This window comes from Rhodococcus sp. NPDC003382, from assembly GCF_053589135.1.
On record NZ_JBSFRH010000020.1, the window covers coordinates 57,672 to 106,154 of the forward strand.

Genomic DNA, 48,483 nt, shown 5'->3' on the forward strand with positions numbered 1-48,483 from the left:
CCTGCCCGGCTGGGCTGGTCCGTCCTGCTCATCGAGTACGCGCAGCACCTCGATCTCGACGTCGCCCGCCGACACCGTGGTCGTCGTCGAGTCGCTCGTGTGGGTGATCCGGCCGAGAGCCGGTACCGGTGCCTCGGGGGATCCGCTGCCGGCCACCTGCACCGGGGCGTCGATGGTCGCGCCGGTCGTGGCATCGAAGAGTTCGGCCGCGCCGCCGCCGGTCGCGATCGTGGTGACCAGCGTGGCGACGTACACCGGGTCGGCGCACGCGTCGTACACCCAGCGGGTCCCGAGCACGGTGTGCTCCATCATGCCGACCAGCGAGTCCTCGGCGCCGTCGAGCGGGGCGGCGCGATAGGTCAACGGGACCTGCAGGATTCGCCCGTCCCCGGTGCGCAGCAGATGGGTTTCGACGCCGACCTCGCCGTCGGGGTCGTCGAAGCGGAACCCGCCGATCCGGTCGAGGTCGGTCGCGCCGGCGGCCCACGGCTGCGATGGCACCCATGCCGCGAGGACCTCGGCCTTCGTCGGCGACAACCGGGCGTTCTGATGGATGATTGCCATGGTCGAGACGATACGTGGGGTCACGCCGGCGGCGGCGGTGCCACCGGCTTCGGCAGCTTCGCGGCGTCGAGGTCGGTGCGCAGCAGCATCACGTTGTAGTCCGACCACGTGCTGGCCAGGTAGTACAGGTCCTTGCCCGACGACCACGGGTGGATGAACGCGCCGTACACGCTCGGCACGTCCCGGCTGCTCACCAGCACCTTCGGTTCGCTCCAGCCGGATTCGAGCGTTGCGGAGGTCCGCGCGACGATCGAGTTCGTCGCATCGGTGTATAGCGCCACGAACCCGCCGAGATGCTCGTTGTAGGCGACGGACAGTTCGCTGACCGGCCCGGGGATCACGACGCCCGCGGCCTTCGGGTCGGTCGGCACCCAGGCTCCGATGCCGTCCCAGTACTCGTAGGCGAGCGGGTCGAGCAGCGATTCCGGCCGCACCCGAGCCAGGTGGGCGGCGCCGTTGCGCCCCGACGGGGTGCCGAACTTGTAGATCCAGCCGTCGTGTTCGACGAACGCGCCCATCTGGAAGTTGGCGTTGCCGCTGACGGATTCGTTCAGACGTGCCGTGAGGGGGTGGACCGTCCAGGTCTCCCCGTTGTCCGCCGACGAGGCGAGCGCGGAGAAGTTCGTGTGCCACTCGCCGGGGGCACCCCAGCTGCGTACCGACATGAAATCGAGGTACTGGACCCCGCCGACGGCGATGCCGGCGGTGGGGATCGTGGTGATCTCGACGCCGTTGACCTTGCGGCTCTCGATCAGTTCGCGGGCGTGGTTCGGGCGATCCAGGGGAGCGCTGTCGATGCTCATGCCGTCGGACAGGTTCCGGTCGGTGCTGCGGAACAGGACGTTGCTGCGCCAATCGCCGACGAGTCCGCAGAACGGATTGCGATTGAACCCGAACGTGTCTCCGAAAGCCGCGAGGACCTGACCCTCGCCGTTGTCCCACATGATGCCGAGATCGGTGCCGAGTACGCCGAACCGGGGCACGGTGTCGTTGTCACCCATCAGTCCGGTCATGTGCGCGACCGCGGTCGTGGTGCCCTTCAGCTGGGGGAGGCGGCCGTCCTGCCCGTTGAGCCAGGGGATCGGGGTGACGCCGGGCTCGGAGCTGCCGGGCAGCGCGCTGCCGGTGCCGGGCAGTCTGCTCCCGGTGCCGGGCAGTGCACTGCCGGTCCCCGGCGCCGAGCTGCCGGTACCGCTGCCCGGTGGGCACGCGGCGTATGCGGTTCCGGTCCCGCCGAGCACGAGAACGCAGGTCGCGGCGAGGGTCACGGGCAGGGCGAGAGCCAGACGATGTCGCAGGGACGAGCGCATGGGACCTCCGGAGTGATGCCGCACAGTCGACGCCGTGCCAACGTAACAGCAGTCACATCAGTCACACATGTCACTTAGGTAACGACACGGTCGCGGGATTGCCCTCAAGGACGCGCTGTCGCCGGGGGATGAGTGGACCGCACCGCGTCGACGAACCGACGCTTCTCCGTGACGTACCGGTCCCGGAACCCGTCCTGATCGTCGATGCCGTCGCTCGACGCCGCGGTGAGGAACGCGAACGCCGACTCCGCCGCGGCGAGCACCGGATCCGGTGCCGTCAGCCGCATCTCGTTCACGATCGCGTCGAGATCGACGATGCCGCGTGCGATCGCCCGCAGACGCGGGTCCTCCGACTGCAGCGCCTCGTCGAGTTCGACATCGGCCAGCTCGGAGCGGTCGAGCTCGAAGAGATGATTGTGGACGTTGTCGGCGACCTGGAGAAACCGCACGTGCAGGGCACGATCGGTCGCGCGCAGCACCGGCGCGGGTGCCGGTTGCCGGGTCGCCTTCCGGCCACCGCGCGCGGCGACCACCCCGAGTACCACTCCGACGACGAGAGCGACCGGTGCCGCCCACCAGGGCGCAGTACCGGCGCTGAACAGATCCGACAGCGACTCCATCGTCGGATGTTAGCAGTGAGAAGTATCCGTTCCGTCCGATGTGTCCACAACGATCGTGTCGTCGTCGGTCAGAGCCCGGAACGCGATGCCGTTGCGCGTCAGGAGATCCACGGCGCGGCGGCTGCCGCCGTTGTCCAGCGGCGACCCGCCGACATGCGGCACGATCGCGAAATCCACCAGACCGAGGCCGTCCCACTGCGGGGCGATCCCGCACGTCGGCTCGACCTCGCCCGGGTCGTCGGAGAACTCGACGCCGCGCAGCGTCGGCGTCACCACGCACGCCCCGGCGCTGTACCCGGCGTACGCGAGCGCCCCGGACCGGACGAGGTCGGTGAGCACCGTGTCGCCGCCGGAGCGCGCGAGCTGGGCCCGCAACACGAACGTGTTGCCGCCGCGCACCCACACCACCCGGAACTCGGACAGCCTGGCGCGCAACGACTCCGGTGCGCCGACGTGGTCGCGCAGATCCACCTCGACCGGATCGAATCCGAGTTCCCGCAGCGGACCGAACTCGCTGTTCAGCGACGACTGCCGGGCCTGCGCGGGCCAGGAATCGGCGGCATTCGCGATCACCGCGAGCGGCCCGGGCGGACCGGTCACCCGCAGCAGCGCCGCCGGGTCGGCGCCGAAACGGTACGACGAGAGGAACAGGCGCATCGGGGAACGGTCAGATGGTGAACGCCAGATTGTCGACGATGCGCCGCCCGACCGTGGTGTCCCCGCCGAGGGTGATCTCGTCGAGGTGGTCGAACGCGCGGACACGTCCGCCGGCGAGCCGCGCGAACAGTCCCGAATCGAGGGTGATCGTGCTGGTCGCCTCGCCCGACAGCGCGGGAACGAGCGCGGCCCGTCCGTGGACCTCCACGTGCAGGGTGCGGGCGAGCGGGCCGGTCAGCTCGAACGTGATGCGGGAGCCGTCCGGGGCCTTGCCGAGCTTGCCGACGACATACGCCAGCGACCCGACGATCTCGGCGAACGCCAGCTCGGCGCGCGGACCGCCCTCGTCGCCGGGGATCCCGAGCGCGTCCCTGATGTCGAGTTCGTGCATCCAGCAATCGAATACGCGGATGCGCATGAAGCGCCCGTAGGTCGCCGGACCGGCCGGCGTCTGCGCGGGTGTGTCGAACCATTCCTGTGTCATCTTCGAGAGCTGGTCGCGCCGGCGCGCGACGATCTGCCGGTACCGCTCGAGGATGGCCGTGCCCGGTGTGCCGCGCATCGACTCCACCCACCGTTCGTTGAGCGCGCCGATCTCGTTGTGCACGTGACCGAGCGCGTGCACGTCGATGTCGACGTGCGGGGTCTCTTCACCCGCGAGGAGCGATTCGGTGCCGATCAGGTGCGCCACGATGTCCTTGACGGTCCAGCCCGGCAGCGTCGACGGGGTGAACCAGGTGTCCGTGTCGAGGTCGGCGATCAGATCGTCGATGACCGCGAACTGCTCGAACAGCAGCGAACGGATCTTCTCCACGGGAAATTCGGGGGTTTCGGGAGTCTGGTCGGTGCTCAACGGGGATCCTCTGCTTCCAATCGGTCCAGTCCGGCGCGGATCAGGGCTGCGATCGCGTCCGGGTCGTCGGGGCGGCGCCGGAGGAGCCCGGCCGCCAGGCGTACCTTGTCGCCGTTCCAGCGCGGCAACACGTGCAGGTGGGCGTGATCGACGGTCTGGAACGCGGCCCGGCCGTCGTTGAGCACCAGGTGGGCGCCGTCGGGTGTGAGGTCCGAGCGGGCCAGTGCCCGCGCCAGGCGCTGTCCGACGCGGAACATCGCCGCGCCGTCGTCCGGCGCGAGTTCCTCGAGCCGGGCCGCGTGGGCCCGGGGCACCACGAGGACGTGACCGCGCGAGATCGGCCGGATGTCGAGGAACGCGACGACCGTCTCGTCCTCGAACACCCGCCGCGCCGGTGCGGTACCGGCCACGATGTCGCAGAACACGCAGGCTCCCACGGTCGTCACTGTAACGCCGCCACCAGTGCGGGCAATCCGATCGCCGCGGTCGTGCGCCACACGTGGTCGACGCGGTCCGAGAGTTCCGTCGGCTCGGGCCCGATCTCGACGACCGGCACGCCGCGATCGCGGGCCAGCGCGGGCAACCCGGCGGCGGGGTACACCATCCCGGAGGTGCCGACGACGAGCAGCAGGTCGGCATCGGCGACGACCTCGGTCGCCGCGTCCCACGGTGCGCGGGGCAGCAGTTCGCCGAACCACACGACACCCGGACGGACCCGGCCCCCGCACCGGCTGCACGTCGGCGGCGTCAGCCGGGCCACCGGCTCGGCCGGCGGATCCGGAAGCTCGGCGGCGGCCTCGCAGTCGGCGCACCGCGGCGCGAACAGGCTGCCGTGCAGGTGCGCGCTGACGACACTGCCGGCGCGTTCGTGCAGATCGTCGACGTTCTGGGTGACGATGTGGACGTCCGTGTCGCGGGCCCAGTCGGCCAGCGCGAGATGGCCCGCGTTCGGTTCGACCTTCCGGACCAGCGCCACGCGCCACTGGTACCACGCCCACACCGTCTCCGCGTCGGCGTGCCACGCCTCGGGGGTTGCGAGGGCGGCGGCGTCGAACCGGGACCACAGGCCGGTCTGCGCGTCCCGGAAGGTCGGGACGCCGCTCTCGGCGGACATGCCGGCGCCGGTCAGGACGGCGACGCGGCGCGCGGCGCGGGCCAGGCCGAGAATCTCGGAGGGAACGCTCATTGCGGTGACGGTAGGGGATCGGTGTGCCCGGTGTCGCGCGGGTGACCGCAGCGTGGGCACTGCCCGGCCGTGCTCTCGAGGACGTGGTCGTCGAGGAACAGCCCACACTCCGGGCACACCCGATCGAGCCAGCACACCGGGTCCCCGCCGAGGTCGGGGTCGCGGGCCGTCACCGGGCCTCCCGCAGATGCTCGGCGAGGATCACGGCGCCGCTGTGGTCGAGATCGCGGGTCGCGGTGAGCAACACCAGGGGGCGTCCGTCGGCGAGGCGATCCAGCCGGGCGACGGCTTCGCGTCCGGCCTCCGTGGTCAGCTCGTGGAGGTAACGGGTGCGGAATTCCGAGAACAACGCGGCGTCGTGCGAGTACCACTTGCGCAGCTCTGCGGAGGGCGCGAGGTCCTTCGCCCAGTCGTCGTAATGGAACGCATCCTTGCGGAGCCCCCTCGGCCACAGACGGTCCACCAGGACACGGAACGCGTCCTCGTCTGCGGGGTGGTCGTAGACGCGTTCGACGTCGACTGTGCGACGTTCCATCGGCTCCTCCTCGGGCTTTGCATTCACCAGCGGTACGCTCGTACTGTGAAGTGAGCTGCATCACAATTCTCGCACTGCATCCTTGTTCGGACTCGATTCAGACAAAAGCAAGCGGTTGCAGTGTCGTCGCCACCACGGTAGGTCTGCTTTAGCTCATCAGGCCGGCGTGCACTGCCGTGGCCTCGATGTACGCAGCCCGCCGCCCTCGCGGTGAGGCCCTCATTCGAAGCAGGAGTCAGGGGAAGTTGGATACCGAAGGATTGAGCACGGGAAGAGAGGCACAGCGTCGTCCGACCGTCGGCGTCGTTCGCGAAACGAACGACGGTGAGCGTCGCGTCGCGCTGGTCCCGAAGATTGTTCCGTCTCTGATCGGCAAGGGTCTCGACGTCGTCGTCGAGGCCGGTGCCGGCGAGGCGGCACTGATTCCCGACGAGTTGTACGTCGAGGCCGGGGCCACGATCGGTGACGCCTGGACGGCGGACGTCGTGGTGAAGGTCGCGCCGCCGTCGGATGCGGAGGTCGCGCGGCTGCGGTCGGGGCAGACCCTGATCGGGTTCCTGGCGCCGCGCAACGCGGAGAACCAGATCGGCGCGCTCGCTGCGGCCGGAGTGCAGGCGTTCGCCGTCGAGGCGATCCCGCGCATCTCGCGTGCCCAGGTGATGGACGCGCTGTCGTCGCAGGCGAACGTGTCCGGCTACAAGGCGGTGCTGGTCGCTGCGTCGGAGGCCACGCGCTACTTCCCGATGCTCACCACGGCCGCGGGCACCGTCAAGCCCGCGACCGTGCTGGTGCTCGGCGTCGGTGTCGCGGGTCTGCAGGCGCTGGCCACCGCCAAGCGTCTCGGTGGTCGCACCACCGGATACGACGTGCGCCCGGAGGTCGCCGATCAGGTGCGTTCGGTCGGTGCGCAGTGGCTCGATCTGGGGATCGACGCGGCCGGTGAGGGCGGCTACGCCCGCGAACTCACCGATGCCGAGCGCGCCCAGCAGCAGCAGGCTCTCGAGGAGGCCATCAAGGGCTTCGACGTGGTCATCACGACTGCGCTGGTGCCGGGCCGTCCGGCGCCGCGTCTGGTCACCGCTGCCGCGGTGCACGGCATGAAGCCCGGCTCGGTCGTGGTCGACCTCGCCGGCGAGACCGGCGGCAACTGCGAGCTGACCGAACCCGGACAGACCGTCGTCAAGCACGGCGTGACGATCTGCTCGCCGCTGAACCTGCCCGCGACGATGCCCGAGCACGCATCCGAGCTCTACTCGAAGAACGTCGCCGCCTTGCTCGAGCTGATGCTCGACGACAACGGCGCGCTGGCACCGGACTTCTCCGACGAGATCCTCGACGGCGCGTGCGTGACCCGCTCGAAGGAGAACGCGTAGATGTACACCGAACTGCTCGCGAACATCGCCATTCTGGTCCTTGCCGGATTTGTCGGGTTCGCCGTTATTTCCAAGGTCCCGAACACGCTGCACACGCCGCTGATGTCGGGCACCAACGCCATCCACGGCATCGTGGTGCTCGGTGCGCTCGTGGTGCTCGGGCACCTGCCCGGGGACGCCCCGTGGAGCATCAAGATCATCCTGTTCGTCGCGCTGGTGTTCGGCACCCTGAACGTGGTCGGCGGCTTCGTCGTCACCGACCGCATGCTCGCGATGTTCAAGCCCAAGAAGGACGTTGTGAAGGCGTCGGCGGAGTCGAAGGGAGCTGACGCCCGATGAGTTACCTGGTGACCATCCTGTACATCGTCGCGTTCGCGATGTTCATCTACGGTCTGATGGGCCTGACCGGCCCGAAGACCGCGGTCCGCGGCAACTACATCGCCGCGGCCGGCATGGCGATCGCCGTGATCGCGGTGCTCATCGACATCCGTGACACCGAGAACTGGGGTCTGATCGTCGGCGGCCTGGCCGTGGGTGTGATCCTGGGTGTGCCGCCGGCACTGAAGACCAAGATGACCGCGATGCCGCAGCTGGTCGCGCTGTTCAACGGCGTCGGTGGTGGCACCGTCGCGCTGATCGCGTGGGCCGAGTTCCTCGACTCGAACGGCTTCACGACCGTCGACGACGTGCCGTCGGTGCCGTTCATCGTCGGCTCGCTGTTCGCCGCGATCATCGGCTCGGTCTCGTTCTGGGGTTCGCTGGTGGCGTTCTCCAAGCTGCAGGAACTGCTGAACAAGAACTTCGAGAAGAAGGTCGTCGCGTCGGCGAAGCTGTTCCAGCTCGCCAACATCGTCCTGGCGGTCGCCGCGATCGCGATCGCGATCTACATCGGTCTGCAGGCGGACCCGGCCAACGCGCCGACCCCGGCGATCTGGATCGTCGCGCTGCTCGTCGTGGCCGGCCTGATGGGCCTGTTCGTGGTGCTCCCGATCGGCGGCGCCGACATGCCCGTCGTCATCTCGCTGCTCAACGCCCTGACCGGTCTGTCCGCGGCCGCCGCGGGTCTGGCGCTGAACAACCAGGCGATGATCGTCGCCGGCATGATCGTCGGCGCCTCGGGTTCGATCCTGACCAACCTCATGGCCAAGGCCATGAACCGCTCGATCCCGGCGATCGTGTTCGGTTCCTTCGGCGGCGACGGCGGTTCCGGCGGCGTGGTCTCCGCGTCCGGTGGCACCGTCAAGGCGACCTCCGCGGCGGATGCGGCGATCCAGATGGCCTACGCCAACCAGGTCATCGTGGTGCCCGGCTACGGTCTGGCCGTGGCGCAGGCGCAGCACGCCGTCAAGGAGATGGCCGAGCTGCTCGAGCAGCGTGGCGTCGAGGTCAAGTACGCCATCCACCCGGTCGCCGGTCGCATGCCGGGCCACATGAACGTGCTGCTCGCCGAGGCCGACGTCGCGTACGACGCGATGAAGGAGATGGACGACATCAACGGCGAGTTCAGCCGGACCGACGTCACCATCGTCATCGGCGCCAACGACGTCACCAACCCGGCCGCGCGTCTGGATTCGTCGAGCCCGATCTACGGCATGCCGATCCTGAACGTCGACCAGTCCAAGTCGGTGATCGTGCTCAAGCGGTCCATGTCCTCCGGCTATGCCGGCATCGACAACCCGCTGTTCACCGCGGATCAGACGTCGATGCTCTTCGGCGACGCGAAGAAGATGGTCGGCGAGGTCACCGAGGAACTCAAGGTCCTCTGACCCGCATCCACTTTCAGGGGCGCCCGCGCACATCTGCTGCGCGGGCGCCCTCGCGCACGTTCGGGGCCAGTGCCGACGCGGCCAGCACGCACGCCAGCGGCACCGCCATCGCCGCCGTCAGCGACGTCGCCTCCGACAACCAGCCGATGCACGCCGGGCCTGCCAGGAAGCCGAGATAGCCCATCCCGACGACCCGCGACATGTTCGCGCCCGGCGCGCCGGTCGTCATGTTCCCCGCGGCCGTGAACAACTGCGGAACCGCCCCGGAGAGACCGGCGCCGAACAACCCCCAGCCCGCCAGGGTCAGCGGCAGCCACGGCGACGCGATCACCGCGCCCACCCCGACGGCGGCGACCAGCATGCCGTACCGCACCAGCGCCACCGGGCCGATCCGCGCGGTGATCCGATCCGCGGTGAAGCGGCCGATCGTCATCGTCGCCGAGAACACCCCGAAAGCGAGTGCCGCCACCGAATCCGGGCTGCCCAGACGCTCCTTGACCTGCAGGGCACTCCAGTCGTTGGCGACGCCCTCGCACAGCATCAGCATGAACGCGAGCCCGCCGAGCAGCAGTACCCGCCGCGAATACCCGCCGCGCGGAGCCGCATCGACGTGGTGGGGATGCGGCGGCACCCGCACCAACTGCCCGGACGCGACCGCGACCACCAGCAGCCCCATCGCACCCGTGACGGCCAGCGACATCGCCGGAGCCCAGCCGGCGGCGAGCGTCGCCGCCCCGACCAGTGCCCCGGCCACACCGCCGACGGAGAACAGCCCGTGGAAGGCCGCCATGATCGGCCGCCGGTAACGCTGTTCGACGACGACCGCCTGCGAATTCATCGACACGTCCAGGGCGCCGTTCGCGAACCCGAACAGCACCAGTGCGACGGCGAGCTGCCAGCCCTGCGACGCCAGACCCGGACCGGCCACCGTGACCGCCAGGGCACTCGCGGCGATCGTGGTGGTGCGGTCGCTGCCGAACCGGTCGGCGAGCCGCCCCGTCGCCTGCATGCCGACGATCGCGCCGACCGCGAGCATCAGCAGCAGCGTTCCCAGGGTCGCGTTGCCGATCCCCGCGCGCTGCTGCACCGCCGGAATGTGCACGACCCACATCGCGAGCAGGAACCCGTTGAGTCCGAAGACGGCGAAGACGGCGGCTCGGGCACGCCGATAGGCGGGATCGGTCACGGAACCCGACGCTACCGGCACCGCGGCGGGTTCCTCACCCGCGCGGGTCAGCGTGCGAGCAGCGCGGGCACCGGGTCGCCGAGGAATCCGCCGATCGCCGCGAGTGCCCGCCCCGCCTGCTCGCCGTCGACGAGCCGATGATCGAACGACAACGACAGCGTGACCACCCGGCGCACCGCGAGCGCGTCGTCGACCACCCACGGACGCGGCGCGATCGCCCCGACGGCGAGGATCGCCGCCTCACCCGGCACGAGGATCGGGCTGCCGCCGTCCACGCCGAACACCCCGACGTTCGTGATCGAGATCGTGCCGCCCGTCAGGTCGGTGGGTGTTGCGCGCCCGGCGCGCGCGGTCGCGGTGACGGTGGCGATCGCGCCGGCCAGGTCGGGCAGCGTCAGGGCGTGCGCGTTCCGGATCACCGGGACCATCAGCCCCTCGTCGGTGGCGGTCGCGATGCCCAGGTTCACGTAGGTGCGCGTCGCGATCTCACCGGCGTCCTGATCCCACGTCGCGTTGAGGATCGGCTGGTCCGCGACCGCGCGCAGCAACGCCGCCGCCACGATCGTCAGGGCGGTCGGATGCCGGTCCGCGAACGACGGATGCGTGCGCAGCCGCTCGACCAGCTCGACGGTCGCGGTGACGTCGCACGTGAGGAACACCGTCGCGTGCGGCGCGGTGAATGCACTGCGGGTCACGGCCTCGGCGGTGCGTTTGCGCACCCCCGTGATCGGCACCCGCGTCTCCTCGCCGGGTTCGGTGCGGGCGGCCCGGTCCGCGGCGCGCCGCACGTCCGAGCGGGTGACGACCCCGCCGGTGCCGGTTCCGGTCACGGTCGCCAGGTCGATGCCGAGGCGTTTGGCCTCACGTCGCGCCGACGGCTTCGCATCCGGGCGGGGTGGCTCGGCGTGCAGGTGCGGTGCGCTGTGCCCGTTTCCCGAGGTCCTGTCGGTCGTCGGCCCGGCCTGCGCGAGCGTCCGGGCGGCCCGTTTGCTCGCCGGTGGGCGGCCGGGACCGTAGCCGACGAGCACCGGGGTATGGGATTCGGCACCGGCGTCGTGGGGACCCTCACTGGGCACCGCGATCCGGATGATCGGTGCCCCGACCGGCACCGTCGTTCCGGGCTCGGCGAGCAGTTCCGCCACCGTCCCCGCGAACGGCGACGGCAACTCCACCACTGCCTTCGCCGTTTCCACCTCCGCGACGACCTGGTTGAGCTCGACGCGGTCGCCGACGGCCACCGTCCAGGACACGAGGTCGGCCTCGGTCAGTCCCTCACCGAGATCCGGCATCCGGAATTCCTTGACGGACTGGTTCATTCGGCGTGTCCCTTCAGGCGGTGTGTCCCCTCAGGCGGCGAGGCTGCGGTCGACGGCATCGAGGATGCGGTCGGGGTCCGGTAGGTGGTACGCCTCGAGTTTCGCCGGCGGATACGGGATGTCGAATCCGCCGACCCGCAGCACCGGCGCCTCCAGCTGATAGAAGCACCGTTCGGAGATCTGCGCGGCGATTTCGGCGCCGAGCCCGCAATTCACCGGTGCCTCCTGCGCGACCACGAGCCGGCCGGTGCGGCGCACCGACGCCTCGACGGTGTCGACGTCGAGCGGCGACAGCGATCGCAGATCGATCACCTCGATCGAATGTCCTTCGTCCGCAGCGATATCCGCGGCCTGCAGGGCCGTCGTCAGCATCGCGCCGAACGTCACGAGCGTGACATCGGTGCCCGGCCGGGTGACGCGCGCCCGGTCCAGCGGCAGTTCCGGCGGGGTGTCGAGGTCGACCTCGCCGCGATCCCAGTACCGGTGCTTCGGCTCGAGGAAGATCACCGGATCGTCCAGGGCCACCGCCTGCTGGATCATCCAGTAGGCGTCCGACGGAGTGCCGGGGCTCACCACCCGCAGGCCCGCGGTGTGCGTGAAATACCCCTCGGGGGACTCGGAATGGTGCTCGACGGCGCCGATCCCGCCGCCGTACGGAATGCGGATCGTCAACGGCGCGGTGACCGTACCCGCGGTGCGGTAGTGGATCTTCGCGACCTGCGAGACGATCTGGTCGAAGGCCGGGTAGACGAACCCGTCGAACTGGATCTCGCACACCGGCCGGTATCCGCGCAGCGCCATGCCGAAAGCCGTTCCCACGATGCCGGATTCGGCGAGGGGAGTGTCGAAGACCCGGTCGGTGCCGAAGTCCTTCTGCAACGTGTCGGTGACGCGGAAGACGCCGCCGAGCCGGCCGACGTCCTCGCCCATGATCACGACCTTGCGGTCGTGTTCGAGCGCGCGCCGCAACCCGGCATTGAGGGCGGCGCCGAGAGCCATCGTGGTGGTGGTCATGACCGTGCCTCCTCGTACTGTGCGGTGTCGAACCCGGCGAGGTATTCGCCGTAGCGGGCGCGTTGATCGGCGAGCATCCGGTGCTCGGTGGCGTAGACGTGATCGAACATCGAGAGCGGTTCGGGGTCGGGGGCGGTGAGCGTGCCCGTGCGCAGCCGGTCCGCGGCGGCGTCCGCGTCGGCCTGGACCGTGGCGAGATAGTCGTCGTCGGCGAGACCCTCGCGGTCGAGCAACAGCCGCACCCGGGTCAGCGGATCGCGTGCCCGCCATTCCTCCAGTTCGGCGGGGGTGCGGTAGCGGGTCGGGTCGTCGGACGTGGTGTGCGGACCCATGCGGTAGGTGAGGGCCTCGATGAACGTCGGTCCGCCGCCTTCGCGGGCGCGGCGCGCGGCCTGCCGGGTGACGGCCAGGACGGCGAGGACGTCGTTGCCGTCGACCTGCACGGCGGGCATCCCGAAGCCGGCGGCCCGGTGGGCCAGTGCCACCGGGCTCTGCACGTGCACCGGGGCGCTGATCGCCCAGTGGTTGTTCTGGCAGAAGAACACCACCCCGGCACTCCAGCTCACCGCGAAGCCGAGGGCCTCGGAGATGTCGCCCTGGCTGGTGGCGCCGTCACCGAAGTAGGCGACGGTCGCGATCTCGGCACCGTCGAGACGGGCGCCCATCGCATAGCCGGTCGCGTGCAGGCCCTGCGATCCGACGACGATCGCCGGGTTGGTGGTGTTGACGGTCGCCGGATCCCAGCCGGAATGCGAGCAGCCCCGCCACATTCGCGTCATGTCCGCGGGATCGACGCCGCGGCACCAGGCCACGCCGTGCTCGCGGTAGCTGGTGAAGACGTAGTCGTCGGGTTCGAGCGCGTGCGCGGATCCGACCTGCGCGGCCTCCTGGCCGAGCAGGGGAGCCCACAGGCCGAGTTCGCCCTGGCGTTGCAGGGCGACTGCCTCGGTGTCGATGCGCCGCACGACGACGAGGTCGCGGTAGAGGGTGCGCAGGCGTTCGGGGCCGACATCGGCGACGAGCGCGGAATACTCCGGGTTGTGAACCCGTCGGCCGTCCGGCTGGATCAGCTGGACCGGATAGGCAATCTTGTCGACCACCGTGACCACCTCGTTCGGGTCGGCCCGGGCGCCCTTGTGGGGCGATCCCCGGGCATACCTGTGTTGTACTTCACATCATCCACGCCGGGGACAGCTGCGCAATCGGTTCGGCCGCGACTGTGCAGAACGCACGGTTCGAGGGGGTCATGCGGTGTCATACTGCGGAATGTGACCAGTCTGGATGCGACCGACGCCCGGCTGCTGCTCGAGCTGACCCGCACGCCGCGGGCGACGGGAGTGGAGTTGGCGGCGCGGCTCGGATTGTCGCGCAACACGGTCCAGGCGCGGCTCGCGCGCTGGGAGGCGGAGGGGGTGCTCGCGTCGTTCGAGCGACGCGTCGACCCGCGCGCGCTGGGTTATCCGCTCGCCGCCTACGTTGCGACGCGGGTCGACCAGCACCGGCTCGACAGTGTCGTCGCGGCGCTGGCGGAGATCCCGGAGGTCACCGAGGTGTACGGCATGGCGGGGCAGACGGACCTGTCGGTGAAGGTCGTCGCGACCGACGCGGACGACCTGTACCGGCTGGCCGGGCAGATCCTCGAGATCCCGGGTGTCGAGCGCACCAACATGGCGTTGGTGATGCGGGAGCTGGTGCCGCAGCGCACCGCCCCGCTGTTGCGGCGGCTGGCGCAGGGCTGACGTCCTGCGGCATCGGCCGATCGGGCCGGGTGCCCAGCGTCCGGAACGGCGAGGGGCCGGGCACCTCGCAGGTGCCCGGCCCCTCGTCCTGTCCGCGTCGGACGCGAGCTACGTCAGTGCCTCCACGATGCGGTCCACGACGTTGTTCGCGCTGTAGTAGTCCAGGCGGAAGCTGTCGTAGCCCAGCGCGTAGACCTTGCCCGACTGCACCGACGGGATTCCCGCGAGCAGCGCATCGGCCTTCATTCGCTCCTCGGCGGACGCGTCCGCGCTGATGATGAACGTGATGGCGCCGGGAAGGGCGCGAGACAGGTTCTCGACGCTTGCGGGCACGACGTCGGCGCGTCCGGCCATCGTCCCCTTGTCGGCGTTCGCGATGTCCTCGGGAAGCGGTGCCGTCACGATTCCGAGGCGCTCGGCGAGCTGGCCCTGCGCGGACACGGCGGTGAAGATCCGTGAGTCCTGCGGGGAGTTGTAGGTGAGGATGTTGGCCTCGCTGGACTCCGCGAGTGCGGGTGCGATCGCGGCGCGGGCCTCGTCGACCTTCGTGTCGAACTCGGCGATCAGTTCGGCGGCGCGGTCCTCGGCGCCGATGGCGTCGGCCAGCTGGGTGGTGATCTCCTGCCACGACTTGTCGGTGTAGTCGAAGACCAGGGTGGGAGCGATCCGGGACAGCACGTCGTAGCTGTCCTTCGTCGAGTCGGCACCGCTGGCGGAGACGACGATGAGATCGGGCGCTGCCGCGGTGATCCGCTCGACGTTGATCTCGCCCTGGTACAGCGTCTCGACGTCCCGCTCGGCGGCCACGTCGGCCCACTGCCGGAACAGGCCCTGCTCGTCGGTGGCCGAGTTGCCGCCGGAGCTCGGGGGCTGGGCGCCGGTCCCGACGAGCGGTGCGTCGAGGGCGAGCAGGGAGCCGGTGAGCGTGACACTCGTCGAGACGATCCGCTCCGGCCGGGTGTCGAGCGTGACCGGGCCGTCGGCGGTCTCGACGGTGCGCGGCCATTCACCCGACTGTGCCGATGTCGGGGACGTCTCCGCGGCGTCTTCGTCCGACGAGCACGCCACGGTGGCGGCGCCGATCGCAAGCGCGCCGAGCGCCACCGCGAACCGGGTGACGAGGCCTCGGCGACGAGGCATTCTCTGGGACAACGGAATCCTCCTGTAAGGCAACAGTGGTATGCGCTGTACCCTACTGTTAGGTGAGCGTTTCCTAAGTAGGGGGGTCCATGTGCTCGATGCGGAGCTGGTGGAGCGACGCCTGCGGGACGAAGGTTCCCCGCTGATCGATCCGGGACCGCCGGGCACGGTGACCGCCACGTTCGTGTACCGGGTCCCCGCCGATTCCGGTATCCGCCACGTCTACCTCGACGCCAACGGGATCACCGACCGGCACGACCCCGAGGCGCACGCGCTGAAACCGCTCGGGGACAGCGACCTCTGGGCCGTGTCCGTCCTGCTGCCCGAGGCATGGCGCGGCGGATACGGGTTCCTTCCGCGGACCGAACCCATCATGCGTCCGTCGGAGGGCGAGACCGAGTGGGAATGGTGGCGCGGTGTCCTCGGTGATCTGGTGACCGACCCCTGCAATCGGCTGCCGAGTTTCTCCTTCATGGGTCAGCGATCCCGCTCCGAAGCGGTGATGCCCGGCGCGCCGGCCCAGCGCTGGTGGGCGCACTCGGCCGGGCCGGCGCGCGGCACCACGACCGAGGTGACGCGTGAACTCGCCGGTGTGCGTCGCCGGATATGGCTTTACGAGCCTCCCGGACTCGCCGCGGCCGACCGTCCCGTCCTCGTGGTGTTCGACGGCAAGGTCGCGGCGGTGGAGATCCCGCACGCGCCGGCCTTCGACCTGCTCGCCGAACGCGGCGTGCGTGTTCCGCTGGTGGTGATGATCGACAGCATCGATCCCGCGACGCGATCACGCGAACTTCCCTGCAGCGCAGAATTTCTCGAAGCGCTCACCGGCGACCTCCTGCCGTGGCTGCGGGCGGAGTGGAATGCGACCGGCGCGGCGGATTCCGTCCTGGTGGGTGGATCGAGCTACGGCGGGCTCGCCGCCACCTACGCGGCGCTGCACGCTCCGCAGCATTTCGGTGGTGCGGTGAGCCTGTCCGGGTCGTTCTGGTGGCCGCGACCCGGTATGCCCGGGCAACCCGACGAGACGGCGCAGTCCGTACAGCGGCAACTCGACGACCTCGCGACGCACGGCTCGAGATTCTGGATGACCGCGGGCGAACTCGAACCGCGGCTGATCGAGGAGAATCGCGAGGTTCGGGACCTGTTGCGCGCGAAGGGCTTCGACGTCGACTATCGCGAGTTCTGTGGTGGCCACGACTACGCGCACTGGCGCGATGCGCTGGTGGCCGGGGCGGCGGCACTGCTGGGCCCTGCCGCCGCCCACGGACCGTTCCGCGGTTAGAGGATCTCGTAGATGGTGGCGTTGGCGGTGCCGCCGCCCTCGCACATGGTCTGCAGACCGTAGCGACCACCGGTGCGACGCAGGTGGTGGATCAGCGTCGCGGCCAGACGGCCACCGGAGCCGCCGAGCGGGTGACCGAGCGCGATCGCGCCGCCGAGCGGGTTCAGCTTCTCGATCGAGGCACCGGTCTCGCGCAGCCACGCCAGCGGCACCGACGCGAACGCCTCGTTCACCTCGAAGGCGTCGATGTCGTCGATCGTCAGACCCGACTTCTTCAGCGCCAGCGCGGTCGCCGGGATGGGGCCGGTGAGCATCTTGACCGGATCGTCGCCGGTCACGACGGCGGTGTGGACGCGCGCGAGCGGGGTGAGGCCCAGGGCCTTCGCCTTCTCCGAGGTGGTGACGAGGACGCCGGACGCGCCGTCGGAGATCTGCGAGGCGTTACCGGCGGTGACGACGCCGTTCTCGAGGAACGGAGCCTTGAGCCCGGCGAGCTTCTCGACGGTCGAACCGCGGCGCACGCCTTCGTCGGTGTCGATCACAGTTCCGTCGGGCAGGGTGACCGGGGCGGTCTCGTCGGCGAACAGGCCCTCGTCCTGCGCGCGGGCGGCGCGCTCGTGCGACTGCACCGAGTATTCGTCGAGTTCGGTGCGGGAAAGACCCCACTGCCGGGCGATGATCTCGGCGCCGACGCCCTGGTTGAAGCGGCCGTTGAAGCCGGGAGCGGTGAGCTCCTCGGAGTAGCGGTCGCGGGCCGGGCCGCCCATCGGGCCGGTGCCCTCGGGGGAGGACGAGCCGAGCGGGATCGCGGACATGATCTCGACGCCACCGGCGACGATGAGGTCGGCCTGGCCGGAGATCACGGCGGCCGCGGCGGTCGAGATGGCCTGCTGGGAGGAGCCGCACTGCCGGTCGATGGTGAAGCCGGGGACGGATTCGGGCCAGCCGGCGCCGAGCACGGCCATGCGGCCGATGTTGCCGGACTGCATGCCCACCGACTGGACGGTGCCCCAGTGCACGTCGTCGACGAGGGCGGGGTCGATTCCGGTCCGCTCCGCGATGGTGCGGAGGATGTGGGCGGAGAGCTCGACGGCGTGGACGCCGGACAGGCCGCCGCCGCGCTTGCCGATGGGGGTACGTACAGCCTCGACGATCACTGCATCGCGCATGTCTTCGGATCACTTCCTCTGGATGGAACTGCACAGTCCCGACGAAGTCTAATCCGGTAAATGAATACCCTGCCAAGCGGATGCTTGGTAAGGGCTACGGTTCAGGATGCCGGTCGTTCCGGCGCGCCCTTGACCAGCTGCATCACGGCCTTGCGGATCTCGTCCGGAATCGGTACCGGCCTGCGCGTGCGCGCGTCGACGTAGACGTGCACGAAACGCCCGGTCGCTGCCGGTGTCAGCGCGCCGTCCGGGCCCTCGCGGAAGATCGCCAGCTGGTAGGTGATGCTGCGTTTGCCGAGGCGGTCGACGTCGATGCCCACCTGCAATCGGTCGGGGAACGAGAGTTCCGCGATGTAGCGGCAGGAGGTTTCGGCGACCACACCGATGGCGTCGAGCTCGCGGATGTCCACGCCGGTCGTCGCCATGAGCCAGCCGTTGACCGCGGAATCGAAGTACGAGTAGTAGGTGACGTTGTTGACGTGGCCGTAGTGGTCGTTGTCCGCCCAACGTGTCTGCATCGGCCACAGCGCCGGGAAGCGGGCCGGGTCGGGCTGCGCGTCGGGAGTCGTCGGCTGGCGGTTGGTCACTAGATCATTGTGTCAGGAAGCATCGAACTTCACCTGAAGAGAGACCGTCGAGGCTTGCTCGGGCCGAATCGTTACCGCTCCACAACCTTTCCTGTACCTGAATTCGACTGTTCGAACGACAGGACCGCGCGCACCGCGAGACCCGCCACCAGCGCCCAGAAGGCCGCTCCGATGCCGAAGGCGCTCAGCCCCGACGCCGCGACCAGGAACGTCACGACCGCGGCTTCGCGACCGTCGGTGTCGCGCAACGAGGATGCGAGCGCGCTGCCCAAGGTGGACAGTAGTGCAAGCCCGGCAACCGTTTCGACGACCCCGGCCGGGGCGAGCGCCACCAGGGTCGCCACCGCGGTGGACAGCAGGGCGAGTGCCAGGTACGACCAGCCGGCTGTCCACGCCGCCACCCAGCGGCGGTTCGGGTCCGGGTCGGCCTCGGGCGCCGCTGACAGGGCCGCGCTGATCGCCGCCAGGTTGATGGCGTGCCCGCCGGAGGGGGCGCCGAGCACCGTTCCGAGTCCGGTCACCGCCATCGCTGCGCGCCAGGGCGTTCGGTAGCCGAACGACGAGAGCACCGCGGTTCCGGGGATGTTCTGCGAGGCCATCGTCACGATGTACAGCGGCAACGCGATGCCGAGCAGCGCCTGCCAGGTCCACGCCGGTGCGGTGAACGAGAGCGACGGCAGCAGATCCGTCGGCGCCGGACGAGTTCCCGAGCGCGCCAAGCCGATCGCGATCACGACCGCGGCCGCGGCGAATGCGGCCGGGACCGCCCACCGCGGGCGCAACCGCAGCACGATCAGCCAGGTCAGCGCGACGGGGGCGATCGCCGCGGGATCCGCTGCCAGCGAGGTCACCGGGGCCAGACACAACGGCACCAGGACGCCGGCGAGCATGGCCTGCGCCAGCGATGTCGGGATCGCCGCGATCAGGCGTCCCAGGTGCGGTGAGAGGCCGGTCAGCACAACGGCCAGCCCGACCACGACGAACGCGCCGACCGCGGCGGGCCAGCCCCCGGCGACCGCACCGGTCCCGGCGAGCAGGGCGGCGCCCGGCGTCGACCAGGCCAGGGTGATCGGGGTGCGGTAGCGCCGTGCCAGCCACAGGATGCCGACGCCCTGTGTCACGCACAGCGTGAGCAGGCCCGATGCGGCCTCCGGCCCCGATGCGCCCACTCCGTGCAGGCCGGTGAGCACGACCGCGAACGAACTGGTGAATCCGACCAGGGCCGTGACGATTCCGGCGCCGATCGGCTGGGAGAGCGGAACCGGTGTCTGCGAGTCGGTGGTCACCGACGGGATTCTGCCGCAGCCCGGGCCGCGGCGTCCGCTCGTGCACCGCCACGGCGGACAAATAGAGGCATTCTCGGTGCACATTTATTTTCTTAGGATTTTTAATTTAGTACTTGCTTAGGGTTCAGAAATTTGTATTTTTTTAGGATGCGTAAATTGACTGGATTCGCGACATCGGCCGTAGTTCTCGCACTCGGTTGTGCCCTGGTTGCTCCCGCCGCAGGCGCCGCGGATACGGGTGCCCCTGTCTCGTCGCAGTGCGTACCCGCGGCCTCCGGATTCGAACAGGCCCGCCTCGCCGAGGTCACCGATCCCGCCGGTATCGACTCGTTCGACGCCGCGCGCGACCGCATCGCGCGGCTGCGCGAGCTGCTCGTCCACAGTGGCGACTATCGCGGCACGTTCGTGCTGGCGTTCGACGAGATCCTCGAGCTGACCGGTCCGACGCTCAACGCCGGCATCTACGACGACGAGCAGTGGGCGAGCGATCTTGCCGTCGAGGTCGTGCGCCTGTACGTCGCGAACCTGCACGAATACGTCACCGGCGGAACCCCGGCGCCGCACTGGGCCGACGCGTTCGCGCTCACCGAGCAGTGCGATCGCAGTCCCGGCCGGGTGCTGACCGCGGCGATCGTCGCGCATCTCGTCACCGACTTCCCCGAAGCGCTCGTCACCATCGGATCCGGTCCCGAACACACCCGCGATTTCTACACTTTCGGGAACGCCCTCGTCGCCGCCGCACCGCGCATCGCCGAAGAGTTCAAGGCCGTGTACGGCACCGACCTCGGACCGTTCTTCACCGGCTGGTTCGTCGGCGATCTGCTCGGCGCCGAGCGGACCACGACGTTGATGTTCCAATCCGCCCGGACGGTCGCGTGGGTCAACAACTTCGGTCTGCAGAATCCCACGACCCGCGACGCGACACGTGCCGAGATGCGGATCGCCACCGCCGTGGCCGGCGAGGTTCTCGATCTGCTCGAGGAGGCTCGGACGATCTGAATTCGGCCCTCCTCGTCCGTGGATCCGACTACGGTCGATGCCGTCGGCCCACGGAGCCGAGAAATTCTCCGCGAAGTGTCGATCGACGGCCGCGCTGCTCGACGTGTACGTGAACGGACCGGAGATGCGGTCCCGTGACGGAGGAGAACCTCATGAAGTACATGCTGATCCTGCGAGTCACCGACCAGGCGCTCGCAGCGTCGAAGGAAGCGGATTTCACGGAAATCGTCAACGCGATGGGGCGATACAACGAAGAGCTCATCAAGGCGGGTGTCATGCTCGCCGGGGAAGGGCTGTCCGACCCCGAGGACGGATTCGTCGTCGACTTCGACTCCGATCCTCCGCTCGTGTCGGACGGGCCCTACGGCGAGACGAAGGAACTGTTCTCCGGCTTCTGGATCATCCAGACCGCGACGAAGGAAGAGGCAGCCGAATGGGCCCGGCGCTGCCCCCTGGGCCCGGGCAGCAAACTGGAAGTGCGCAGGGTGAACGAGCTCGAGGACTTCGACCAGACCAACGAGTACATCCAGAAGGAAGCGGGCTGGCGCGAGCAGCTGGGCACGGACCGGCCGATCACCGGCTGAGCCCGTGGCCGAGAACGCCGACGCAGACAGCGCACGCCGGGCCGTCGAGGCGGTGTGGCGCATCGAATCGGCGAAAATCGTTGCAGCGCTGACCCGTATCGTCGGTGACCTCGATCTCGCCGAGGACCTCGCCGGCCAAGCGCTGCTCGAAGCCCTCGAGCAGTGGCCGGCCGGCGGGGTTCCCCGTAACCCCGCGGCCTGGCTGACCGCCGTCGCCAAACGCCGGGCGATCGACGGGTGGCGGCGCCGGGACCTGCTCGACGAGCGCTACGCGGCGATCGCGCGCGACCTCGACGCGTCGCGCTTCGACGACGAGGCCTGGGATCCCGATCGCATCGACGACGACGTGCTTCGGCTGATGTTCATCGCGTGCCACCCGGTCCTGGGCCGCAAAGCGCAGGTCGCGTTGACGCTCCGGGTGGTCGGCGGCCTGACCACCGAGGAGATCGCCCGCGCCTTCATGATCCCCACCGCGACGGTGCAGCAACGCATCGTTCGCGCCAAGAAGACCCTCACCGCGGCCAAGGTTCCGTTCGAGGTGCCGCCGCGTGCGGAGTTCGCGAACCGGCTGGGCGCCGTTCTCAATGTGCTCTACCTGGTGTTCAACGAGGGATACGCCGCGACCTCGGGGTCCGAATGGATGCGGACGGATCTCGGGGCCGAGGCGTTGCGGCTCGCCCGGATCCTCGCCGAGCTCGTGCCGCAGGAACCCGAAGCCCACGGGCTCGTCGCCCTGATGGAACTCACGGCGGCGCGATTCGGTGCCCGCACCACGCCGACGGGGGAACCGATCCTGCTGGCCGACCAGGACCGCACGCGCTGGGATCGCGCCCAGATCACCCGCGGCGTCGCGGCTCTCGCCCGGGCCGACGCGGTCGGCCGGGGTCGCGGACCGTACGCCCTGCAGGCGGCGATCGCCGAGTGTCACGCGCGCGCAGCAACTTTCGAGGACACCGATTGGGAGACGATCGTGCTTCTCTACGAGGCGCTCGGGCAGGTCGCGTCGTCGCCGGTGGTCGAACTCAACCGCGCCGCGGCCGTGTCCATGGCGTACGGCCCGGCGCCCGCGCTGGAATACGTCGACAAGCTCGTCGCCGACGGCGAACTCGCCGGCTACCACCTGTTGCCGAGCGTGCGCGGCGAGCTGCTCCGGCAGCTGGGCCGCATCGACGAAGCCCGCGCCGAGCTGCTCGAGGCTGCGCGGCTGACCGGCAACGAACGGGAGCGCGCCGTTCTGCTCGCGAAGGCCGAGGAACTGCGCGACCGGCCGTGAGCGGCAACGTCAGGAGCGGGAGAACTCCGACGCGCGGCGCACCTGGTCGGGTGTCGGGGTCACGCCCGTGTACAGCGCGAACTGCAGCGCCGCCTGCAGCGCGATCACCTCGGCGCCGGTGATGACCGTGTGACCGTGGGCGCGTCCCGCCCGGATCAGCGGTGTCTCGGGTGGCATCGCGACCACGTCGAAGACCACCGTCGCGGCCTCGACCGCGGCGGACGGGAACGGCAGCGCGTCGGCGTCGGGACCGCCCGCCATGCCGATCGGGGTCGCGTTGATCAGCGCGGCGGGGGAGGAGTCGCCGAGGCCGGCGCGCCACACGTATCCGTACCGGTCGGCGAGGGCGGTCCCGGCGGCCTCGTTCCGCGCGACGACGGTGACGTCGGTGAAGCCGTGTTCCCGGACCGCCGCGACCACCGCCTTGGCCATGCCGCCGCTGCCCGCGACCGCGACCGACAGAGCCGGATCGACGCCGTGGTCGCGGAGCAGGTCCAGCACCGCCTGGAAGTCGGTGTTGTAGGCGTGCAGCACCCCGTCCTCGTTGACGATGGTGTTGACCGAATCGATCGCGCGGGCCGACTCGTGCATCACGTCGACGAGCGGGATCACCTTCTCCTTGAACGGCATCGACACCCCCGCACCGCGGATACCGAGCCCGCGGATGCCCGTGACCGCGGCCTCGATGTCCGTGGGCGCGAACGCCTTGTACACGTAGTCCAGGCCGAGTTCGTCGTACAGGTAGTTGTGGAATCGGGTGCCGATGTTGCTGGGCCGGCCCGAGAGGGAGATGCACAGCCGGGTGTCCTTGTTGATCCGCGGAGCCATGACCTCCAACCTAAACCCGTCGCACACCGCCAGGTACTCCGTCCGCGCCGGAGATGACGATCGGTGTACAGAAATATCGGTACATCAACCGTCATAAGGGGCGCTTCCGACGCGGACGAATCGGGCATGCGCGACCGAGGGCGACGCGACGAACTCGACGCACTCGAAATCGGTGGTGAGCACATCGTCGTCGAACACGCGCTCGCCGCGGCCGAGCAGCACCGGCACGATCGCCAGGTGCATCTCGTCGACCAGCCCCGCGCGCAGATACTGCCGGACGGTCGCGGGACCGCCCCCGACCCGCACGTCCGCGCCGCCGGCGGCCTCGACGGCCTGTGCGAGCGCGTCCTCGATGCCGCCGGTGACGAAGTGGAAGACGGTGCCGCCGCCCAGGGTGATCGGATCGCGGGGATGGTGGGTGAGCACGAAGACCGGGTGGTGGAACGGCGGTTCGTCGCCCCACCAGCCCGACCACTCGTCGCTGTCCTCCCACCTTCCGCGGATGGGACCGAACATGTTGCGGCCCATGATCGTTGCGCCGATCCCGTCGATCCCGCGGGCCATGAAGTCGTCGTCGATCCCGGTCTCTCCGCCGTCCTTCCCGAACGACCGGTGGAACGACCGGGTCTCGTGCACCCACCCGAGGATCCGTTCCCCGCCGATCCCGCCGGGGTTCTGCAGGCTCTGATCCGGCCCGGCCGAGCAGCCGTCGACCGTGATCGCGAAATTCTGTACCCGAAGCCGTGCCATCGTCGAACTCCTTCGAATCGTCCGGTGGAAATCGTTCCCGTGTCACAGTGAAGTCGGAGACCGCGACGTCGTCCGGACATCGGGCGAACAGAAATGCGCGATCCGCGATGTCCGGATCGGCTCCGCAGATCCGACTTCAGGGGTGAAGCCCCATCCGGGGGCACGGCAGAGGAGACGACCGTGAAATACATGCTGTTGATCTACAACCGTCCCGACTTCGTCGAGGACCTGAGCGACAACGCGCGGGAGGAACTGTTCGCGGAGGTCGACGCGATCATGGCCGAACTCACCGAATCCGGTGAACTCGTCGGCGGACAGGCATTGACCGACCCGTCGACCGCCCGCACCGTGCGGCAGGGGACGACCCCCGCGCACACCGTCACCGACGGGCCGTTCATGGAGAGCAAGGAACAGTTCTGCGGCTACGTCGAGGTCGATGTCGACAGCCGGGACCGCGCCGTGGAGATCGCCGCGCGCTGGCCCGACGTGCGCTACGGCGGGGCGATGGAGGTCCGGGCCGTGATGCACGACGGCGGGGCCGAGATGTGAGCGACCCGCAGGACCTGCTGCGCACCCTCGCGCCGCAGGTCCTCGGGTACCTCGCGGCGCGGCACGGACAGTTCGACGCGTGCGAGGACGCGGTGCAGGAGGCGCTGCTCGCGGCGCACCGGCAGTGGCCGGCGGAGGGTGTGCCGTCGAATCCGCGCGGCTGGCTGATCACAGTCGCGCAGCGGCGGCTCACCGACGAGTGGCGCAGCGACAGTGCCCGCCGCGACCGCGAACATTCCTGGGCGGCAATGGAATCGGACCGGTCCGTCATCGATCTCGCCGACGTGGGGCACGACGGCGACGACACGTTGACGCTACTGTTCCTGTGCTGCCATCCGGCGCTGTCACCGTCCTCACAGATCGCGCTGACCCTGCGCGCGGTCGGGGGGCTCGACACCGTGTCCATCGCGCGGGCGTTCCTGGTGCCGGAGGCGACGATGACCCGGCGCATCACCCGCGCCAAACAGGCGATCCGCGACGCCGGCGCGATCTTCACCCTGCCCGCTGCGGCCGACCGCGCCGCACGGTTGCAGGCGGTTCGCCACGTGCTCTATCTGATCTTCAACGAGGGCTACACCAGCTCCGGCGGACCCGACCTGACCTCCCACGAACTCAGCGCCGAAGCGATCCGCCTGACCCGCCTGCTGCACGCGCTGTTGCCCGAGGACGCCGACACCACCGGCCTGCTCGCGCTCATGCTGCTCACCGATGCCCACCGCGACGCCCGGACCGACCCGTCCGGCGCGCTGATTCCCCTCACCGAACAGGACCGGACCCGCTGGGACCGGAAGCAGATCGACGAGGGAATCGCGCTGGTCACCGCCGCGCTCAGCGCCGCCCCGCCCGGGCCGTACCAACTGCAGGCCGCGATCGCCGCGATGCACGCGGAGGCCGACCGCGCCGAGGACACCGACTGGGCGCAGATCGTCGCGCTGTACCGGGTGCTGTCGCACGTCGCACCCAACCCGATGGTCACGGTGAACCGAGCGGCCGCTGTGGGCATGCTCGACGGCCCCCGCGCCGGGCTGGATCTCCTCGCGACGGTGGCGGACGACCGGCGGCTCGCCGGCAACCATCGGGCGGTCGCGGTCCGGGCGCACCTGCTGGAGATGGCGGGTGAGGCGGCCGCGGCGCGCGCGGCGTACCTCGACGCGGCCAGGCTGACGGCGAGCGTTCCCGAACAGCGCTACCTGCAGGGCCGTGCTGCGCGCCTGGCTCCGATCCGGAAGGACTCGGGATGACCGCGTCGGGCTGCAGCAGTGACAGGAGTGGTTGGCGGGGCCGAACTCGTGGCCGTCACGTGAAACAGACCGTGCGGGCCGAACCGGAGTGGGTTCGGCCCGCACGGTGAATGGCGAGGCGGCACTGAGCTATCGAGGTGGCGCTTTCGACGGGCGACGTGGCACTTGTCTCCGCCTGTACTGCGGTGGCAACGGATCCCGTCTGAGCGGCGGTGGTCTCACCGGTCGGGGTGCACGGTACGGCGTCGGATCTTCCATCCGTCCGCGGTCATCTCGATCTCGTCCTCCAGCACGGTGATTCGGTGGAGTCGAACCGAATCACCTGCGGGGGTGCCGACGATCTGCAGGTATGCCCGAGAGTGCAGTGCGCCCGGGCCTGCCGGTCGAACCTCCACCGTGCCGAGCACGTGACGCAGGACTTCGCCACGTGCTCGGCAATCGGCATGGAACCGTTCGGCGAACGCGACCAGCTCGTCGGCTCCGCGGGCGGGAGCGGGGTAGCTCGGCGAGAGGAATTCCCCGTCGACGGTGAAGGTGGCAGCCCAATCCTCGGCCCGACCGGAGTCGATGGCGTGACTTTGGCGTCCGTAGAGCTGGTGCACGGCGACGACGTCGTCCGTCGACACCTGGGACGGGCACGGGATCTGGGCGTTCATCCGAATTCTCCTTGTCGGTTTTCCTGCTCGTCGGCTGTGCGGTTCACAGAACGGTCAGCAGCAGCCACGCCAGCGGGGGACCGAGGAGAACCATGGTGCCGGCCCACAGCAGCATCGAGCGCAGCAACTTCGGACGAGCTTCGGGCTCGGCCGTCGCCAGAGCGAGGGCTCCGATGATGCCCAGCGGGCTCGCGTCGACGATCGTCGTGGACACGGTGACCGGGCCGACCACCGACAGGGTGCTCATGTCACCCGAGACGAGCGGCATAGCGAGCTGCAAGGTCGCACCGATGACGGTGATCGACGAGGCGAACGCCGAGATGATGCCGCTGAGCCAGGACAGGGCGAGGACGGCGCCGGACGCGGAGCCGATGCTGGACAGCGATTCGTTGATCGCGTCGATCGTGCCGATCTCGGTCAGAACGCCGATGTAGATCAGGACACCGGCGAGCATCAGCATGACGCCCCAGGGCATGGTGTTGATGAAGGTGTTCTGCTTGCGCTCGAAGAGCAGCGTCAGCAGCAGACCCAGTGCCAACGCGCTGAACCCGATGTCCATGCCGAAACCGAGCGAGGCGACGAGCAAGGTGGCCAGCGCGATCAGCGTGGCGATCTGGTAGGTGTTCGGCCGTCCGTGTCCTGTGCCCCGGCCTGCAGCGGGGGACGGGCCGTCGAAGTCCGGAGTATCGGCGGAGCCACCGGCGGATCCGGACACCGGCCCGCCGCCCACCGTGGCCAACGCCGGCTGCGCCACCGACATCCGGCCGGCACGCACCAGCTTCGCACCACCGAACAGGAAGTAGGCGATGACCGCGACGAGACCGTTGATCGCCACATGGCTCACGAACAGCTGGAGGGTGATCGGCTCGAGTCCGGCTTCGGTGAGTTGCTTCGCGGTGAACACAGCCGGAGTCGCCAGCGGGCCGAAATTGCCGGCCAGGATGCCGTGCACGACCATGATCGTCACGAGGAACCGGCTGATGTCGTAGTCCCTGGCCAGTCGCATCGCAACCGGGATGACGAGAGCTGCCACGGCCGGCGGATAGGCACCGATCGCGGTCGCCGCGGCCGAGAGCACGAACAGCAGCGGAGGCACCAGCGCGATCGAGCCACGCAGCAGGCGCAGCAGCCCGTCGACGATGAAGTCCATCGTCTTGCTCGACTCGACCACGGCGAAGAAGTATGTGATGCCGATGATCAGGATGAAGGTTTCACTCGGGAACGAGTCTGCGACGACATCCAGCGAGATTCCGCTGAAGTATGCGATCGCGGTGCCGCCGACCAGGAGCAGCAGTCCCATGTTGATCGTCCACACCGATGCGACGATGAACGATCCGAGGAGTATCACCACGGAGGCGATTTGGAGGAAGGTCATGCGAAAGTCCACTTCGTTTAAAGGGGAAGGATGCGTTGGGCTTTCAAGGTGTTCGGTTCGTGTCGCGCCGTGGCGCGAAGAAGGTCTGTAAGCCCCGACAGTCTGTTCACGTGGTCGGCTGTACCTCCTGGCGGCCGAGATGTTGCCATGACTTCGGGGGTTCGAACGTGCTGGTTCTGGCCCGGGCGTACTGGTACGGCACATCGAGGTGATGGCCCAGAATTTCCGCCGCCGACCAGGTCCAGTGCGGATTGTGCAGGTGGCCTCGGCCGATTCCGACCAGGTCCACGCTGCCGTCCGCGACCAGCTCGTCGGCGAGGACCGGGCTGCTGATCAGACCGACTCCGATGACCGGGATGTTCACGTGCCGGCGAATGAGCCGTGCCGGCGGGATCTGGTAACCGGGACCGAGGGGGATGTCCCCGCGCGCGTTGCCACCACTGCTGACGTGGACGAAATCGGCCCCGCGCCGTTCGAGGTCGACGGCGAATCGGCATGCCTCCTCGGGAATGATGCCACCGTCGACCCAGTCGGTTCCATTGACGCGGACACCGAGAGCCACGGTCGACGGAACGGCCGCGCGCACCGCCTCGAAGACCCGCAGGGGGAAGCGCGCACGGTTGTCGTACCCGCCGCCGAACTCGTCGGTTCGCCGGTTCGCCAACGGGGACAGGAACGAGCTGAGCAGATATCCGTGTGCTCCGTGCAGCTCGATCAGGTCGAACCTGGCATCGACCGCTCGATTCGCGGCGGCGACGAAGTGCTCGACCACGCGGTCCATATCGTCCACGGTCAGTGGCATCGGAACAGGCCACCGCTCGGACACCGGGACGGCGCTCGGACCGATCGTCGGCCACCCCTCGGTCGCGTCCAGGGGGCCCGAGCCGCCGGTTCGTGGGCTGTGGCTGGAAGCCTTGCGACCGGCGTGCGACAGCTGGATACCGAGCCGGATCGGCGATTGGGATCGTACCGTTTTCACCAGTGCAGCCAGGGCTTCGGACTGGTCGTCGCGCCACAGGCCGAGGCAGTCCGGCGTAATCCGTCCTTCCTCGGAGACCGCGGTCGCTTCCATGATCAGTAGTGCTGCGCCGGACAGGGCCAGGCTGCCGATGTGGATCAGGTGCCAGTCGGTGGCCAGTCCGTCGCGGGCACTGTACTGACACATGGGAGGGATGACGATGCGGTTGGGCAGGGACAACGGACCGAGGTCGATGGGATCGAACAGATTCGGCATCGTCAGTCCTCTCTCATCAGCAGTGCGCAGCCGAGGCCGTAGGCGCCCATGCTGACTGCGGCGACGTCCGGCTCTCGGCCGACCTGCCGCGTTCCTCCACGTCCCCACAGCTGGACACAGGCCTCGTGGAGATGTCCCAGTCCGTGCAAACGCCCGGCCGAGAGCTGGCCGCCACCGGTGTTCATCGGTAGTTCTCCGTTCAGTCCGATATTCGTGCCACCTTCGACGAACGCCCCGACCTCGCCCTTGGCGCAGAAGCCCAGAGCCTCCAGCCAGTGCACCGTCAGGATGCTCATGCCGTCGTAGATCTGCGCCACGCGCACGTCGCGACGAGAAATCCGGGACCGATCCCAGAGCATCGCAGCCGCCTTCTCGGCCCCGAACGAGGTCAGGTCGCGAGGGTCGCGCAATCCGCCGGCCCCCATCGCGGTGCCGACGGCCTCGAAGCGTAGGGGTGGATTGGTCATGTGCCGGGCGTCGTCGAGCCGGGAGAGCACGAAAGCGACCGATCCGTCGACCGGGACGTCGCAATCGTAGAGGCGGAGGGGCCAGGACACGACGCGGCTGTCGAGGTAGTCGTCGAGCGTGAGCGGGTCGCGGTAGACAGCCGAGGGGTTGCCCGCCGCATTCGTACGGGCGTTCACGGCGATCGCACCGAGCTGCTCGTGGGTCAGCTTGTGCTCGTACATGTACCGCTGTGCGTAGGTCGCGTACCAAGGCACGGGGGATTCGACACCGTACGGTGCGGTCCATTCCCAGAAGCCGTGGATCTCCCCGGATGATCCGGCCCAACTCTGCGCCTGCTTGTCCAGCGCCCGGGACTGTGCCTCGGTCACGGTGCGGAAGACCAGGACGTGACGGGCGAGCCCTGCGGACAGTGCACCGATCGCATTGACGATCGCGCTGAACTGGCTCGGCGAGTCCAGGGCGGCGGCCGAGTACCAATTGACGTTCAGTCCCAGCGCAAGACGCAGGTCCTGTGCGCCGACGGGAGCGAACCCGCCGCCGGTGTTCGCGGCTCCCGGATAGGTCGAGATGCCGTCGATGTCGTCGACCGTGAGCCCGGCGTCGGTGATCGCGGTCAGGGCCGCGTCCACGGTCAGGGACAGGGCGCTCGCGGTGGTGCGGCGCCCCACCTCGGACAAACCGATACCGGTGATGGCTACATTTCGTTCGGCATGCACCGGCGTCACTCCTCGTCCGTGATCTCGAAAACGGGCAGCCACGCCTCACCCTGCTGCTGGAAGCGGGTGACGACGGGCTTGTCGGTGGGGTCGTCGATATCGGCGCCGCCGATCAGACCTCCGAAGACGTACAGGCCGGGCTGTTCGGCCAGTTCGACGTACCCGACCCGGAAAGGTACCGGCTGGCCGGGAAACCAGGCCTGCTCGTTGGTGGTCCACGATGCGACGCGGCCGTGTCCGCTGACAGCTTCGAATGCCAGATGCGTGCTGGTGCGACACAGTCGACAGACCGGACTCGGCGGGTGCTGCCAGTGGTTACACGCGGTGCAGTGCTGAATGCGCAACTCCCCGGCCGCTCCGCCGGTCCAGTAGTCCGCCGTATCCGCGGTGATTCCGGGTACGCGCCGGCCGTGGCTCCAGATCGTGCTGCTCATTGCGACCTCCGGTAGGGCTCCATCGCGGCGGCACTCGCGTATCGATCCCGCAGTTTGTACTTCTCGATCTTGTGGCTGGCGTTGCGGGGCAACGTGTCGACGGGCACGTAGAACTCCGGCCGCATGTAGCGGGGCAGTGCCTCCTCGCATTCCTTCTGCAGAGACGAGAGGGCCTCCGGGCTGCTGTCCTCGAGTTCGAGGAACAGCGCGATCTCGTCTTCCTCGAGCTCGGACGGAACCGCGATCGCGGCGACGTCGCGCACGCCGTCGATCTTCGAGACCATCCCTTCGAGTTCGAATGCCGAGATGTTCTCTCCGCGCCTGCGGATCACATCCTTGAGCCGATCCTCGAACCACATGTAACCGTCGGCGTCGATGCGGCACAGGTCGCCGGTGTGGAACCATCCGTTCCGCCGACTGAGCAAGGTGGCTTCCGGCATCCCGTAGTACCCGAGGGACTCGTTCCACGGAACGGCGGACCGGATGACCAGTTCCCCCTTCGTATCCGGGGAGACCTCGAGATCGTTGGTGTCCACGATCCTGGCCTCCATCCCGGGGCGGAGTCGACCGGCCGAGCCGAGTTTCTCCGGCGGATCGGCGAGGGTGTACGCATGGCTCGGCCCGTAGTCGGTGAGGCTGTATCCGGACGTGAAACGCAGTCCGAACCGACGTTCGAAGGCCGTGGCGTATGCGGGGATCGGCACCGTCATCACCATGCGCAGGGAGTTGTCCGAGTCCGTCGGCTGCGCATCCCGCTTCCACAGGATCGCGGCCATCGAACCGAGCAGGTTCGTGGCGGTGATGGAAGCATCGCGCACGTCGTCCCAGAACTTGGAGGCGGAGAACCTGCGTCGGAGAAAGACCTGCAGACCGGCACCGATCGCGCAGTGCAATGCGCCTTGAAAAGCGTTGACATGGAACAGCGGCAAGCAGATGTACACCCGATCGTCGGCGCGGTAGCCGAACGACACGGCGTGGCTGAAACCCCACAGCATCGCGCGGATGTGCGTCATCATCACGCCCTTCGACGGGCCTGTCGTCCCGGACGTGTAGTTGATGTAGCCCAGGCTCGTCGGGTCGACGGCATCGAGTGGCAGTGGCGCGGTGGAGTCGGCCTCCTGGCAGATCGTGGCGTGGGTGATTCCCTCGGCCTCGGTTTCGCTCCACGGACCTGTCAGTCCGATCGCCGCGATCCCGGCGTCCTGTGCGATGCGGGCCGACTCGTGGTTCGAGGCGTCGTGGACGAGCATCGACGCATCGGAATTGGTGAGGTAGTAGGCGAGAAGGTCGCCGGCGGCCTGGGTGTTGAGCGGCACTGCGACAGCCCCGAGACGGCTGAGCGCGATGTAGAAGAGGATGTGCTCGACGCTGTTGGGCAATTGCACGGCGACGTGTGCGCCCCGGGACACTCCGCGGGCGGTGAGCCAGCGTGCGTACAGTTCGGCTTCCTCGACCAATCGGGTGTAGGTGTACTCGACACCGGTATCGAGGTCCGTCAGGAAGATTCGATCCGGATCCCGGCGCGCTCGCGTGGAGAGGGACTCGAAGAGAGTCAACTGGTGGAAGTCGAATCCCATTCGGAGACGGTCGAAGTCGGAGACCGATTCGGACAGCGTCACGAGGCTGCTCCTTCGAGTGCAGCGGCACGCAGGGTGTCCCGGGCAGCAGCGGTACGGCTGCCGTCCACACCGAGGGCAGACATCGAGTCGGACAGTTCGACGAACACGCGCTGCAGAGCCGAGTGCGGGCGATCGTCGGCGGGAGCGACCGAGGCGTGGTCCTGGACGTACACGATCCGATCGGGTCGGCCGGCCAGGGCATCGCCGGCCACGGTCAGTCCCAGGCGTTCGCGCACCGCATCGTCGGGCGCATATACGACATGCGTCGCCGCCGGCTCGGGGGTGTCGGTGGAGGGATACTTCGATCCCTCGTCGTGGAGCAGCAGCGCGGCGGTACCGGGGGCGTCGCTCGGGTCGGTGAGGCGTTCGATGCGGAAGTACCGCGGAGGCAGAAGCTCGGTGAGATACCGTTCCTCACCCGACTGCGTGGTCACGCGAAGCTCGCTGAGCGGGCGACCGACGACGCCGCTGTCCGCAGCGTCCACGGGGAAGTCCGAGATGTGTGCGGCGGCATGGCCGTCGATGAGTTCCCGCAGGGCAGGGGCCTCGGGAAGCAGAGACATCACCTCACGACGGAGTGTGCGGGAGGCTTCGTCGGCGCTGGTCATGAACAGGGACACCGGTGTCAGGGCGTCGAGGGTGCGGCTGACGACATGGGTCCGCTCGGCGGAATACTCGTCGAGTGGGGTGTCGTCGCCGGCCAGTGCGAAAGGCAGGCGCCAGGCCAGGGCATTGACGTCACCGAATCCCATGTTCAGGCCGCGTCCTCCGAAGATCGGGGACTGATGCGCGGCGTCCCCCGCGAACAGCACCCGGCCCTGCCGGTAGCGGGGAAGAGTGCGTCCCAGGGCCCGGTAGGTGGTGACCCACAGAATCGTCGGTTCCGCATCGATACCCATCATCGACAGGTGTTCGCGGACACGGGTTTCGGCTGTCTCGGGCGTGGCGGCCGCTTCGGGATCCGTGCCTTCGGGCACCTGGTAGTCGAGGCGCCAGACGTCGAACGGCTGCGAATGCAGGATCGCTACGGAATCGGGTGCGTAATCAGGTCCGATGAAGAGCCGGCGGCCCGGCTGCAGGTCGTGGTCCATGGAGAAGTCGCAGATGATGAACCGGGCATCGGCGCTGCGGCGAGGGACTACGTCCTCGTATCGAAGGCCGAGGAGGCGTCGGGTGACGCCCCGAGCCCCGTCGGCACCGATCACGTAGCGGGCTCGAAGTTGGTAGTTGCTCCCGTGCGCGTCGACGTCGATGCGCACCTCGTCACCGAGATCGTCTATGCCCGTAACGGTGTGGCCCCACCGGATCGCGTGAGGCGCACGGGCTCGGAGGTTGTCCAACAGCACGTGCTCCAGCCAGCATTGCTGCAGGAGCGCCAGCTGGGGAAAGCGCTCGTGCAGTTCGGTTTCGTATTCGGTACGCCACAGTTCGGTGCTGCCATGGAACACGATGCTGCGGCTGCGCGGCTGTGCGAGCTTCATGAAGTCCTCGCTCACACCGATGGTGTCGAGGAAATGCAGGCTCTCTCGATTGAGGGTGAGCGCGCGGCTTCCGTCCGAGAGTTGGGTACGGGCCTCGAGAACGACCGCGTCGATTCCCCGTCGCTGCAGTGCGATCGCCATGGCAAGACCGACCGGTCCTCCACCGATCACGGCCACGTCGTGAACTCGATCGCTCTCGGCGGTATCGGGGACCGGTGACGGATCGAATTGCTGCCATTCGTAATACATTGCGTGCTTCTTCCTCTTCGCGCGCCGGCTGGGGCGCACCGGCTTCCCGGACGGGGACTCGGTGGTGGGCGTCATGGCGCGACTTCACTGAGTCGCAGGTCACATAAAGTGATACGAGTCTGAATTATATGCATCCGGATGTCAAGGCGACCGAATGGGTGTCTGCATCCCTCGCTCTGCCGAGACATGGGGAGTGATGGACTCTTTTAGCAGGTAATCGGTCCCAAATTGGCAGGTCGGCGGACGCCGTCCGGTAGCTCATCCGGCTGGAACTGCGGCGGAATCAAGTTCGAACCCGAATCAGTTTCTGGTCATGTCGAACTACATGCGACTAGTGTGTCCACGTGCCCAACGACTCATCGAACGTCCCCAACAGCGATGTGGCGGACTATTGGAGCCTGGTCGACCGTGCGCAGGGGCTGATCCCCAGCCACGTCGATGGTGTGGACATGGAGGCCAGCCGCCTCGTCATGTCGCTGAACCGGGCCACCCGGACCGTGATCTACGACCTCGAGGTCCAGACACTGCGACCGCTTCATCAAACGGACTCGACATTCCGAGTGCTGTTCGTCCTGTGGGTGGCGGGACCGCTGAGTCCGCACATGGTGGCGAGTTTGTCCTCGATGCCCAGGCCGACGGTGTCCAGTCTGGTGGCCAGTTTGCGCAAAGCCGGCCTGATCGATCGGCAGGACGATCCTGAAGACGGGCGGGGTGCGACGCTCAGCCTGACCTCCGAAGGCACTGCGGTCATCACGAAGGCATTCGCAGATCACAATCGGCGCGAACACGAGTGGGCATCTCTGCTCACGCCGATCGAACGCCAGCTCCTGATCATGCTGTTGGAAAAGCTGATGAACGGTCGTCGGGACATCGGGGCAGTCGAGCGGCACTGAAGCCGGTCGGACATCGTACGTCGACCCCGTAGACAGCTCGAACTCGATCGCTCGGCGGCGTGTGTGTCCTACCGGCGATCACGGCGCGTTCGGCGTCATCGGCGAAAGCTGATTCGCATCGGGGCAGGTCGCGGCCGCGTCGGTGAGGGCACGGTGGTCGGCCGCGGTCACCGGCAGTCCGTACCGCACCGCGACCGTCAGATACTTGCCCGCGAACCAGCAGCGCGTGCTCGACGCGGGCGGCAGCCAGTCGGCGGGAGTGCGGTCGCGTTTGTCCTCGTTGGCCTCGCCGTCCACGGCGACGAGATTGAAGTCGATGTCGTTGGCGAACTGCCGGCGCAGCTGCGGTGGCCACGTCGCGGCACCGAGGTCCCACGCCGCGGCCAGGGGATAGACGTGGTCGATCTGCACCTCGCGGGCGTCGCTGCGCCGGAACAGGATTCGTTCTCCCGTGTACGGGTCGTCGAGGGTGCCGGACAGCACGACGCAGTTGCCCGTGCCGGGACGGAACGTCGTTTCGCGCAGGTCGCGTGCGAGCACGTTGTTACGGGTGTCGCAGCCGTCGCGCCCACCGCGACCGGGATGATCGTCCGACCAGGCCGGCCCGAACACACACGCCTCGCCGGCGTCGCAGCCACGCTGATATCCCGGCACGTGCGGGCGCCGGAACACCACCTCGACGCCGGCGAGCAACCGCCCGAGATCTGCGCGGGACGGGCTGCCGGGCGCGGCCGGTCCCGTCGGGCCGGTTCGTTCCCACCCCGACGACGCGACGATCGCGACCGCCACCACCACGACCCAGATGCCCTTGCCCCCGCGCACCGGACGATCGTCGCAGCGGGCACCGACAACGATCAGTTGCTCATCCGTCGACCGTCAGCGGAAACCGGGCGGCGTGGATGGACGAGACCGTCCGGCCGTCGTGCCCGATGATCCACGAGCCTCCGCTCTGCTTGCACTGGGCGATCCGGTCGAACACGGTGAGCAGGAAGAAGATCGCCTGCTCGGGACTCGCGGTCGCGGCGAGGCGATGGGATTCGCCGTGCTTGGTGCCGTCGAGCCACACCCCGCACTGGCCGTCCAGCCGCAGGGTGGTGACGTGACCGGAATCGACGAACGCGTACTTGACCTGTTCCCAGGGGGTGTTGGAGCTGTAGGTCTGCTCGAGGACCTGGATCAGAATCGTCATGGCGGACTCCTGGTGAGGGACCTGGTCACCAGTGTCCCAGTGTCGTTCCCGCTGCGCGTCCGATCCGCGGGTGCGCTCAGCGAACCACGATGACGACCTTGCCGCGGGCGTGGCCGCCTTCGACGACGGCGAGCGCCGCACCGGCCTCCCGCAGCGGGAACGTCCGCTCGATGTGCGGGTCCACGGTGCCGTCCGCGACGAGAGCCGCAACGGCCGCGAACACCTCGGTGGTGCGCCGCCGCTCCACTCCGGAACCACCCAGTTCCGCTGCTCCGGCCGGATCGGCGACGCTGACGATGCGGGCTCCGGGAGCGGCTGCGGCGAACGTCCGGAGGGTCGCGCCGCCGACCAGGTCGACGATCGCGGTGATGTCGGAAGCGGCGGCGGAAACACGGTCGGCCGCGTCGTCGCCGGATTCGATCCAGGTGGCGCCGTTGCCTTCCAGCAGGTCCCGCTTGCCGGCCGACGCGACCCCGAGCACGGTCGCGCCGCGTGTCCGCGCGAGCTGGGTCGCGGCGGATCCGACGCCCCCGCCGGCGCCGATCACGAGCACGGTGTCCTCCTCCGAGATCGCGAGCGCGTCGACGATGTCGAACGCGGTGCCCAGGCCACCGGGACGGTCGCGGCGGCGGCGAAACCCACCTGCTCAGGTTTGTGGGCGGCGCTGTGCGCGTTGAGCAGCGTGTACTCGGCGTATCCACCGAACCCGGTCGCGGTCGCGCCGAACACCGCGTCCCCGACCGCGAAGCCGTCGACGCGGTCGCCGACAGCGGTGACGACACCGGACACCTCCCGGCCCAGCACGGCTGGCAGCGTGACCGGCACCGTGTCCTTGCGGGTGCCCGCCCGGACCTTCCAATCAGCCGGATTCACGCCCGCCGCGTGCACCGCCACCAGCAACTGCCCGGGACCCGGTACGGGGACGTCGGGGTCGAGGAACTGCTGGGTTTCGGGGCCGCCGTATTCGGCGAAACCGTAGGCGAGGGGCATGCGCTCAGCCTAGGGCGGCTCCGCCGCCGGTGTGTCTTTGTGGCGGCCCTGACCGCCACAAAGACACACCGGCGCCGGAGGCGCACTCGCCTGGCACCATGGTGGGCATGTTGCACGGGGTCTGGTCACCGGGATCGGGTCTGTTGTTGTGGCGCGACCCCTCGGCCCCGCCCGACGACGACGTGCTGCCGTCGGCGCTGCGGCGCTGGATCGACCGCCCGTTCCGGCATCGCGTCGAGCTGACCTTGCCCGGGGACGAGGAGCCGCGCACCCTGCCCGCGGTCGCCGTGGCACCTCCGGATGCTGCCCAGCTCCTGCTGGATCTGCCGCGCCGGCCCGACGGCGTGTCCGGGGACCTGCGTTTCCTCGCGCACGTCGCCCGCGGCATCGAACGCTGGGCCCAGGCAGGCCGCGTCGCACCGCAGATGCATCGCGCCGAAAAACAGTGGTGGGTGCGCTGGCAGCTGCTCGGCGGGGAACGGACCCGCGCGTGGAAGGCCGAACTGGTCGCCGCGATGCCGCCGGTGCAGCGGCAGCTGGGCAACCCGTCGCGGCTGCTCGAGAACCTGTGCACCGAGCTCACCGACCCGATCACCCGGGCGATGCTCGGGTCCGGCACCTCACTGCATCCGCTGATCGCGGCGCTGACCGAGGGCACGCCGCACCACGCCGGCACCCAGCGCATGGCCGACGCGCTCGACGAGTGGCGCGCGAGCCTGTCCGGCAACGAACCCGACCTGGTGCTGCGGCTCGTCGAACCCGACGAGGCCGATGATCCCGCGGACGCCCTGTGGCGGCTCGAGGTGTGCCTGCGATCGGAGGGTCAGGCCCCGGCGCCGGTGCCGATCGGCGGCACCGACGCGGAACTGCTGCAGATCGGCATCCGCAAGCTCGGCGCCGCGTTGAAGGCCTACCCGCGGCTGCAGGACGTGCCCCGCGACCCCGACAGCCTGGATCTGCTGCTGCCCACGCCCGTCGTCGTCGATCTCGTCGAGCACGGCGCGCGTGCCCTGCAGGACGCCGGGGTGGCCCTGCTGCTCCCGCGCGCGTGGGCGACGGTCGAACCGTCGCTGCGGCTGCGTGTCGAGTCCGCCGCCGCCCCGGTCGCGGCAGAGGAGAGCGCGGTCGGCATGAACGCGATCGTCTCGTACGAATGGCAGCTCGCGGTGGGCGACATGCTGCTCAGCGCGGCCGAGATGGAACAGCTCGTCGCCGCCAACAGCGACCTGGTCAAGTTGCGCGGCAAGTGGGTCAAGGCGGACGCCGCCGCACTGGCCCAGGCCGCCCGCTACGTGACCCGCAATTCCGGACAGGACACCACCCTCGGCTCGTTGTTCGCGCAGTTCACAGGCGACGACGTGCCGCCCGCCGAGGTCACCGACATCAGCGCCTCCGGGTGGGTCGCGACCCTGCTCGACGGGCAGGCGCACCCGGAACCGGTCCCGGCCCCGCCCGGCCTGCACGCGACCCTGCGGCCCTACCAGCAGCGCGGCCTGGACTGGCTGGCGTTCATGAGCGGGCTCGGGCTCGGTGCGGTGCTCGCCGACGACATGGGCCTGGGCAAGACCGTGCAGGTGCTGGCGTTGCTGGTGCACGAACGCACCCGCGGCCCGGTCCGGCCGACGCTGCTGGTGTGCCCGATGTCGGTGGTCGGCAACTGGCAGCGCGAGGCCGCGAAATTCGCCCCCGGCCTGCGCGTCCACGTCCACCACGGGTCGGGCCGGTTGCGTGACGACGACCTGGCCGCGGTGGTCGACGACAGCGACCTGGTCATCACCACCTACGCGATCGTCGCCCGCGACCTGGCGCACGTGCGGGCGCTGACCTGGCATCGGGTGGTGCTCGACGAGGCGCAGCACGTGAAGAACGCGAACACCGCGCAGTCGCGCGCGGTGCGGTCGGTTGCGGCCTCGCATCGCATCGCGTTGACCGGCACACCCGTGGAGAACCGGCTCGAAGAACTGCGGTCGATCCTCGACTTCGCGAATCCGCGGCTGCTGGGTTCGCCCGCGTCGTTCCGGGCCCGGTTCGCGGTGCCCATCGAACGCGAACGCGACGCGGCGGCCGCGGCCCGGCTGCGGGCGCTGACCGCCCCGTTCGTGCTGCGGCGCGTCAAGACCGACCCGGACGTGATCGCCGACCTGCCGGAGAAGTTCGAGCAGACCGTGCGCGCGAACCTCACCGCGGAGCAGGCCGCGCTGTACCGGGCGGTCGTCGACGACATGATGCGCAAGATCAAGGAGAAGGAGGGGATGGCCCGCAAGGGCGCGGTCCTCGCGGCGCTGACCCGGCTCAAGCAGGTGTGCAACCATCCGGCGCACTATCTCGCCGACGGATCACCGGTGCTGCGCCGCGGCCGCCATCGCTCCGGCAAACTCGGCTTGGTCGAGGACATCGTCGAATCGGTGCTCGCCGACGGCGAGAAGGTCCTGCTGTTCACCCAGTTCCGCGAGTTCGGGGAGCTCATCGCCCCCTATCTCGCCGAGCGGTTCTCCACGCAGGTGCCCTTCCTGCACGGCGGGGTGTCCAAGACCCGCCGCGACGCGATGGTCACCGGGTTCCAGGAACCGGACGGGCCGCCGATCATGCTGCTCTCGCTCAAGGCCGGTGGAACCGGACTCAATCTGACCGCGGCCAATCACGTTGTGCACCTGGATCGATGGTGGAATCCTGCGGTGGAGAACCAAGCCACCGACCGGGCGTTCCGGATCGGCCAGCGTCGCGACGTGCAGGTGCGCAAGCTCGTCTGCGTCGGCACCGTCGAGGAACGGATCGACGAGATGCTCACCGGCAAACAGGAACTCGCGGACCTCGCGGTCGGTGTGGGGGAGAGCTGGATCACCGAGCTGTCCACCGACCAGCTCCACGCCCTGTTGACCCTGAGCGACGACGCGGTGGGTGAATGACCATGGCGCGAAACAATTTCCGCAGATACGGCACACCGATCCGCGTCGACGGCGGCATCGAGGCCCGCACCAAACGCGGTGCGATCGGGCGCAGCTGGTGGTCGAAGGAACTGATCGGTGCGATGGAGCAGGTCGCCGACAAGGGCCGGCTGACCCGCGGCCGCACCTACGCGCGCTCGGGTCAGGTGCTCTCGATGCGGCTCGAACCGGGCGCGGTCGTCGGCGACGTGCAGGGCAGCCAGCTGCGCCCGTTCACCGCGACCGTCACGGTCCGCACCCTCGACGACGAGGCGATCGCCGAACTGGTCGAGCAGGTGCGTTCGGCGCCCGGGATGCTCGCGCGGCTCGCGGCCGGGGCGCTGCCGGAGGAGCTGGGGCCGCTGCTGCTGCCGCGGCGCGCCGGAGAACTCGACTTCGACTGCACGTGCCCCGACGACGGCTGGCCCTGCAAGCACGCTGCGGCGGTGGCGTATCTGCTGGCCGAGCACGTCGACGAACACCCGCTGGCCGTGCTCACCCTCCGGGGCGTGGGTCTCGAGCGGCTGATCGGCGAGGTCGATGCGTCGGAGCCGCCCGCCGACGACTTCTACGGCGACGACACGGAACTGCCGGAACTGCCGATGGAGCGGTTCCGCCCGGCGCTCGAGGATCTGGACCCGATGCTGCTGCGGCGTGCGCTGCGCGCGGGCGGCACGGACGAGGCCGTCGTCATCCGCGCGGTGTCCGACCTGGAGGATCTGTACCGCCGCCTGCGGTGACGCGGCGTTCCCTGGGGGTGACGCGGCGTCGCGGGGGGACCGCCGGGATGTGACGGTAGACATACATGGACTTCCAACTATAGGATGGACACAGACTTCGAGGGGCCCGCTTTCGGCGCCCTGTGTCCGAACCGTCGATCAGCAAAGGACTCGCGACAATGAGCATTCGTGAACTCACCCACTTCATCGGCGGCGAGCACGTCGCCGGGACGTCCGGGCGATTCGGGGACGTCTTCGACCCCAACACCGGCGCGGTGCAGGCACGCGTCCCGCTCGCCACCCAGAGCGAGGTCGAGGCCGCCATCGCCAACGCCGAAGAGGCCCAGAAGGAATGGGCGTCGTGGAACCCGCAGAAGCGCGTCCGGGTGCTGATGCGGTTCCTGCAGCTCGCGCAGGACAACATGGACGAACTCGCGCGGCTGCTGTCGAGCGAGCACGGCAAGACCATCCCCGACGCCAAGGGTGACGTCCAGCGCGGCCTCGAGGTCGTCGAGGTCGCTCTCGGCGCCCCGCACCTGCTCAAGGGTGAATACACCGAGTCCGCCGGCACCGGCATCGACGTCTACTCGATGCGCCAGCCCCTCGGTGTCGTCGCCGGCATCACCCCGTTCAACTTCCCCGCGATGATCCCGCTGTGGAAGGCCGCCCCGGCCCTCGCCTGCGGCAACGCGTTCGTCCTCAAGCCGTCCGAGCGCGACCCCTCGGTGCCGCTGCGCCTCGCGGAGCTGTTCATCGAGGCCGGCCTGCCCGCCGGTGTCTTCAACGTCGTCAACGGCGACAAGGAATCCGTCGACGTCCTGCTCAACGATCCGCGTGTCAAGGCCCTCGGCTTCGTCGGCTCGACCCCGATCGCGCAGTACATCTACGAGACCGCCGCGAAGAACGGCAAGCGCGCGCAGTGCTTCGGCGGCGCGAAGAACCACGCGATCATCATGCCCGACGCCGACCTCGACCAGGTCGCGGACGCACTCGTCGGTGCCGCCTACGGCTCGGCCGGTGAGCGCTGCATGGCGCTGTCCGTCGCCGTCCCGGTCGGCGAGGAGACCGCCGACCGCCTCGTCGCCAAGCTCCAGGACCGCATCGCCGAGCTGCGCATCGGCACCAGCTTCGACGAGAAGGCCGACTTCGGTCCGCTCGTGACCGCCGCCGCCCGCGACCGCGTCCACGACTACATCGCCAAGGGTGTCGAGGAAGGCGCCGAGCTCGTCGTCGACGGCCGCGGCTTCGTCCTCGAGGGCAACGAGAACGGCTTCTTCTCCGGCGCGACCCTGTTCGACAAGGTCACCACCGACATGTCGATCTACCGCGAGGAGATCTTCGGCCCGGTGCTCACCGTCGTGCGCGCCCGCGACTACGAGGACGCGCTGCGTCTGCCGACCGAGCACGAGTACGGCAACGGCGTCGCCATCTTCACCCGCGACGGTGACACCGCCCGCGACTTCGCCACCCGCGTCCAGGTCGGCATGGTCGGCGTCAACGTCCCGATCCCGGTCCCGATCGCCTACTACACCTTCGGCGGCTGGAAGGCCTCCGGCTTCGGCGACCTCAACCAGCACGGCCCCGACGCCTTTCGCTTCTACACCAAGACCAAGACGATCACGCAGCGCTGGCCGTCCGGCGTCAAGGAGGGCGACCTCGAGGGTGCCCACGTGAGCGACACCGACCACTTCGTCATCCCCACGATGGACTGAGCGCCTCGGACCGGACCGGACGACAGACCCCAGACAGGATCAGCATGTTCACCCTCACCGACGACGACCGGGCGATCCGCGACACCGCCCGCGACTTCGCCACCGAGTACCTGGCACCGAACGCAGTGGAATGGGACCAGGCCAAGCATTTCCCGGTCGACGTGATGCGCAAGGCCGCGGCACTCGGCATGGGCGGCATCTACGTCCGCGAGGACGTGGGCGGCTCCGGACTGCGTCGACTCGACTCGGTGCGGATCTTCGAGGAACTCGCCAAGGGCTGCCCGTCGATCGCCGCGTACATGTCCATCCACAACATGGTCACGTGGATGATCGACAAGTTCGGCAACGACGATCAGCGGCGTCGCTGGGTGCCGGGGCTGTGCTCGATGGAACAGTTCGGCAGCTACTGCCTCACCGAACCGGGCGCAGGCTCGGACGCGGCGGCCTTGAGCACCAAGGCCGTCCGCGACGGTGACGACTACGTGCTGACCGGCGTCAAGCAGTTCATCTCCGGCGCCGGCACGTCCGACGTGTACGTCGTGATGGCGCGGACCGGCGAACCCGGCCCGCGCGGCATCTCGGCGTTCATCGTCCCGAAGGACACGCCGGGTCTGTCGTTCGGCGCGAACGAGAAGAAGATGGGCTGGAACGCCCAGCCCACCCGCCAGGTCATCCTCGAAGGCGCGCGGGTACCGGCGGAGAACCTGCTCGGCGCCGAGGGCGGCGGCTTCCGCATCGCGATGCAGGGCCTCAACGGCGGCCGTCTCAACATCGCCGCGTGCTCGGTCGGCGGCGGCCAGACCGCCCTCGACCGGACCGTCGCCTACCTCGCCGAACGCAAGGCGTTCGGCGACCGGCTCCTCGACTCCCCGGCGCTGCAGTTCCGCCTCGCGGACATGCGCACCGAACTCGAGGCTGCCCGGACGCTGCTGTGGCGGGCGGCGGACGCGCTCGACCGGGGTGCCGACGACGTCGTCGAACTGTGCGCGATGGCAAAGCGTTTCGCGACCGACGCCGGTTTCGAGGCCGCGAACGAGGCGCTGCAGCTGCACGGTGGCTACGGCTATCTCGCCGAGTACGGTATCGAGAAGATCGTGCGGGATCTGCGTGTGCACCAGATCCTGGAAGGAACCAACGAGATCATGCGGGTGGTCGTCGCGCGCAGCGTGGTGGCCGCGGCGCAGACAGGAGCGGCATGACCGGGCAGGAACCGGAAGTTCTCGTCGAGGTGTCGAACGGCGTCGGCCGTCTGACCCTCAATCGCCCCAAGGCGATCAACGCTCTCAACCACGGCATGGTCCGTACCATCGCCGACAATCTCTCCGCATGGGCCGACGACGACTCGATCCGGGCCGTCGTCGTGTCCGGGGCGGGGGAGCGGGGGCTGTGCGCCGGCGGCGACATCGTCTCGATCTACCACGACGCCAAGGACGGCGGCACCGGATCGCAGGAGTTCTGGCGCGACGAGTACATCCTCAACGCCGCGATCGGCCGCTACCCGAAGCCCTACGTGGCGATCATGGACGGCATCGTGATGGGCGGCGGCGTCGGCATCTCCGCCCACGGCAACGTGCGGATCGTCACCGAACGCTCCACCATCGCCATGCCCGAGGTCGGCATCGGCTTCGTCCCCGACGTCGGCGGCACCTACCTGCTCTCGCGTGCCCCCGGCGAACTCGGCACCCACATCGCGCTCACCACCGGCCGGCTGAAGGCGGGCGACGCGATCGCCCTCGGCTTCGCCGACCACTTCGTCCCGTCCGAGTCGCTCGACAAGTTCGTCGCCGCGATCGGAAGCGCCGGGCTCGACGACGCGATCGCCGAATACTCCCGGCCCGCACCGGAATCCGAACTGCTCGCACAGCAGTCGTGGATCGACGCCGCCTACTCCGCGGACACCGTCGAGGAGATCGTCGAACGCCTGCAGGCCTCCGACCTTCCCGAAGCGCAGGCCACCGCCGAGCAGATCCTCGGCAAGTCGCCGGTCGCGCTGAAGGTCACGCTGCGCTCGCTGCGGCGGGCCCGGCAGGCCGGCAGCCTCGAGCAGGTGCTCGACGAGGAATACCGGGTGTCGCTCGCGTCGCTGAAGTCGCACGACCTCGTCGAGGGCATCCGCGCCCAGGTCGTCGACAAGGACCGCAACCCGCAGTGGTCGCCGGCAACCCTCGCCGACGTGACCGCCGCCGACGTCGATGCCTACTTCCAGCCGCTCGGCGAGCTCGAACTCGGCCTCGCCGCCTCCCAAGGAGAATGACATGAGTGCTCTCCCCACCGTCGCGTTCCTCGGTCTCGGCCACATGGGCGGGCCGATGGCCGCGAATCTCGTCAAGGCCGGCTACTCGGTCACCGGGTTCGACCCGGTACCCGCAGCCCAGGAACAGGCGACCAAGGACGGCGTGACCGTCGTGGCCTCCGCCGTCGAGGCCGTGCGCGACGCCGACGTCGTCATCACCATGCTGCCCAACGGCAAGCTCGTGCTCGATCTCTACGACGAGATCCTGCCCGCCGCCAAGCCGAACACCCTGTTCATCGACAGCTCCACCATCGACGTCGCCGACGCCCGCGAAGCGGCCGAACGCGCCCACAAGGCCGGACACCGCGCCATCGACGCCCCCGTCTCCGGCGGTGTGGCGGGTGCCGCCGCCGGCACGCTGGCGTTCATGGTCGGCGGTTCCGAGGAGGACTTCGCCACCGCGCAGCCGCTGCTCGACGTCATGGGCAAGAAGGTCGTGCACTGCGGCGGCTCCGGCGTCGGACAGGCCGCGAAGATCTGCAACAACATGATCCTCGGCGTGTCGATGATCGCGATCAGCGAGGCGTTCGTGCTCGGCGAGAAGCTGGGCCTGAGCAACCAGGCGCTGTTCGACGTCGCGTCCAACGCATCCGGCCAGTGCTGGGCGCTGACCAGCAATTGCCCGGTCCCCGGACCGGTCCCGACGACCCCGGCGAACAACGACTACCAGCCGGGCTTCGCGGCAGCGCTCATGGACAAGGACCTCGGGCTGGCCGCGAACGCGCTGCGGGCCAACGGAGTGGAGGGCGAACTCGGGCTGCGCGCGGCCGAGCTCTACCATCGGTTCAACACCGGTGGCGGTGGCGGACTCGACTTCTCCGCCATCATCACCGACATCCGTGCCCGTTCGAATGCAGAGGACAACCAGTGACCGATTTCGAGACCATCCTGCTCGACCGCAAGGGTCGCGTGGGACTCATCACGCTCAACCGGCCCAAGGCGCTCAACGCGCTCAACAGCCAGCTGATGCGCGAAGTGGTCGCGGCCGTCGAGGAACTCGACGCCGACCGCGAGATCGGCGCGATCGTCATCACCGGCTCGGAGAAGGCGTTCGCCGCCGGCGCCGACATCAAGGAGATGGCGCCGAAGACCTACTCCGAGGCGTACGGCGAGGATTTCTTCTCCGACTGGGACAAGATCTCGTCCGCCCGTACCCCGATCATCGCCGCGGTCTCCGGCTACGCGCTGGGTGGCGGCTGTGAGCTGGCGATGCTGTGCGACTTCATCATTGCGTCGGACACCGCGAAGTTCGGACAGCCCGAGATCAAGCTGGGCGTCATCCCGGGCATCGGCGGTTCGCAGCGTCTGACCCGCGCCGTCGGCAAGGCGAAGGCCATGGACATGTGCCTGACCGGACGCAACATGGACGCCGAGGAAGCTGAACGCGCCGGCCTGGTTTCGCGTATCGTGCCGGCCGCCGAGCTGCTCGACGTCGCGCTCGAGACCGCCACCACCATCGCGTCGATGTCGCTGCCCGCGGCCATCATGGCGAAGGAAGCGGTCAACCGCGCGTTCGAGACGACCCTCGCCGAGGGCGTGAAGTTCGAACGGCGCCTGTTCCATTCGACGTTCGCCACCGCCGACCAGAAGGAAGGCATGGCCGCGTTCATCGAGAAGCGCACACCTGAGTTCAAGCACGCCTGAGCGTGGTGTTCGAGCACGGCTGAGCCTCATACGACTGCAGGGCCGACCCGGAAGGGGCGGCCCTGCAGTCGTTTTCGGTATCGGCGGGTGGCACCGTCACCACTTGGTGGGCGCGCCGCCGGTGTCGAAGTCGCCGGCATCGTGCCGCATCCCGGCCAGGATGCGCAGCAGCGGCTCGAGCTGATCGTCGGGGATGCCGGGTCGCGAGAACACTTCGGCGTTGAGCTTCTCGGTCGCGGCGATCGCCAGCGCGCGACCCTCGTCGGTGAGTTCGACCAGCGTCGCGCGGCGGTCGCTCGGGTGCGGGGTCCGGCGCACCAGCCCCGCCGATTCGAGCCGGTCCACCGCGTTCGTGACGCTGGTCGGGTGCACCTGCAGCCGCGCGCTGGCCTTGGCCATCGGCAGGGCGCCCTGGCGCGTGAAGTGCAGCAATGTCAGCAGTTCGTACCGCGCGAAGGTGAGGCCGAACGGTTTGAGCACCTCTTCGACCCGCGCCATGAGAATCTGCTGGGCCCGCATCAGCGACGTCACCACGGCCATGCCGTCCGCGACCTCACCCCAGCCGTGGTCGATCCACTGGCGGTGGGCTTCGGCGATGGGGTCGAGCGGTAGCGGTGCAGGCATACGTCGATCATCCCACGACGGAACGCCTCAGCGGATAGCGGACACCGTCCGAAATCGATTCCGCGGGTGTCGCGGACGGTGATTTCGGGGCAGTGACGGTTCGAACGGCCGGCACCGGGACCCGAAACGACCGCTGTTCCGACGGCGATCACCAACCATGGGGTGCCACCGCATGTTTCGTGCCCGCGGATGGTCAGCGGAAGGCGTAGTCGGGAAAGCGTTCGTCGACGTCTTCGACGGTGAGCCCGAACTCCTCGAGGGTGTAGCGATGCGCGGGTTTGCGGTCGCCCTGGCGGCTTTCGGTGTGCAGGGCCACCATCGCCGCTTCGGCGTCGGCGCTGAGACCGATCCCGAAGCGGTCGTAGAGCGACCCGATCGTGCCGATCGGGTCCACGACGAAGTCGCGGTAGTCGACGTCGACGAACCGGGCCCGGTCGTGCCGGGCCCGGACCTCGGTGAACTTCTCGAAACCGCGCGCCCACAGGTCGAGCTGGCTGCGGCCGATCGCGTCGCCGACGAAGACCTCCGACCACCCCTCCGAGGCCTGCGCGGTGAGGCTGCACACCGACGGGATGACGGTGCGCGGGTCGCGATGGGTGACGACGACGAGCGCGTCCGGGTACACGGTGAGCAACTCGTCGAGCGCGAACAGGTGACTCGGGTTCTTCAGCACCCAGCGCTTGTCGGCGTCGGGCAGGCCGATGAGCTGCAGGTTGCGGCGGTGCCGTTCGTAGGCGCTCGTCCAGTCCTGGGTGGCGAGCCACCGGGAGTAGGTGGGCAGGTGCGCGAGGCACTCGTACGACACGGACCGGAAGGACTGACGCAGCAGCTGCCAGCATTCCTCGACCTCACCGGCGGACATGTAGTGCACACCCATGAACTCCGGATGCTCGATGTGGTGCTGCGCGAACCCGGCCTCGATCCCGGCGAACACCGGATTGTCCGCCCACGTGTCCCGCGGCGGCCGCGGCTGGGGCATCTCCGTCAGCCACATCTCGAGCCCCTGATGGGCCGGGTCGGCGGTGAGCAGCCGGTGCAGCGCGGTGGTGCCGGTGCGGGGCAGCCCGGTGACGAAGATCGGGCGGGTGATCTCGACGTCGGCGTGCTCGGGATGCTGCTTCCAGGCGGCCTCGGACAGCAGGCGCGCGACGAGGGCGCCGCGCAGGAACACCCGCGACATCTTGCTGCCGAGCGGCGTCAGTTTCTCGTCGCGGGCGTACGACTCGAGCAGGACGTCGAGGGCCTCGCGGTAGTCGTCGCTGCCGAAGTCGGTCAGTCCGGTGATCCGGGTTGCGGACTCGTGCAGGGATTCGGCGCTGCCGACCGTGGTGCGTTCGGACATGGTGGACTCCGTCCCCGTGTGCCTTTGTGGCGGCTCCCGCCGCCACAAAGGACAACCCGTCAACTTTGGGGATAGCCCCACGTGAGCGGGTTGCGCAACCCCCTTGTTGCCGCA

Annotated in this window: 48 protein-coding genes and 1 pseudogene (1 of these 49 cut by a window edge); 18 read left to right on the top strand and 31 right to left on the bottom strand. The window is 69.0% G+C overall.

Translation table 11 applies throughout. The features are described 5' to 3' along the window. From ACWDUD_RS15385 to ACWDUD_RS15425, 9 genes are all read right to left on the bottom strand, one after another. Window positions 1-564, bottom strand: the 5' portion of a protein-coding gene (locus tag ACWDUD_RS15385; protein ID WP_450109846.1) for a CG0192-related protein. The gene continues 78 nt to the left of window position 1, outside the view; 564 of the gene's 642 nt are visible here — the first part of the coding sequence; the start codon lies at window positions 562-564; its stop codon lies off the left edge, out of view. Window positions 565-584: 20 nt separating this feature from the next. After that, complete coding sequence (locus ACWDUD_RS15390; RefSeq protein WP_450109847.1) at window positions 585-1,874, bottom strand: DUF4185 domain-containing protein; 1,290 nt, start codon at window positions 1,872-1,874, stop codon at window positions 585-587. 104 nt (window positions 1,875-1,978) lie between these two features. Beyond that, entirely contained in the window at window positions 1,979-2,494 is a 516-nt protein-coding gene (locus tag ACWDUD_RS15395; protein WP_197250198.1) for a hypothetical protein, read from the bottom strand. A 9-nt stretch (window positions 2,495-2,503) separates the two neighbouring features. After that, a complete protein-coding gene (locus ACWDUD_RS15400) occupies window positions 2,504-3,151 on the bottom strand; it encodes a Type 1 glutamine amidotransferase-like domain-containing protein (protein WP_450109848.1) in 648 nt (215 codons plus the stop codon). 10 nt (window positions 3,152-3,161) lie between these two features. Further along, on the bottom strand, window positions 3,162-4,004 hold the full coding sequence (locus ACWDUD_RS15405) for a maleylpyruvate isomerase family mycothiol-dependent enzyme (RefSeq protein WP_231609792.1): 843 nt from the start codon (window positions 4,002-4,004) through the stop codon (window positions 3,162-3,164). Next, window positions 4,001-4,441, bottom strand: a complete 441-nt coding sequence (locus tag ACWDUD_RS15410) for an HIT family protein (RefSeq protein WP_248675928.1) — start codon at window positions 4,439-4,441, stop codon at window positions 4,001-4,003. The genes ACWDUD_RS15405 and ACWDUD_RS15410 overlap by 4 nt, the downstream gene beginning before the upstream one ends. Before the next feature lie 5 nt (window positions 4,442-4,446). Further along, a complete protein-coding gene (locus tag ACWDUD_RS15415) occupies window positions 4,447-5,190 on the bottom strand; it encodes an SIR2 family NAD-dependent protein deacylase (RefSeq protein WP_231609793.1) in 744 nt (247 codons plus the stop codon). Then, window positions 5,187-5,363: a hypothetical protein gene (locus ACWDUD_RS15420; RefSeq protein WP_197250201.1), complete on the bottom strand. Its 177-nt coding sequence runs from the start codon at window positions 5,361-5,363 to the stop codon at window positions 5,187-5,189. Before ACWDUD_RS15420 ends, ACWDUD_RS15415 begins: the two co-directional genes overlap by 4 nt. Next, window positions 5,360-5,725 (bottom strand): DUF488 domain-containing protein, encoded by a 366-nt coding sequence (locus ACWDUD_RS15425; RefSeq protein WP_197250202.1) that lies wholly within the window; start codon window positions 5,723-5,725, stop codon window positions 5,360-5,362. Before ACWDUD_RS15425 ends, ACWDUD_RS15420 begins: the two co-directional genes overlap by 4 nt. 260 nt (window positions 5,726-5,985) lie before the next feature. On the opposite strand from ACWDUD_RS15425, the gene ACWDUD_RS15430 reads away from it, so the two are divergent. From ACWDUD_RS15430 to ACWDUD_RS15440, 3 genes are read left to right on the top strand one after another with little or no spacing between them, the layout of a single operon-like run. Further along, window positions 5,986-7,098: a Re/Si-specific NAD(P)(+) transhydrogenase subunit alpha gene (locus ACWDUD_RS15430; protein WP_450109849.1), complete on the top strand. Its 1,113-nt coding sequence runs from the start codon at window positions 5,986-5,988 to the stop codon at window positions 7,096-7,098. Next, complete coding sequence (locus ACWDUD_RS15435) at window positions 7,099-7,437, top strand: NAD(P) transhydrogenase subunit alpha (protein ID WP_197250204.1); 339 nt, start codon at window positions 7,099-7,101, stop codon at window positions 7,435-7,437. Beyond that, window positions 7,434-8,864, top strand: a complete 1,431-nt coding sequence (locus ACWDUD_RS15440; RefSeq protein WP_197250205.1) for an NAD(P)(+) transhydrogenase (Re/Si-specific) subunit beta — start codon at window positions 7,434-7,436, stop codon at window positions 8,862-8,864. The genes ACWDUD_RS15435 and ACWDUD_RS15440 overlap by 4 nt, the downstream gene beginning before the upstream one ends. Before the next feature lie 13 nt (window positions 8,865-8,877). Here ACWDUD_RS15440 and ACWDUD_RS15445 read toward each other — a convergent pair whose 3' ends face one another. From ACWDUD_RS15445 to pdhA, 4 genes are read right to left on the bottom strand one after another with little or no spacing between them, the layout of a single operon-like run. Next, entirely contained in the window at window positions 8,878-10,050 is a 1,173-nt protein-coding gene (locus ACWDUD_RS15445) for an MFS transporter (RefSeq protein WP_450109850.1), read from the bottom strand. Window positions 10,051-10,097: 47 nt separating this feature from the next. Beyond that, a complete protein-coding gene (locus tag ACWDUD_RS15450; RefSeq protein ID WP_450109851.1) occupies window positions 10,098-11,366 on the bottom strand; it encodes a dihydrolipoamide acetyltransferase family protein in 1,269 nt (422 codons plus the stop codon). 30 nt (window positions 11,367-11,396) lie between these two features. Then, a complete protein-coding gene (locus tag ACWDUD_RS15455; protein WP_450109852.1) occupies window positions 11,397-12,380 on the bottom strand; it encodes an alpha-ketoacid dehydrogenase subunit beta in 984 nt (327 codons plus the stop codon). After that, window positions 12,377-13,480, bottom strand: a complete 1,104-nt coding sequence (pdhA, locus tag ACWDUD_RS15460; RefSeq protein ID WP_197252409.1) for a pyruvate dehydrogenase (acetyl-transferring) E1 component subunit alpha — start codon at window positions 13,478-13,480, stop codon at window positions 12,377-12,379. Before pdhA ends, ACWDUD_RS15455 begins: the two co-directional genes overlap by 4 nt. Before the next feature lie 168 nt (window positions 13,481-13,648). Between pdhA and ACWDUD_RS15465 the strand changes: the two genes are divergently transcribed. Then, window positions 13,649-14,119, top strand: a complete 471-nt coding sequence (locus tag ACWDUD_RS15465; protein WP_420750444.1) for an Lrp/AsnC family transcriptional regulator — start codon at window positions 13,649-13,651, stop codon at window positions 14,117-14,119. A gap of 108 nt (window positions 14,120-14,227) precedes the next feature. Here ACWDUD_RS15465 and fepB read toward each other — a convergent pair whose 3' ends face one another. Next, window positions 14,228-15,271, bottom strand: coding sequence for a Fe2+-enterobactin ABC transporter substrate-binding protein (gene fepB / locus ACWDUD_RS15470; RefSeq protein ID WP_231610589.1), 1,044 nt, complete (start codon window positions 15,269-15,271; stop codon window positions 14,228-14,230). Between the two features lie 79 nt (window positions 15,272-15,350). Between fepB and fes the strand changes: the two genes are divergently transcribed. Further along, entirely contained in the window at window positions 15,351-16,541 is a 1,191-nt protein-coding gene (fes, locus tag ACWDUD_RS15475; protein WP_307846226.1) for an enterochelin esterase, read from the top strand. Here fes and ACWDUD_RS15480 read toward each other — a convergent pair. From ACWDUD_RS15480 to ACWDUD_RS15490, 3 genes are all read right to left on the bottom strand, one after another. Then, window positions 16,538-17,710, bottom strand: coding sequence for a thiolase family protein (locus tag ACWDUD_RS15480; protein ID WP_197252412.1), 1,173 nt, complete (start codon window positions 17,708-17,710; stop codon window positions 16,538-16,540). The two genes, fes and ACWDUD_RS15480, sit on opposite strands and share 4 nt — an antisense overlap. A 101-nt stretch (window positions 17,711-17,811) precedes the next feature. Beyond that, window positions 17,812-18,297 (bottom strand): acyl-CoA thioesterase, encoded by a 486-nt coding sequence (locus ACWDUD_RS15485; RefSeq protein ID WP_307846227.1) that lies wholly within the window; start codon window positions 18,295-18,297, stop codon window positions 17,812-17,814. 71 nt (window positions 18,298-18,368) lie between these two features. Continuing rightward, complete coding sequence (locus ACWDUD_RS15490) at window positions 18,369-19,583, bottom strand: benzoate/H(+) symporter BenE family transporter (protein ID WP_307846229.1); 1,215 nt, start codon at window positions 19,581-19,583, stop codon at window positions 18,369-18,371. Between the two features lie 147 nt (window positions 19,584-19,730). Here ACWDUD_RS15490 and ACWDUD_RS15495 point away from each other — a divergent pair, with 147 nt between their 5' ends. The 3 genes from ACWDUD_RS15495 (at window position 19,731) to ACWDUD_RS15505 (ending at window position 22,439) form a co-directional block, all read left to right on the top strand. After that, a complete protein-coding gene (locus ACWDUD_RS15495) occupies window positions 19,731-20,582 on the top strand; it encodes a DUF5995 family protein (RefSeq protein ID WP_197252414.1) in 852 nt (283 codons plus the stop codon). A 152-nt stretch (window positions 20,583-20,734) separates the two neighbouring features. Next, window positions 20,735-21,166: a YciI family protein gene (locus ACWDUD_RS15500; protein WP_197252415.1), complete on the top strand. Its 432-nt coding sequence runs from the start codon at window positions 20,735-20,737 to the stop codon at window positions 21,164-21,166. A 4-nt stretch (window positions 21,167-21,170) separates the two neighbouring features. Then, a complete protein-coding gene (locus ACWDUD_RS15505) occupies window positions 21,171-22,439 on the top strand; it encodes an RNA polymerase sigma factor (RefSeq protein WP_197252416.1) in 1,269 nt (422 codons plus the stop codon). A 9-nt stretch (window positions 22,440-22,448) separates the two neighbouring features. Here the strand turns inward: ACWDUD_RS15505 and ACWDUD_RS15510 are convergent, their stop codons facing one another. Further along, a complete protein-coding gene (locus ACWDUD_RS15510; protein ID WP_197252417.1) occupies window positions 22,449-23,267 on the bottom strand; it encodes a shikimate 5-dehydrogenase in 819 nt (272 codons plus the stop codon). Window positions 23,268-23,351: 84 nt separating this feature from the next. Further along, window positions 23,352-24,017, bottom strand: a complete 666-nt coding sequence (locus ACWDUD_RS15515) for a dihydrofolate reductase family protein (protein ID WP_450109853.1) — start codon at window positions 24,015-24,017, stop codon at window positions 23,352-23,354. A gap of 189 nt (window positions 24,018-24,206) precedes the next feature. On the opposite strand from ACWDUD_RS15515, the gene ACWDUD_RS15520 reads away from it, so the two are divergent. Further along, window positions 24,207-24,566: a YciI family protein gene (locus tag ACWDUD_RS15520; protein WP_450109863.1), complete on the top strand. Its 360-nt coding sequence runs from the start codon at window positions 24,207-24,209 to the stop codon at window positions 24,564-24,566. Next, window positions 24,563-25,807, top strand: a complete 1,245-nt coding sequence (locus tag ACWDUD_RS15525) for an RNA polymerase sigma factor (RefSeq protein ID WP_450109854.1) — start codon at window positions 24,563-24,565, stop codon at window positions 25,805-25,807. The genes ACWDUD_RS15520 and ACWDUD_RS15525 overlap by 4 nt, the downstream gene beginning before the upstream one ends. 218 nt (window positions 25,808-26,025) lie before the next feature. Here the strand turns inward: ACWDUD_RS15525 and ACWDUD_RS15530 are convergent, their stop codons facing one another. The 7 genes from ACWDUD_RS15530 to ACWDUD_RS15560 all read right to left on the bottom strand — a co-directional run bounded on the left by ACWDUD_RS15530 (window position 26,026) and on the right by ACWDUD_RS15560 (window position 34,114). Then, the gene (locus tag ACWDUD_RS15530; RefSeq protein ID WP_197252421.1) at window positions 26,026-26,463 is read right to left on the bottom strand and encodes a nuclear transport factor 2 family protein; all 438 of its coding nucleotides are present in this window, start codon (window positions 26,461-26,463) and stop codon (window positions 26,026-26,028) included. A 43-nt stretch (window positions 26,464-26,506) separates the two neighbouring features. Next, entirely contained in the window at window positions 26,507-27,838 is a 1,332-nt protein-coding gene (locus ACWDUD_RS15535) for an SLC13 family permease (protein ID WP_450109855.1), read from the bottom strand. Window positions 27,839-27,944: 106 nt separating this feature from the next. Continuing rightward, window positions 27,945-29,072, bottom strand: a complete 1,128-nt coding sequence (locus ACWDUD_RS15540; protein ID WP_197252423.1) for an NADH:flavin oxidoreductase/NADH oxidase — start codon at window positions 29,070-29,072, stop codon at window positions 27,945-27,947. A gap of 2 nt (window positions 29,073-29,074) precedes the next feature. Continuing rightward, window positions 29,075-30,256: a thiolase family protein gene (locus ACWDUD_RS15545; RefSeq protein WP_197252424.1), complete on the bottom strand. Its 1,182-nt coding sequence runs from the start codon at window positions 30,254-30,256 to the stop codon at window positions 29,075-29,077. A gap of 5 nt (window positions 30,257-30,261) precedes the next feature. Beyond that, entirely contained in the window at window positions 30,262-30,690 is a 429-nt protein-coding gene (locus ACWDUD_RS15550) for a Zn-ribbon domain-containing OB-fold protein (protein ID WP_450109856.1), read from the bottom strand. Further along, window positions 30,687-32,309, bottom strand: coding sequence for an AMP-binding protein (locus tag ACWDUD_RS15555; RefSeq protein ID WP_450109857.1), 1,623 nt, complete (start codon window positions 32,307-32,309; stop codon window positions 30,687-30,689). Before ACWDUD_RS15555 ends, ACWDUD_RS15550 begins: the two co-directional genes overlap by 4 nt. After that, entirely contained in the window at window positions 32,306-34,114 is a 1,809-nt protein-coding gene (locus tag ACWDUD_RS15560) for an FAD-dependent oxidoreductase (protein ID WP_197252427.1), read from the bottom strand. The genes ACWDUD_RS15555 and ACWDUD_RS15560 overlap by 4 nt, the downstream gene beginning before the upstream one ends. 269 nt (window positions 34,115-34,383) lie before the next feature. Here ACWDUD_RS15560 and ACWDUD_RS15565 point away from each other — a divergent pair, with 269 nt between their 5' ends. Then, window positions 34,384-34,932, top strand: a complete 549-nt coding sequence (locus ACWDUD_RS15565) for a MarR family winged helix-turn-helix transcriptional regulator (protein ID WP_197252428.1) — start codon at window positions 34,384-34,386, stop codon at window positions 34,930-34,932. A gap of 78 nt (window positions 34,933-35,010) precedes the next feature. Here ACWDUD_RS15565 and ACWDUD_RS15570 read toward each other — a convergent pair whose 3' ends face one another. The 3 genes and pseudogenes from ACWDUD_RS15570 to ACWDUD_RS15580 form a co-directional block, all read right to left on the bottom strand. Then, window positions 35,011-35,754, bottom strand: coding sequence for an HNH endonuclease family protein (locus ACWDUD_RS15570; RefSeq protein WP_374068695.1), 744 nt, complete (start codon window positions 35,752-35,754; stop codon window positions 35,011-35,013). Between the two features lie 40 nt (window positions 35,755-35,794). Next, window positions 35,795-36,121, bottom strand: coding sequence for a hypothetical protein (locus ACWDUD_RS15575; protein WP_197252429.1), 327 nt, complete (start codon window positions 36,119-36,121; stop codon window positions 35,795-35,797). Between the two features lie 76 nt (window positions 36,122-36,197). Further along, window positions 36,198-37,111: pseudogene (locus tag ACWDUD_RS15580) on the bottom strand (NADP-dependent oxidoreductase). A gap of 107 nt (window positions 37,112-37,218) precedes the next feature. Here ACWDUD_RS15580 and ACWDUD_RS15585 point away from each other — a divergent pair. From ACWDUD_RS15585 to ACWDUD_RS15615, 7 genes are all read left to right on the top strand, one after another. Beyond that, complete coding sequence (locus ACWDUD_RS15585) at window positions 37,219-40,017, top strand: DEAD/DEAH box helicase (RefSeq protein WP_450109858.1); 2,799 nt, start codon at window positions 37,219-37,221, stop codon at window positions 40,015-40,017. Window positions 40,018-40,019: 2 nt separating this feature from the next. Then, the gene (locus ACWDUD_RS15590; protein ID WP_248675241.1) at window positions 40,020-40,775 is read left to right on the top strand and encodes an SWIM zinc finger family protein; all 756 of its coding nucleotides are present in this window, start codon (window positions 40,020-40,022) and stop codon (window positions 40,773-40,775) included. Between the two features lie 158 nt (window positions 40,776-40,933). Then, window positions 40,934-42,466, top strand: coding sequence for a CoA-acylating methylmalonate-semialdehyde dehydrogenase (locus tag ACWDUD_RS15595; RefSeq protein ID WP_197252431.1), 1,533 nt, complete (start codon window positions 40,934-40,936; stop codon window positions 42,464-42,466). A 44-nt stretch (window positions 42,467-42,510) separates the two neighbouring features. Beyond that, on the top strand, window positions 42,511-43,665 hold the full coding sequence (locus ACWDUD_RS15600) for an acyl-CoA dehydrogenase family protein (RefSeq protein ID WP_248675211.1): 1,155 nt from the start codon (window positions 42,511-42,513) through the stop codon (window positions 43,663-43,665). Beyond that, the gene (locus tag ACWDUD_RS15605; RefSeq protein WP_197252433.1) at window positions 43,662-44,720 is read left to right on the top strand and encodes an enoyl-CoA hydratase/isomerase family protein; all 1,059 of its coding nucleotides are present in this window, start codon (window positions 43,662-43,664) and stop codon (window positions 44,718-44,720) included. The genes ACWDUD_RS15600 and ACWDUD_RS15605 overlap by 4 nt, the downstream gene beginning before the upstream one ends. Window position 44,721: 1 nt before the next feature. After that, window positions 44,722-45,630 (top strand): 3-hydroxyisobutyrate dehydrogenase, encoded by a 909-nt coding sequence (gene mmsB / locus ACWDUD_RS15610; RefSeq protein WP_248675213.1) that lies wholly within the window; start codon window positions 44,722-44,724, stop codon window positions 45,628-45,630. Next, window positions 45,627-46,403 (top strand): enoyl-CoA hydratase, encoded by a 777-nt coding sequence (locus ACWDUD_RS15615; RefSeq protein WP_450109859.1) that lies wholly within the window; start codon window positions 45,627-45,629, stop codon window positions 46,401-46,403. Before mmsB ends, ACWDUD_RS15615 begins: the two co-directional genes overlap by 4 nt. A 96-nt stretch (window positions 46,404-46,499) precedes the next feature. On the opposite strand, the gene ACWDUD_RS15620 is transcribed toward ACWDUD_RS15615, so the two are convergent. After that, window positions 46,500-47,027, bottom strand: a complete 528-nt coding sequence (locus ACWDUD_RS15620) for a MarR family winged helix-turn-helix transcriptional regulator (protein ID WP_450109860.1) — start codon at window positions 47,025-47,027, stop codon at window positions 46,500-46,502. A 193-nt stretch (window positions 47,028-47,220) separates the two neighbouring features. Beyond that, the gene (locus tag ACWDUD_RS15625) at window positions 47,221-48,369 is read right to left on the bottom strand and encodes a sulfotransferase family protein (protein WP_450109861.1); all 1,149 of its coding nucleotides are present in this window, start codon (window positions 48,367-48,369) and stop codon (window positions 47,221-47,223) included. Window positions 48,370-48,483: the final 114 nt, after the last annotated feature.

Coding starts and splice junctions, on each gene's coding strand:
- ACWDUD_RS15390 (WP_450109847.1), bottom strand. CDS start 1,874: ATGCGCTCGTCCCTGCGACATCGTCTGGCTCTCGCCCTGCCCGTGACC.
- ACWDUD_RS15395 (WP_197250198.1), bottom strand. CDS start 2,494: ATGGAGTCGCTGTCGGATCTGTTCAGCGCCGGTACTGCGCCCTGGTGG.
- ACWDUD_RS15400 (WP_450109848.1), bottom strand. CDS start 3,151: ATGCGCCTGTTCCTCTCGTCGTACCGTTTCGGCGCCGACCCGGCGGCG.
- ACWDUD_RS15415 (WP_231609793.1), bottom strand. CDS start 5,190: ATGAGCGTTCCCTCCGAGATTCTCGGCCTGGCCCGCGCCGCGCGCCGC.
- ACWDUD_RS15425 (WP_197250202.1), bottom strand. CDS start 5,725: ATGGAACGTCGCACAGTCGACGTCGAACGCGTCTACGACCACCCCGCA.
- ACWDUD_RS15435 (WP_197250204.1), top strand. CDS start 7,099: ATGTACACCGAACTGCTCGCGAACATCGCCATTCTGGTCCTTGCCGGA.
- ACWDUD_RS15440 (WP_197250205.1), top strand. CDS start 7,434: ATGAGTTACCTGGTGACCATCCTGTACATCGTCGCGTTCGCGATGTTC.
- ACWDUD_RS15450 (WP_450109851.1), bottom strand. CDS start 11,366: ATGAACCAGTCCGTCAAGGAATTCCGGATGCCGGATCTCGGTGAGGGA.
- ACWDUD_RS15455 (WP_450109852.1), bottom strand. CDS start 12,380: ATGACCACCACCACGATGGCTCTCGGCGCCGCCCTCAATGCCGGGTTG.
- ACWDUD_RS15480 (WP_197252412.1), bottom strand. CDS start 17,710: ATGCGCGATGCAGTGATCGTCGAGGCTGTACGTACCCCCATCGGCAAG.
- ACWDUD_RS15495 (WP_197252414.1), top strand. CDS start 19,731: ATGCGTAAATTGACTGGATTCGCGACATCGGCCGTAGTTCTCGCACTC.
- ACWDUD_RS15500 (WP_197252415.1), top strand. CDS start 20,735: ATGAAGTACATGCTGATCCTGCGAGTCACCGACCAGGCGCTCGCAGCG.
- ACWDUD_RS15510 (WP_197252417.1), bottom strand. CDS start 23,267: ATGGCTCCGCGGATCAACAAGGACACCCGGCTGTGCATCTCCCTCTCG.
- ACWDUD_RS15515 (WP_450109853.1), bottom strand. CDS start 24,017: ATGGCACGGCTTCGGGTACAGAATTTCGCGATCACGGTCGACGGCTGC.
- ACWDUD_RS15520 (WP_450109863.1), top strand. CDS start 24,207: ATGCTGTTGATCTACAACCGTCCCGACTTCGTCGAGGACCTGAGCGAC.
- ACWDUD_RS15530 (WP_197252421.1), bottom strand. CDS start 26,463: ATGAACGCCCAGATCCCGTGCCCGTCCCAGGTGTCGACGGACGACGTC.
- ACWDUD_RS15535 (WP_450109855.1), bottom strand. CDS start 27,838: ATGACCTTCCTCCAAATCGCCTCCGTGGTGATACTCCTCGGATCGTTC.
- ACWDUD_RS15540 (WP_197252423.1), bottom strand. CDS start 29,072: ATGCCGAATCTGTTCGATCCCATCGACCTCGGTCCGTTGTCCCTGCCC.
- ACWDUD_RS15550 (WP_450109856.1), bottom strand. CDS start 30,690: ATGAGCAGCACGATCTGGAGCCACGGCCGGCGCGTACCCGGAATCACC.
- ACWDUD_RS15560 (WP_197252427.1), bottom strand. CDS start 34,114: ATGACGCCCACCACCGAGTCCCCGTCCGGGAAGCCGGTGCGCCCCAGC.
- ACWDUD_RS15575 (WP_197252429.1), bottom strand. CDS start 36,121: ATGACGATTCTGATCCAGGTCCTCGAGCAGACCTACAGCTCCAACACC.
- ACWDUD_RS15585 (WP_450109858.1), top strand. CDS start 37,219: ATGTTGCACGGGGTCTGGTCACCGGGATCGGGTCTGTTGTTGTGGCGC.
- ACWDUD_RS15590 (WP_248675241.1), top strand. CDS start 40,020: ATGGCGCGAAACAATTTCCGCAGATACGGCACACCGATCCGCGTCGAC.
- ACWDUD_RS15595 (WP_197252431.1), top strand. CDS start 40,934: ATGAGCATTCGTGAACTCACCCACTTCATCGGCGGCGAGCACGTCGCC.
- ACWDUD_RS15600 (WP_248675211.1), top strand. CDS start 42,511: ATGTTCACCCTCACCGACGACGACCGGGCGATCCGCGACACCGCCCGC.
- ACWDUD_RS15605 (WP_197252433.1), top strand. CDS start 43,662: ATGACCGGGCAGGAACCGGAAGTTCTCGTCGAGGTGTCGAACGGCGTC.
- mmsB (WP_248675213.1), top strand. CDS start 44,722: ATGAGTGCTCTCCCCACCGTCGCGTTCCTCGGTCTCGGCCACATGGGC.
- ACWDUD_RS15620 (WP_450109860.1), bottom strand. CDS start 47,027: ATGCCTGCACCGCTACCGCTCGACCCCATCGCCGAAGCCCACCGCCAG.
- ACWDUD_RS15625 (WP_450109861.1), bottom strand. CDS start 48,369: ATGTCCGAACGCACCACGGTCGGCAGCGCCGAATCCCTGCACGAGTCC.